Raw genomic sequence first — 55,944 nt, 5'->3', positions numbered from 1 at the left:
ACCTGTGTCAGCTTGCCGCTGGCGACATCGAAGCGCGTCGCCGGGCCGACTTTCCAGCCGTCACCCTGCCGCACGCCGTTTTTGGCTGAGACGATTGCGACCAGATTGCCGCCGGTTCGATCGAACAAGGTGATGCCGGTCAGCTTCGTGGTATCGCCGCGCCCGCTGATGTGATCGACTTGTAACAGATCGTCGCCGTTGCGGACCCATACGTTGCTGCGGTCGCCGCGATCGACCGGGACCGGGCCATATTCGAGCTTCTGCCACTGGTCGAGCGTGGCGCTCGCGCGGGTGACGAAGCGTTCGTTGAAGGTGAAGGAAATGATCGCGACGCCAAGCGCCGCAATCAGCAGCGGTGCCAGCACTTGATGCGCCGACAAGCCAGACGCTTTGAGCGCGACCACTTCGCTATTCCCGTTAAGCGTCGAGAGCGTGATGATCGTGCCTAAAAGCACCGAAAACGGCAGAAATTGCGCGACGATCGCGGGAATGCGCAGGGACATATAGCGCAGGACTTCGGCTTGGCCATTTCCGGGATGCGCCAGGATGTGGCCCGATTCACTCAGCAGATCGAGCGCCTGCAGGATCAGCACCAGCATCGCCAGCACCGCGAAGGTGCGCAGCAGGAACATCTTGCCCATGTAAAGCGACACGGTGCGCGACGGGAAAAGCTGGAACGAGATCATGCGACCGCGCCCTTGTCACGCCGCCACGGCAGCAACTTTACGATCGCCTGGCTCAGCTTGGAAAAGACGCGTTCAAGCGCGCCGATCGGCTGCCCGCCTGGAACATAGGCGATGGTGTAATACATCCATAGCGTCAGCCCGGCGAATACCGCGAACGGAATCCAGATCGCCAAAAACGGATCGATTTTGCCGAGTCCGCCGACTGCCTGCGCATATTCGTTCACCTTGTGATAGGCGACGATCATCACAATCGCGAGGAACACGCCAAGCGCCGAGGTCGAGCGTTTGGGCGGTACGCCCAGCGCCAGCGCGAGCAGCGGCAATAGCAGGATCGACAGAACTTCGGCGGTGCGGAAGTTGAAGGCGGCCTGACTGGTGGCGCGGGCTTCTTTGCTCGCGCCGCGATCGCCGCCGATCCGGACGAGTTCGGGCAGCGTGCGCTCAAGATTTTCGGCCCCGCGCATCCGGAAGTTTTCTGTCTTGGGCAAGGGAATCGGCAAATCGTTGATGCTGAAGCGCAACACGCGTGGCGTCGCCACATTCGCCTCGGTGCGGATCAGCGTGCCGTCGGTCAGGCGGAAAATGATTTCGTCGAGATTCTCGGTCGCGAAGAATTGCCCGCTTGCGGCGGTGACGGCGATCGAGCCGCCCTTGCCGTCGTCGCGGCGCAGGAAAATACCCGACAGACGACGCCCCGAGTCATGGCTCTGCTCGATCCTGAGCGTCATGTCCTTGCCGAAATGCGTGAACTCGCCGACCTTGATCGACGCGCCGAGCGCCCCGGTGCGCAATTCGAAGCGCAGCTTTTCGTAATTGAAGCGCGCCTCGGGCTGAACGAAGCCGACGATCGCCAGATTGACCGCGCCGAGCGTGAGCGCGAACAGATACGGCACGTACAACATCCGCGTGTAGCTCATGCCCACGGCGCGCATCACGTCGAGCTCCGACGACGTCGCCAGTTTACGGAAGGCGAGCAACGTGCCGAGCAACAGGCCGACCGGAATGCCCAGACCAAAATATTCGGGCAGCAAATTGGCCAGCATCCGCCACACCACGCTGACCGGGCCGCCTTCGGTCGCGACGAAATCGAACAAGCGCAGCATGCGATCGAGCACCAGCAGCATCGCGAAGATGACGAGGGTCGAAACCAGCGGCACTGCGATCAGCCGGGCCATGTAGCGGTCGATGGATTTCATGATGCGGGGGAGGGGGCGTCCGGCCGGAGGGGAGGGGCGTTAGACGGCGGTGGCCGTATCGTCGCTATATCGGCGTGATGCGGCTTCGTCAGCTACCAAATCATTCCGCCGCGATGCTGTTGATCCTGTTATCGGGTGGACCCGCGGCATCGGCCGCCGCCGCCGCGACCGCGCGCTCAAGCGCGGCGAGCGTAAAGGGTTTGCGCAACACGTGGTGCCCGCCAAACTCGGCCGCGCCGCCCGCTTCGCCAGCATAGCCCGTCACGAAAAGAACAGCAATATCAGGGCGTTCCTGCAACAAGCCGGCGATCATTTCCGGGCCGGTCTGACCCGGCATCAACACGTCGCTGACGATCAAATCGACCCGGTCGAGGCGGTCCAGCGTCGCCGGCGCGGCGAGCGGATCGTTACACGCGACGGGGCGGTGACCGAGCTCTTCGAGCGCGCCGATTGTGGCGGCGAGGACGCGCGGATCGTCCTCCACTACTAGAATATCGAGCGCTCGATGTTCGAATGGAGCGGGTGCGGCGGGCGTGGTTTTATCCGTTGCGCGCGCGTCGGCGCCGTAGCGCGGAAGATACAGCGTCACCGTCGTGCCTACGCCGACGATTGATTCCAGCCCGACCTCACCATCGGCTTGCCGGACGAAGGCGAACACCTGGCTGAGGCCAAGGCCAGTGCCCTTGCCCGCCGGCTTGGTGGTGAAGAACGGTTCGAACACGCGCTCGAGCAGATCGGGTGCCATGCCGCAGCCGGTATCGGCGACCGACAGCGCGACATAGTCCCCCGCCCGGCACGTCCCGACCGCCCCCTCCGCCAGCGTCACCCCGGCCGTCGTGATCGTCAGCTTGCCGCGTCCGTCCATCGCATCGCGCGCATTGACGGCGAGATTGAGCACGGCATTTTCAAGCTGATGCCGGTCGGAGCGGACCAGCCAACTGCCGCTTTCGGGGGCATGGACATCGACCTCGATCGTGTCGCCGAGCGTGCGATCGAGCAGATCGGACATGCCGAGCACCAGCGCGACCGGCTCGATCGGTTCCGAGCGCAGCGCCTCCTCGCGCGAGAAAGCGAGGAGCTGCCGGGTTAAAGCCGCGGCACGATTGGCCCCTTCGGTCGCGTTGTCGATATGGCGCTGCGCCGCGACCGGATCGGTCTCCACCTGGCGTTTGGCCAGTTCGAGTCCGCCGAGCACGACCGCCAGCATATTGTTGAAATCATGCGCGATGCCGCCGGTCAATTGCCCGACCGCCTCCATCTTCTGGACCTGCCGCAGCTTGCTTTCCTGCGCCAGCAAAACGGCGGAGGCGCGTTCGACCGCCGCTTCCAATTCGGTCGCGCGATCACGCTCGGTCGCGGCCTCGGTGCGGGCCACGGCGCGTTGCCCGAGCGCCGTCACGGTCAGCCACCCAAGCGCAACCGCGCCCGCCGCGAGCAGCATGCCGAACACCGAGAGCGTACTGGCCACCCCGGTCGAGCGCGCGACGGACTTCATCGCGACGCCGGTGCGCTTTGCCAGAACCGTGCGCTCCTGCGCGCCGATCTGATCGAGCACGCGGTCGATTTCGGCGCGGGCGGGGGCCGCGCGCGCTTTGTAGTACAGCGCCAGCGCCTGATCGTTGCGTTTGTACAGCGTGTTGAGCGCCACATTGCTGAGTTCGTCGCCGCGCGTCGCCATCGCGCGCTGCAATTCGGTGGTCAACGCCTGCTGTTCGGCACTGTCGCGCGTGATCAGGTCGAGCCGCGCGAGTTGCTGGTTCGCCAGCGTCCAGTCGGCCGAATAGGCCTGACCCAATTCCTTGTCGGCGCTGATCACATGGCGCCCGAGCGACGCCTCGGCATGCGCGATCGTGCCCGACAAAGTGGCCGAGAGGATCATCACTTCGTAACTGTGCGTTTGCAGTTTCAGCGCATTGTCGCGCTGGCGGTTCGCCTCGCCCAGCGTCAGATTGAGCGCGACGAGCACCGCTACGCCGAGCGCGGCCATGCCGAGCAGCGCTACCGTATGCCAGGCCGTGCCGGCTCGATCCGTGCCGGTCGCATCGGGCTGAGATCCGCTCATGTCAGCACCTTACCGCACGCCGCGACTCGTGGATAGAGTCGCGGCGCTCGCGTCAGCCAATCGCACCGGTTGCCTGTCCCGCGGCTTCGAACATCTGCAGCACACGCGCGATTTGTGCGGGCGTATGTTCGGCGCACAGCGAACAGCGCAGCAGATAGGTGCCCGCGGGTGTGGCGGGCGGGCGCGCCATGTTCACATAGAGACCGCCATCCAGCAGCAATTGCCACATCGCCACCGCCTGCGCTTGATCGTCGAGGATGATCGCGATGATCGCGCTGTCGGGCTTTTCGGTGCCGAGCTTGAAGCCGAGCGCCTTGAGCCCGCCGTGGAGCGATCGGGCATTTTCCCACAGCTGGCGGCGCTTGGCGTGCGCATGCTTCAGCTTGCGGATCGACGTGGCCGCAGTCGCGACGACCGAGGGCGGCAGTGATGCGGTGAAGATATAGGGACGGCATACCAGCCGGATCGCCTCGAACTTCGGATGGTTCGACACGCAGAAGCCGCCGACCGTGCCGACCGATTTGGAGAAGGTGCCGATGATGAAGTCGACATCGGCCTCACAGCCCTGCTCCTCATACACGCCGCGGCCATTGGGGCCGTAAAAGCCCATCGAATGGGCTTCGTCGCTCAGCACCATCGCATTATGCTTCTTGGCGACGGCGACCATTTCCTTGAGCGGCGCGATATCGCCGAGCATCGAATAGACGCCCTCGAGCACGACCAATTTGCCCGGCTCCTTGGGCAGGCGACCGAGGCGCTTGTCGAGATCCTCGACCGAATTATGGCGAAAGCGGACGATCTCGGCATTGCCCTGCTGGCATCCGTCATAGATTGAGGCATGGCTGTCGGCGTCGAGGATGACATATTCGCCCTTGCCGGCAAGCGTCGAAATCATCCCGAGATTGGCCATATAGCCGGTCGAAAAGACGATCGCGCCCGACACGTTGTAGAAATCGCGAAGTGCATCCTCGACCTCGATATGATCACGGAAGGTGCCGTTGAGCATACGGCTGCCATTGGTGCCCGATCCGTACTGGTCGAGCGCGTCCTTGCCCGCCTGGATCACGTCGGGGTCGAAGGTCATGCCCATGTAATTGTAGGTGCCGAGCAGGATTGTGTCGCGCCCCGCAATCACCGCCTCGGTCGGCGATTTCACGTGTTCCATCACGATCGCGAACGGATCGGTGACGCCGGTGTCGATCAGCGCCTGACGCTCGGCGATGATTGGGTCGAATTTCGACATGAGGTCGCGTTCGGGGGCGACCATGGGTGGATCGAAGACAAGCTTTTCGGGGGCGAGGCCAGCATCACTCATCGGATCAACCCTTCAACTTTTCGACCGCATCGACCAATTGGCCGACGGTTTCGATTTCGGCCTGCATGTTCATCGTGATGATGATTTCGAATTCGTCCTCGATCGCGGCGACGAAATCCATCACGGTCAGGCTGTCCCATTCGAGGTCGCCCTGGAAGGTCGTGGCATCGCTCAGCGGCACGCCTTTCTTGTTGAACGGCTCGATCTGGGCGGTGACGGTGTCGTAAATGTGTTGGCGGTCGGTCATGCTCGGTCCTTAAAGGGTCGTGACGCTTTGCCGGACAAATGCGGCGGCTTTATAGCAAGCCTATAACAAGCCGTTTGCACGATACCATGCGGCGGTTGTTGCGAGGCCCTGCGGCGTGGCGATGGCGGGCTGCCAGAGCTGCGACGGCGGGCGCTTGGCGGGATCGATCGTCCAATCGGGGTGGCAGAGATAGCCGACGCGGTCTGGTGTGAGCTTCGCGCCCGTGCCGCGAAACGTTTTGTCGGCGTGCGCGATCAGCGTCAGCAGTGCCTTGGGCAAGGCGATCGGTAGCACGTTGCGCCCGACCGCGACGCCAATCGCGCGGATCAGCTCGGCGTGGCTCCATCCGCCAGGTCGTCCGTCATCGGGCTCGAGGATCGACGCGGGCATGTCGGCGGTGGCGAGCGTCAGCAATAAGCTTGCGATGTCATCGACATGGATCACCGATACCCGGCCGCCGGGGGGCAGCGCGGCAATGCCCGATTTCGCCATGCGGAACAGGTCGCGCATCTCCATGTCGCCGGGGCCGTAGATTCCGGGCGGGCGGACGATCGTCCAGTCGAGCCCGGAGGCGGCGACCACCGTTTCGGATTCGATCTTCGACCAGCCATAGATCGAAAGGTGCGGCTCGCGCGCGGCGAGCGAGGAGACGTGGACGAAGCGGCGCACGCCCGCGCGCTGTGTCGCATCGAGCACCGATTGCGTGCCTGCAATGTTTCCGGCGGCAAAGCCGGCGCGATCGGGCGCGTTGACCACGCCCGCAATGTGCAGGACGGCGTCGGCACCCTTGACCAGCCGGTCGAGCGGTTCGGGCGTGTCGAGTGCGCCTTCGATCCAGCTGACGCCGTCGCGCTCCGGCTGTGGGCGGCGGGTGAGCGCGCGGACGGTGTGGCCTGCGGCGAGCGCGAGGTCGATCGTGCGCGATCCCACAAAGCCGGTGCCGCCGGTGATGGCGAGGATGGTCACTTACCCTCTCCCTTTGGGAGAGGGTCGAGCCGCGAAGGCGGCGAGGGGTGAGGGTGAGGCGGGCGTCACCCTCACCCTTCCGCCGCTTTGCGGCTCCCTCCCTCTCCCATAGGGAGAGGGAAATTCAGAGAATGCTGCCATCACACCAGCGCCATGTGGTTGCGGTGAACGAGCGCGGACCGCGGCGCATAGCCGAGGATTTCGGCTTGCGCGTCGCTACGCTTGCCGGTCAAGGCGGCGGCTTCGGCGGCGTCATATTCGCTGAGGCCCCGGGCGAGCGTCCGCCCGTCCGGCCCGATGATCGCGACCAGATCGCCGCGCACGAAGGTACCCGCCACGCGCGTCGCGCCCGCTGCGAGCAAGCTCTTGCCGCTCGACAAGGCCGTGGCGGCACCTGCATCGATGACGATCTCGCCCTTCGCAGTCAGCCCGCCCGCCAGCCACGCCTTGCGCGCGGGGGCGGTACGTTCGGCGACAAAGACCGTGCCACACCCGCTCGCATCATAGGCGGCAAGCGGATGTTCGACATGCCCCGATACGATCGCCAGATGCGCGCCAGCCGCAGTCGCGATCCGCGCGGCGGCGATTTTCGACACCATCCCGCCCGATCCCATGCCCGACGCCGATCCGCCATCGGCCATTGCCTCGATCGCGGCATCGATCCGCTCGACGCGGTCGATCAGAGTCGCGCCCGTGTTGGTATTGGGGTTGGCGTCGTACAGGCCAGCGACATCGGACAGCAGGATCACGCCGTGCGCGCCCGCCGCTTGCGCGATGCGCGCGGCGAGCCGGTCATTGTCGCCGAAGCGAATCTCTTCGGTCGCAACGCTGTCATTCTCGTTGATCACCGGCACCACGCCGAGCGACAGCAGCCGCCCGAGCGTCGCCGAGGCGTTGAGATAGCGGCGGCGGTCCTCGAGATCGTCGAGCGTCACCAGCATCTGCGCCGCGGTCAGGCCCTCGGCCTCAAGCAATTCGGCCCAGATTTGCGACAGCGCGATTTGCCCGGTGGCGGCGGCGGCTTGTGCATCCTCAAGGCTGGCGCGCCCGCCCTTGGGGAGCTTCAGGCGACGTGCGCCAAGCGCGATTGCGCCCGAGGAGACCACGGCGATCTCCTGGCCGGCGCGGACGCGTGTCGCGATGTCGGCAACTAGGCTGCTCAACCACGCGCGCCGCACGGTGCCATCGGCGGCGACGAGCAGCGACGAGCCGACCTTGACGATCAGGCGCGCGCAGGCGGCGGGGGCGAAGACGGACATTACGCCCCGCGTTAGCGTGTGACGGGGCTTGCGCCAATGACCGTTAGTCGCGCGCGAAAATCTCGGCGTGGGGGATGGTGAGGTTTAGCGCGGGCAGGGGCGAATCAACCGCGTCGTCATGCGACACATCGCTCCACCCGTGCGCGGCGGTGCGTTGCACGATGCGCAGACGCTCAATCGCGATGTCCACGAACACGATCGTATCGACGCTGTCGATCGCTTTATATTCGTCGAATTTGATCCGCAGGTCGGTACGCGCAGTTCCGGCGGACAGGATTTCGATGAGAACTTTTGGGTCGCTGAATGAGGTGGCCTGTTCGTCCCGGTCCTGGCCGCAGAACACCGATACATCGGGATAGCGGATCGAAAGATCATGCGTCCGTGTCGCCATGTCCGAGCCATAGGGTCGGCATCCGCTACCCCGAAGATGTTGCCGCAGCCACGACACAATGTTGATCTGCACCTCGGCATGCCGCGCCGTTCCGCCCGCCATCATGCGAATCACGCCGTTGTCGAGTTCGGCCTTGCGATCGCCGAAATCGATTTCGAGGAATTCCTCGGCGGTCAGCAGGGGATAGACAATCTGAGTCGCCATGGCGGTTTTATACCATATCGGGCTGGCGCTTCAAACCGGCGACCATTCCCCCGGTGGCGTATCGTCGTCGCGTGCGGGGGCGCCCTCGGCCGGGCCGATCGCTTCGATCAGCCGGTCGAGCACCGCCTCGATTCCCGTGCCGCCAGCGCCCGAGAGCGGCATGACCTCGGACTTGCTCGCGCGCTTGAGCTTGGTGACGAGCTTCTTCACGTCGGCAGGATCGAGCGCGTCGATCTTGTTGAGGCCGATCACTTGCGGCTTATCCACAAGCCCGCCGCCATAGGCATCGAGTTCTCCACGCACGATCCGGTAGTTACCCACAGGATCCTCCTCGGTCGCATCGACCAGGTGGAGCAGCACCTTGCAGCGTTCGATATGGCCGAGGAAGCGATCGCCGATCCCCGCGCCATCGGCGGCACCTTCGATCAGGCCCGGAATATCGGCCACGACGAATTCGCGATTGTGGCGGCTGACGACGCCCAATTGCGGGCGCACGGTGGTGAAGGGATAAGCGCCGACCTTGGCCTGCGCATTGGTCACGGCGTTGATGAAGGTCGATTTGCCGGCATTGGGTAAGCCGACCAGCCCGGCATCGGCGAGCAGCTTCAAGCGGAGCCACACCCACATTTCCTGATACGGCCAGCCGGTACCGTGTTGGCGCGGCGCGCGATTGGTCGAGGTTTTGTAGGTCGCGTTGCCGCGCCCGCCATCGCCGCCGCGCAGGAACACGACGCGCTCACCCGGAACGGTGAAATCGGCGAGGACTTCTTCCTTGTCCTCGCTCAGCACTTGCGTACCGATCGGCACGCGGATCAGCAGATCGTCGCCGCCCGCGCCAGTGCGGTTCGAGCCCGACCCGCCATGGCCGCGCGGCGCGCGGAAATGCTGGGTGTAGCGAAAGTCGATCAGCGTGTTGAGGCCGGGCACGGCTTCGAAGATGATGTCGCCACCCTTGCCGCCATTGCCACCGTCGGGGCCGCCATATTCGATGAACTTTTCGCGCCGAAAGCTGACGGCACCGGGGCCGCCTGCGCCCGATCGGACGAAGATCTTTGCTTGGTCGAGGAAATGCATGGCGCGATGCCTAGCGCTTTAGCGCAGCTAAAGCCACACCGGCATCGCGCCCGGCCGGCCTTGCTGCAGCAAGGACCGACGACGTGGCTTTGCCACGGCGCTTTTCCTCACGCCGGCAGGATCGCCCGCGACGCCATCAGCGCCCGAGTCGCAATCGTCCGCGCGGCTTCCGGCGGCAAGCCCAGCCCCTTGGCCATCGCGCCGCCGAGCAAGGCGTCGCCCATCGCCATCAGCACCAGTTGCAACGTGTCTTCGTGGATGTGCTTGCCCGCTTCCGCATCCTCGGCAAGATCATCGACCAGCCGGTGGATCGCGCTGAGCACGGGATCGAGCGCGTCATGATTACCCGACAGGATCATCCACGCCGCCATCGCGCCGGCACCATTGACGAAGGCATCGAAGGTCAGATCAACCACTTCGCGCGGATCGGCGTCGCCGAGGCGTGCGCGCTTTGCTGCGGCGCCGATCTCTTCGGTAATCGTGTCGGCGAGGTGCGTGATCAGCGCCTTTTGCAGATCCGCTGCCGAGCCGAAATGGTGGAGCAAATTGGCATGCGTCCGCCCGATCCGCGCCGCGACGGCCTTGAGCGTAACGGCCTGTGGGCCGAGCTCGACCAGCAAGGCCCGTGCCGCTTCGATCGCGGCATCGCGGGATTCTTCCGGGCTGAGCCGTTTGCGGACTATTGACATTGATGTAAGTAACGCATAATTCTAACCTGTGTTTCTTGCTGTTCGGAGGTTTTCATGGCGAAAGCAACCACTCCCGCCGATTTGACGATCGTCCCGCGTGACTTGCGCTTCGGGCGCGGCACGAAGATGCGCCGTTGCTGGCTCAACAACGATCCGTTCGCGACCGCGTTCTATAATGCATTGTCGGTGACCTTTCCCAAGGGCGAGGGCTTCTTTGTCGATAGCGTGCGCACGTTTCGCGAGGGCACGGCGCCGCGGCTGCACGGCGAGATTCAGGCGTTCATCAAGCAGGAAGTGATCCACACGCGCGAACACGTTGCGTTCAACCGCCACGTCACCGATCAGGGCTATGACGTGTCGCGGCTCGAGCAGCATATCGACGAAGCGCTTGCGCTGACCAAGGGACGCCCGCCGATCGCGAGCCTGGCCGCGACGATGGCGCTCGAACATTTCACCGCGATCATCGCGCATCAGCTGATCGCCAACCCGCGCCATCTGGCGGGCGGGGACGAGCAGGCAGCGGCACTGTGGCGTTGGCATGCCGCTGAGGAAATCGAACATAAGGGCGTCGCGTACGACACGTGGCTGCACGCGACGCGCGATTGGACGCGCTGGAATCGGTGGAAGATCAAGGCGCTGGTGATGGTCGGCACGACGATCAAATTCTTCGCTGGTCGCTATAAGGGGATGCTCGAACTGCTCCGGCAGGATGGCATCACCGGTGCGAAGGCGCATTTCGGCATCCTGTGGTACGCGCTCGGGCGGCCCGGCATGGCGCGGAAGATTCTCGGCGCGTGGATTTCGTTTTTTCTACCCGGCTTCCATCCGTGGAACCATGACGATCGCAAGCTGATCGCGCTGGCCGAGAGCGACTATGCGGCCGCGGTGTTGCCGCGTGCGGCGCTGGCGGCGTGAGCGGTTGACGTTACCCCGATGACGCTTCCCCGGCGGAGGCCGGGGAAGCGTGCGGGGAAGGGAAGCGCTAAAAAACCGGCTCTTCCCCCGGTTTCTCTGGCACGTGAATGCCGCATTCGACCTTTTCCCACCCGCGCCAGCGTCCGGCGCGGGGGTCTTCGCCGGGGAGCACTTTCGAGGTGCACGGCGCGCAGCCGATCGACGCATAGCCCTCCGCCTCAAGCGGATGGCGTGGCAATTGATGTTCGGCGAAATAGGCATCGAGCGCGGGCTTGTCCCAATCCGCCAGCGGGTTGAGCTTGAGCCGACCCTCATCCTCTTCGAAGCGAGGCAACGCGTCGCGCGTCCCGGCCTGGAAGCCCTTGCGGCCCGACAGCCATGCATCGAACGGCGCGAGCGCACGGCGCAGCGGCTCGACCTTGCGCAAGTCGCAACAGCCGTCGGGGTCATAATTCCAGCGCAGGCCGGTCGCATCCTTCGCCGCGAGCAAGCGCGGATCGGGGCGGAACACGCGCAAATCGGTAAAGCCGAGCGTTTCCGAAAGCGCGTCACGATATTGCAGCGTCTCGCCGAAAATCTTCTGCGTGTTGAGGAAGATCACGGGAATGTCGCGATCGATCTGCGCGATCAGGTGCAGCAGTACCGCACTTTCCGCGCCGAACGACGACACCGCCGCCACCCGACCCTTGAGCTCGCCGGTCAGCAGATCGCCGAGCATGTCGCGTGTGCCGACACCGGCATAGCGTGCCTCCATCGCCGCCGCATCGGCGGGCGAGAAGGGGGCGACGTCGATCAGGTCGAGCTTGCGTGCTGCATTAGCCATGCCGCAACTTCCAAATCGGCACGCCCCCGTCGGCGGCCTTTTGATAGACATTGTCGTACCGCGTGAGCGAGGCCTCGAGCGTGGCCGGATCGATTTCGCTTTCGGGGGCGAAACTGTCGAAGCCACAGCGTTTCATCAACGGCATCTGATCGACCAGCACGTCGCCCTGCGCGCGGAGTTCACCACCATAGCCGGCTTCGCGCAGGATGCGCGCGGCGGAATAGCCGCGCCCGTCGCGGAAACTGGGGAAGCTTACTTCGACCAAGGCGATGCGATCGAGATAGGGCAGCAGCGCGCGCGCGTCGTCGCCCGCTTCGAGGCGGACGGCGGTGGCGTTGGTCTGGGTATCGAGGAACGCGTCGAGCGTGACCGCGGGTTCGTCGTGCTGCACGTCACCCATAAAGCGCCTCCTTGAACGGTTCCATGCCGACGCGGCGATAGGTGTCGAGGAAGCGTTCGCCATCCTCGCGACGCTCGAGATAGACGTTGGTCACCGTCTCGACCGCATCGACAATGCCGTCCTCGTCAAAGCCGGGGCCGGTGATCTTGGCCAGACTCACATCCTCCGCGCCCGATCCGCCGAGCGAGAGCTGGTAATTCTCGGTGCCCTTCTTGTCGACGCCGAGGATACCGATGTGGCCGGCATGGTGATGCCCGCAGGCATTGATGCAGCCGCTGATCTTGAGCTTCAATTCGCCAAGGTCGCGCTGCCGTTCCGGGTCAGCGAAGCGTTCGGCGATCTTCTGCGCGACCGGGATCGAGCGGGCATTGGCGAGGCTGCAATAATCGAGGCCAGGGCAGGCGATGATGTCGCTGATCAAATCGAGGTTGGCCGGCGCGAGGCCGGCCGCGTCGAGCGCCTGCCAAAGAGCGTAGAGGTCAGCCTGATGCACATGCGGCAGCACGATGTTCTGCGCATGCGTGACGCGCAGCTCGTCAAAGCTGTAGCGCGCGGCCAAATCGGCGAGCACGTCGATCTGCTCCGCGCTGGCATCGCCCGGAATGCCACCGGCGGGCTTCAGGCTGACCGTGACGATCGTGTAGCCGGGCTGTTTGTGCGCGGCGGTGTTCTGATCGATCCACACCGCGAAATCCGGGTCGCGGCGGTCGAGCGGAGCGACAGCGTCGGTCCGGAACGCGGGCGGGGCGAACATCGCGGTGATGCGGTCGAATTCGGCCTTGGGCGGATCGAGACCGAGCGCCTTGACGCTCACGAATTCCTCCTCGACCTGACGGCGATACTCGTCGGGGCCGATTTCGTGGAGCAGGATCTTGATCCGCGCCTTGTAGATATTATCGCGCCGACCGTAGCGATTATAGACGCGCAGGCACGCCTCGACATAGCTGAGCAAATCGGCGGCGGTGACGAAGTCGCGGATCTCGTGGCTGATCATCGGCGTGCGGCCCATGCCGCCGCCGACGAAAATCTTGCCGCCGAGCACGCCGTCACGCGTCAGCAGCTGGATGCCGATATCGTGCAGCCGCATCGCCGCGCGGTCTTCCTCCGCGGCGATTACCGCGATCTTGAACTTGCGCGGCAGATAGCTGAATTCGGGGTGGAAGGTGCTCCACTGGCGCAGCAATTCGGCCCAGATGCGCGGATCGGCGACTTCGTCGGCGGCGGCCCCGGCATATTGATCCGACGAGATATTGCGGATGCAATTGCCCGAGGTCTGGATCGCATGCATCTCGACCGTTGCCAGTTCGGCGAGGATGTCGGGGGCCTGGTCGAGCTTGATCCAATTATACTGGATGTTCTGCCGCGTGGTGAAATGGCCATAGCCGCGGTCATATTTGCGGGCGATGTGCGCGAGCATCCGCATCTGACGGCTGTCGAGCGTGCCGTACGGGACGGCGACGCGCAGCATGTACGCGTGGAGTTGCAGGTACAGACCGTTCATCAGCCGCAGCGGCTTGAACTGATCCTCGGTGATTTGGCCCGCCAAGCGGCGCTTTACCTGATCGCGAAACTCCTCGACGCGGGCGTCGACGATCTGTTGGTCATATTGGTCATATTTATACATTGTGATTCTCGCGGAGACGCGGAGACGCGGAGGAAGAGGAAGGTTTGTTCGCGCAGAGGCGCGGAGGCACGAGGGAAGAAGAAGTTTGATTCGCGCGGAGACGCGGAGACGCGGAGAGGTTGTGCGGGTGGTGAGGATGCGCGTCAGCGCAAACCATCACTCCTGCTGCCCGAATGTTCGAGGCCCGCTGCGCGGCAAGCGAAACATCTCCGCGTCTCCGCGTCTCCGCGTGAAACATCATATCACCCAGCTCCCCGCCATCGGATCGGCAGGCTTGAGCGTCAGATCGGGGCGGACCGTCGGGCCGAGCGCGCGGACGCGGTCTTTGATGTGGGCGGGGCGGGGGCCTTCGGGGGTGGCGGTCGCATCGATCACGTACGCGCCGTTGACGCGGCGCGCGCCTTCCTCGGCGCGGGCGATGCTCTCACCCTGATCACCGACATCGCTCGCCTCCTCGACGTGACGCGACCAGGCCTGCCCGGTCCACCAGATCACATCGCCGCTCGGCAAATCATTCCCGGTCAGCAATCTCACGCCACACTCTCCGCAATTCTGGCCCAACGGCCCAATTTATCCTCGGCGTCGGACAGATGGACGACGTCGCCGACGACGATGATCGCCGGACTGGCAACCTTTTCGCGCGTTACCATCTCCCCGAGATCGGCGAGCAAAGTCTTGATCGCGCGGTGCCCGTCGAGCGTCCCGCGTTCAAGCACCGCGACCGGCATTTCGGGTGCGACGCCGTCGCACATTAATTTGTCGGCGATGTCGCTTGCAGTCGCGACGCCCATATAGATGACGAGCGTGCGGCCCTTGCCGGCGAGGCCAGACCAGTCCTGATCGGCGAGGCCCTTGCACTGGCCGGCAACAAAACTGACCGCACTCGCATGATCGCGGTGGGTGAGCGGGAGCATTGCCTCGGCCGCGCAACCGAGGGCGGCCGATACGCCGGGGATCACTTCGATCGGGAGACCCGCTGCGCGCACGGCTTCGACCTCTTCGCCGCCGCGCCCGAAAATGAACGGGTCGCCGCCCTTGAGCCGGACGACGATGCGGCCTGCCTGCACCTGCGCGACGATCAGCGCGTTGATTGCTTCCTGCGGCAGCGTGTGGCGCGCGCGCTGCTTGGCGACGGAAATGCGCTGCGCCTGCGGGGGGGCAAGATCGAGCACGCGCGGATCGATCAGGCCGTCATGGACGACGATGTCGGCCTGCTTCAGCGCGGCGACGGCGCGCACGGTCAGGAGGCCGGGATCGCCGGGGCCGGCGCCAACAAGGATAGCGCGCCCCACCTTTGAGGAGATGGGCGCGGTCGGATCAAGGGGTGTTGCCATCGCTGTCAGATGGGCTGGACCAAGCGCTTCCGCAATTCAAGGATGCTTTGTGGTCGGGTAGGTCAGCTTTTGTCGAGCGCGTTACTCGACAATATGAAAATCGGGGTTCGCCGGATCGACATAGGCGCTTTGCAGCGTGAGGATGCTGCACCCGGTGCGCGATTCGTGCGGCCCGTGGACGACGCCCGTGGGGTGCGTCACGAAGGCGCCCGGCCCGAGCGTTTCGCCGGCATTGATGAAGTCCCCGCTCAGCACGTAATGCGCCTCCGGCCCGTCATCGTGATAATGCGCCGGGATCCGCGCGCCGGGCGCAATATGGATGATCGTGGTGACAAGACCGCGCGCGGCATCGATATTGACCAGCGTCGCGGTCACGCCGTCGGGCGGGGTGGTGCCGGGAATGGGAAAGGGGACGGGGGCCAGCATATCGGTCTGGGCGACGATCGATTGACCTTCGACTTGCATGATCCGCTCCTCTCGTAACACTCCGCCGCGCTGCATTTGCGTCTGGCGCGAATATACTGCGTGCGATCAGCCGAGCAAGGCTGCGATCTCGCGCGAAAGACTTTGAAACAATCCGACGATCTCGGGCGTGTCGAGTTTGTGCGGCTGGGGATCGATCGCACACAGCGTTCCGAAAAAACTGCCGTCGGCGCGGACGATCGGAAAGGCGATGTAGCTTTGGAAGCCGTACAGCACCGGCGTCGGGTGGGTGGGCCAATCGCGATCGGCCGCGACGTGATCGATGATGACCGATCGGCCGTGCCCACGGATTTCGTCGCAAATCGTGGTTTTGAGGTCAAGTTCGTCGCCGGCATCGAGCCCGAACTCGATCCGGTCGAGCACCTGGCATGCCACCCACCGCGAATCGGTGACGCGGACGACGGCAGCGAAGCCCATCGCAGTGGTTTCGCAAATCCGGACGAGCATCGCTTTGATCGCGGCGTCGTGCCGCAAGGCTGCGACACTGGCGTCCAGGTCATTCATCCCGCAAACCGACCCCGATGCTCGCACGGGCCTGGTCAGCTTCGCTCGAGACCACGGGATAGGCGCAATAATCGGCGGCATAGTACGCGCTCGGGCGGTGGTTGCCCGACCAGCCGATCCCGCCGAACGGCGCGCCCGATGACGCCCCGTTGGTCGGCTTGTTCCAGTTGACGATCCCGGCGCGCGCATTGGCCCAAAACTGGTCGTAGAGCTTGGGATTCTGGCTGAGCAGCGATGCCGAAAGGCCATATCGCGTGTTGTTGGCCTCGGCGATTGCATCCTCGAAGCTCGATTTGCGGATCACTTGCAGGATCGGGCCGAACAGCTCGATGTCGGGCCGGTCGTTCATGTCGGTCGTGTCGATCAGCGCCGGGCGCAGGAACGGGCGGTCGGGCAAGGGGCGTTCGAGGTGGCGGATCGCGCGCCCGCCGCGCATCATCAGTTCGAGAAAACTCTCGCTCAGCAGGTCGGCGCTTTCATTGTCGATCACCGGGCCCATGAACGGGGCGGGATTGGCATGCGGTTCATCGACGATGATGCGGGTGACCAATTTGATCACTTCGGCCATCAGCGGATCGTAGAGCTTTTCATCGACGATCAGCCGGCGCGCGGCGGTGCAGCGCTGGCCGGCGCTGGTAAAGGCCGATTGTACGATCAGGACGGCGGCGGCGTGGAGATCGGGCGAATCCCACACCACGATCGGATTGTTGCCGCCCATCTCCAGCGCGAGGATCTTCTCGGGCCGCGTCGCGAACTGGCGGTTGAGCGCGATGCCGGTGTGCGCGGAGCCGGTGAAGAGCAGCCCGTCGATCCCGTCATGCCCGGCCAGCGCCTTGCCCTCGGCCGCGCCGCCGATCAGCAAGCGAACGCAGCCTTTGGGCATGCCGCTGGCGTGGAAGCAATCGACCAGGAATGCGCCCACGGCTGGCGTTTTCTCCGACGGTTTGAACACCACCGCATTCCCGGCGAGGAGCGCGGGGACGATATGGCCGTTGGGCAAATGCGCCGGGAAATTATATGGCCCGAGCACCGCGAGCACGCCGTGCGGCTTGTGGCGCAGCGCCATGCGCCCGCCCATTTGCGTATCGAGCCGGCGTTGCGGCGTGCGTTCGGCATAGGCGCTGACCGAGATATCAACCTTGGCGATGACCGATTCGACCTCGGTGCGTGCTTCCCAGAGCGGCTTGCCGGTTTCGCGCGCGATCAGATCGGCAAAATCATCGGCGCGCGCGCGCACGACATTGGCGAAGCGGCGCAGCGCCTCGATCCGGTAGGCGAGCGGTTGCGCGGCCCACGGGGCCCAGCTCGCACGCGCGGCGGCGACCTCGGCATCGACATCGCCGATTTGGCCGCGCCACAAGGTCGCGCCGGTTGCGGGTTCGTAGGAAAGGAGTTCGGAGGACATTGCGGAGGTGTTTGCCTTAGTTTTGTGGGGGAATCCACACTTTGCTCCCCTCCCTGGAAGGGAGGGGAGGCGCTAGCTCAGCGCTTCGCCCATCCTGCGGATCGCGGCGATCTTGGCCTCGAACGGGGCCCAATCGTCGCTTTGGTCGATCGCGGCCCAGATTGCCTCGACCTCGTCGATCAGCATCGAACAGGGTTCGCCTTGCCAATAAGCGTGGTCGCGGGGTTTGCGCGGGGCATAGGCCGCCAAAGCCGAGCGCGCTTCGTCAAATGCCGCGCCCGCCGGCGCAGTCCCGCCGAACGCATCGAAGAAGAAGCGGTCGAGCCCGAATTTGCTCGCCACCAGCCCGCGTTCGACCGCCTGCACGAGCGCCCTGTCGCTGAACGGGTCCTGCGGCACCACGCCGAGCCGCCACAGGATCGCCTGCGATACTGCGCGCTGATAGCGTTCGGCAAAGCTGTCGAGCACCGCGATCAGCGGTTCGGCGTCGCTGACGGTGCGCAGCGAGACGGCGAGCTGCATCGCGTTCCAGTGGATCGCCTCGGGCTGGCGGCCGAAGGCGTAGAGGCTGTGATGGTCGAAATAGGCGGCGGTGAAGCTCGGGTCCCAAGTCGGCGCGAAACGCCACGGGCCATAATCGAAACTCTCGCCGGTCACGTTGATATTGTCGGTGTTGAGCACGCCGTGGACGAACCCTGCGGCCATGTAGCTGGCGGCGAGTGTCGCGGTGCGGTTGACCACCAGATCGAGCAGCCGCGCCGCCGCATCCTCGCTAGGGTCTTCGTCGTAAAGGTTGCGGAGGACATAGCCGATCAGCCGCTCCATAGTTTCGGCATCGCGCAGATAAGCGAGCCGCTGAAACGTGCCGATGCGGATATGGCCGTGGCTCAGCCGGACCAATACGGCCGAGCGGGTGGGCGAGGGCTCGTCGCCGCGTTCCAGCGCTTCGCCGGTTTCGATCAACGAGAAGCTGCGCGAGGTGTTGACGCCGAGCGCCTGCAGCATTTCGGTCGCGAGCACTTCGCGGACCCCGCCTTTGAGTGTCAGGCGACCGTCGCCGAAGCGACTCCACGGCGTCGTGCCCGATCCCTTGGTGCCGAGGTCCATCAGACGCCCTTGCGCATCGCGCGCCTGCGCGAACAGGAAGCCACGCCCGTCGCCGATCTCGGGATTATATTGCCGGAACTGGTGGCCGTGATAGCGCAGCGCGAGCGGCTGTTCGAGGGTGTCGGGCAGCGGCACGAACCGGCCGAAATGCGCCAGCCAGTCGGCATCGGCGAGCGTGGCGAGCCCGACCTCCACCGCCGCGTGATCGTTGCGGAAGCGCAAAACCGTCTGCGGGAAGCGTGCCGCCTCGACCGCATCGTAAAGCGCATCGCCCAGCTCGAGGATGCGGCGCTCCGCGAGATAGGGCTGGGAGAGATAGGCTTGCGGGGGGGTGCTCATGCGTGGATATGGAGGCGCGCACCCGCGGGACGCAACCCCACGCCCAAACAGGGACCGATCAATGTCGGCTTATGAAAATCGATATTGGTGGTCGAACGACGGGATCCGCCTCCATTATCGCGACTATCCGGGGGATTTGGCCAAGCCGCCGATCGTCTGCCTGCCCGGCCTGACGCGCAACGCGCGCGAATTCGATGATGTCGCGCGGCGGCTGTCGCCCGACTGGCGCGTGATCGCGGTCGATCTGCGCGGGCGCGGTGACAGCGGTTATGCCAAGGATCCGATGACCTATGTCCCGCTCACCTATGTGCAGGATGTCGAAGGGTTGCTCGGCGAGCTGGGCGTGGATCGCTACATTGCCTTTGGCAGCTCGCTTGGCGGGATCGTGTCGATGCTGCTCGCGGGGACCGGGCATGCGCGGCTGGCGGGCGTGCTGCTCAACGATGTCGGACCCGACCTCATGCCGCAGGGGCTTTCGCGGATCCGCAGCTATGTCGGACGCTCGAATACCTGGCCGACCTGGATCCATGCCGCACGCGCGGTCGCCGAGGCGAATGGCGATGTCTATCCGGGCTTCGCGCTCGAAGATTGGCTGGCTATGGCGAAGCGACTGTACCGGCTCAACAGTGCGGGGCGGATCGTGCTCGATTACGACATGAAGATCGCCGAGCCGTTCCGCGTGCCGGGGAATGAGGCGGGGCCCGATATGTGGCGCGCGCTCGATGTGCTGAAGAGCGTGCCGACGCTGATCGTGCGGGGCGCGCGATCGGATGTGCTGTCGGCGGCGACCGCGGCGCGGATGGCGGAGACGCTTGATGCTGGCGAAGTGGTGACGATCGCCGATGTCGGCCATACCCCGACGCTGAACGAACCCGAGGCGATTGCCGGGATCGACCGGTTGCTCGCGCGGGTGGCGGTTTAGGGTATCGTGCCCTCAAGATGGCGTACCTATCCCGTTCGCCCTGAGCTTGTCGAAGGGCAGCGTGCAACACGTCCGGCACTGCTTGTGGCACGCTGGGCTTCGACAGCCCCGGATCCAGTCCGGGGCCGAACGGAGTTTGAGTTGCGCCAAGTTTACAGCGCGGTGCTGTCCGGTTCATCCCTCCTATCTTCGCCGGGGAAGCGGGTTTTCGTTTAAAGGTGGCACCCGCGGTCCGGTTCATCGGTTAAGGGCCGTCGGCGACCGTATCCCAAGGAAATCACGCATGACCTTTTCGCACGATGCGCTGATCTTCACCCCCGCAGATGTCGACCTGACCAAGTCGCCGCTTGCCGGGAAGGTCGATGCCGAAACCTATGTGCTCGGCGCGTTCAACCCGGGTATGACGCGGTTGGCGAACGGGAATTTGCTGCTCATGGTGCGCGTGGCGGAGGCGCTGCGCACCCCGATCCAGGACCAGCACATCCATGCCATTCGCTGGTTTGACGGCGGTTATTGCCTCGACGCGTGGCCGCTCGAATATGTCGATACCGCCGATCCGCGCAAATTCATGATGCGCGCGGCCGGGTGGAAGATCATGGCGCTGACGTCGATCTCGTGGCTGCTGCCGGTCGAGCTCAATGCCGCTGGCACCAGGGTCGAGCAGGTGCATTATGACAAGGCGGTTCCGCCGCGCGCGCCCTACCAATGCTACGGCGTCGAGGATGCGCGGATCAGCAAGGTGGGGGGGCGCTATCTGATGACGACTTGCTCGGTCAGCCCCGAGCGGCATTCGACCACGCTCTACACCTCGGACAATGCGCTCGACTGGACGCTCGAGGGGATCGTGCTCGATCATCAGAATAAGGACATGCTGATCTTTGAAGGGCTGATCGGCGGCAAATATTTCGCGCAGACGCGGCCCTTGGGCGATTTGTATTTCGCCTATCCGCCGGGGAGCGAATGGCGCGCCGGGCCGTCGATCAACCTCGCCTCCTCGCCCGATGCGCTGCACTGGAAACCCTATGACAAGCCCGGCATCCGCCCGCACGCCGCGACGATGGCGACGGCGCGGATGGGCGGCGGCGCACCGCCGATCCTGACGCCGGAGGGGTGGCTCAGCCTGTGGCACGGGGTGGAACCGGCGGGCGTGGTCGGCATCTACCGCACCTATTGGAGCCTGCTCGACCGCGACGACCCGAGCGTGGTGCTGCGCACGGCGGATGCGCCGCTGATTGAAGCGAATGCGGCGCTGACCGACCGACTCAAGGATCTGATGTATCTCGACAATGTCGTGTTTACGACGGGGATCGTGGATGCCGGCGACCATTATATCGTGGCGAGCGGCGAGGCGGATCTGGCGTGCCGGGTGACGTGGGTGGCGAAGGCTGCGTTTGGGTAGCGCGGCTGCGCCTTCGACGTGACCAGGGCGCATTTCCTGGTCGGCCGAGCCGCCCCGCGGCCCAATCGTCTATGATGGAGCCATCAATCTGGCCCGGACGAAGATCGATGCTCAAGCTGATTATCTGGGATCTCGACGACACGCTGTGGCGTGGGACGCTCGCCGACGGCGACGCGCTCGAGCCCTTCGCGCAGCGCATGGCGATAGTGCGCGATTTCGACGCGCGCGGCGTGGTCTCGTCGATTTGCTCGAAGAACGATGCCGCCGCGGCGCGCGATCGGCTCGAGCAACTCGGCTGGTGGGATGCGTTCGTGTTCTGCCGGATCGCCTTTGATCCCAAACCCGCCAGCGTCGCCGGCATCATCGCCGACATGCAACTGCGGCCGTGCGACGTGCTGTTCGTTCATGACAATCCGCAGAATCTGGAAGCGGTCCGCTTTCATTTGCCCGAGATTCACGTGCTCGACAGCACCCGGGCCGACGCCGACGACGTCCTGCGCGGCTTGCTGGCCGAACAGATCGGCACGACCAGCCGGCGCGGCGTCTACCGCAGTCTCGAAGCGCGCAAGCAGGAGCAGCGCGACCAGCCGACGCTGTCGCACGAGGATTTCCTGCGCTCGTGCGATATCCGCGCGACCGCGCCGTTCTGTATGGAGAACCTCGATCATATCGAGCGTATCGCCGAGCTGATGCAGCGCTCAAACTAGCTCAATTACACCCAATCGCGCCGCACCGTCGATGCGCTGCGCGCGGAAATCATCGATGTGCTCGCGCATCCGAGCCTATCGATCTTCGCGTGGGACCGGCACGGCGACTATGGGCTGGTCGGCTTCGTCATGCTGGAGGAGGTGCTCGGCAGCTTTCGCGCGGTGCATTTGGTCTTCTCGTGCCGCGCGATGCACATGGGGCTCGAGCGGGCGGCGCTGGATTTCTTGAGCGCGCGGGCACGTGACATGTATCCGCCAATGATCGACGTGGATCTGGGGGAGGCCGCGGCGCGGATCGGCACCGATCCGGTCGATTGGGTGACGATGCTGCCTTATGCCGATCCCGCGGTGCGGGCGCAGCTCGCGGCGCAAACGGCTGCGGGTATGACGGCCGATGCCGCCAGCATCCGCATCCTGTTCAATTGCCAGTCGGGCGGGATCGCGCACTTCAGTGGCCTGCGCGATCAGATGGCGTTCGACAGCTACCCGGACCTGTTCTGCATGCGCTCGCTCTGGGATGGGTCGTTTACGCACATGCCGCTGCCCGATTACCTCGTTTACGGTGCGGGGACCGACTATATAAACACCCCGTGGCAGGACGTGACCGGGTCGCTCGGGCAAGGCGGCACTTATGATCGGTTCCGCAACCCGGGCGAGGATTTGCGCTCGCAGCTCGACGGCGGCTTGTATGAAGCGTGCGTGACGCACTTGTGCAATCATGTCTTCCAAACGGGCAAGCAGTTGCTGGTGGTGCTGCCGTCGGAGGCGCTGGCCGACGGACAATATTACCCCGACCATGGCTTGAGCCGCGCCCGCGCGACACGGTTCAACGCGGTGTGGCACCGGATGTTCGATCGCTATCCGTGCATTTCCACGCTCGACAGCGGCCTGGCGATCGATCCGGCCGAGATGATCGACGTCAACCATTATACGCCCTCAGGCTTGCAACGGCTCGCCGGAATCGTCGATTCATGGCGCGATCAGGTGACGGCGCCGGGGCGGCTTGCCGCTTAGGCCGGGCCGTTCGCCGTCGCCGCGCAAGCAAGGCCCCCTCCCGTATGCGGGAGGGGGAAAGGCCTTATTCCTCGCGCTGACCCATCAGCCCCAGCAGTAGCTGGAACAGGTTGATGAGGTTCAGGTACAGCGACAGCGCACCCATGATGGCGAGCTTTTCGGCCGCCTGCGTGCCGGCATAGGCGACATATTCGCTCTTCAGCCGCTGCGTGTCCCATGCGGTCAGGCCGGTGAACACGACCACGCCGACGACCGACACGAGGATCTGCAGCAGCGAGGAGCCGAGGAAGACGTTGACAAGACTTGCGCCGACCACGCCGATCAGGCCGACCATCAGGAAGGTCGACATTTTCGACAGGTCGCGCCCGGTGGTGTAGCCCCACAGACTCATCCCGGCGAACAAGATCGCGGCGGTGAAGAACGCCTGGGCAATGCTTTGGCCGGTGAAGACCAGGAAGATGCTCGCCATCGACACGCCCATCACCGCGGCGAAGGCGAAGAAGGCGGTGCGCGCGGTCGCGGTCGTCATCGCCTCGATCCGGAACGAAAAGAACATGACGAAAGCGAGCGGCGCGAACATCGCGACCCATTTCAGCGGCGTGCCAAAGATCAGCGCGACCAGCGCCGGGGTCGACGCCACGCCCAGCGCGACCGCACCGGTGATGGCCAGGCCGATCCCCATGTTGCGATAAATGCCGAGCATATATTTGCGTAAGCCCTCGTCGCGCGCGGCAACGGTGCTGGGGGTTGTTCGATAAACGTTGGGTTGCACGGAATGATTCCTCGTTAAGCGGTTGCGAGTCGGCGCACGAGTGCGCGGTGAATGCGGTCCTTGATCGCCAGCCGACGCTTTTTCAGCGCGGCGATGCGGAGCGGATCGGGGATGAGATGCTGGCGCTCGCGCAGCACGGCAGCGTCGATCGCACGGTGAAGTGTAATCAGGCGGTCGATAAGTCGGGTCATGACAGGCTCCTGGTCGATGGGTCGATCGATCGGGCTGCTTGGCTGGGGAGGGGACAAAAGGGCCGTCCTTGCACCGAGCTAGCTCGATGCGGTCCGACATCACGAGGGCTTTTCAGCCCTCGCCAGAGGGGCCCGGTCGCACACCATACGTATTGCGCACCCGATCGACTTTCAAGAGGAGATGACGTGCGACGTATTTCCGGCTAACCGGCGCGGCAATGCCTCGTCCGGTCAACATCCTGCACCTCCATTCCAGCTTCTCGCTCGGCGGCAAGGAAGCGCGTGCGGTGCGGCTGATGAATGTTTTCGGGGACCGGGCGCGCCACACGATCGTGTCGGGGATGGAGGGGCAATATGGCGCGAGGGATGCCATCGCGACCGGCATCGACTATGAGATCGCGCAGAATGCGCCCTCGCTGACGGGTGGACCCTCGGTCACGCGCTACGAGGCGATTGCCGCCTATATGCGCCGCTTCGATCTGGTGCTGACGTATAATTGGGGCGCGATCGACGGGGCGATGGCGCGGCGTGTTGCGTCGAAGGGTGTGCCGCCGCTGATCCACCACGAAGACGGGTTCAATGCCGATGAGGCCAAGTGGCTGAAGCCGCAGCGTAACATCTACCGCCGCCTCGCGCTGACCAAGGCGGCGGCGCTGGTGGTGCCGTCGGAGACGCTGGAAGACATTGCGCTCAAGATTTGGAAGCAGCCGCGCGGCCGCGTCCACCGCATCGCCAACGGCATCGACACCGCGCTTTACGCCAAAAAGCCCAAGTTCAACGCCATTCCGGGGTTCAAGCGCAAGCCGGGCGAAGTCGTGATCGGGACGCTGGCGGGCCTGCGCGAGGTCAAGGATTTGCCGATGCTGGTGCGCGCCGTCGGCGGGATGTCGACGCGCGTTCGGCTGGTGATCGTCGGCGAGGGGCCCGAGCGGCAGGCGATCCTCGACACGGCAGAGCGCATGGGGATGGGGGATCAGCTGGTGATGCCCGGCTTCCTGCCCAACCCGCACGAGTATATCGGGCTGTTCGACATACTGGCGCTGTCCTCGAAGAGCGAGCAATTCCCGATTTGCGTGATCGAGGGCATGGCGGCGGGGCTGCCGATCGTCTCGACGCCCGTCGGCGACGTATTGCGGATGGTCGTGCCCGAAAACCGCGCCTATATTGAGGAGCGCACGCAGGAAGTGCTGCTGCGCGACGCGCTCGAGGCGCTGGCCAAATCGCCCAAGGAGGGGCGTTCCTGGCTTGGCGAGAAGAACCGTGCCAAGGCGGTCGCCGACTATGACGAAGCGACCATGATCGCGCGCTATTCCGCGTTATATGGCGGCGTGATCGGCCGCCCGGATGCGTTTTCCTAAATGCGATTTGCGGCGGGACGCATCCAACGCCTATACCAAGCGTACTTATTTCTCGGAGGTCTGTTGCGTTGTTCAAAGGTCTGAAGCCCATCGTTTATGGCGGCCGTGAGGTTTGGCCGATCGTAGAGGGTGGCAAGGGTGTCGCCGCGACCAACCACGCAAGCGCGGGGGCATGGGCGGCGGCCGGCGGAATCGGTACGGTTTCGGCGGTCAATGCCGACAGTTACGATCCCGACGGCAAGATCATCCCGCAAATCTACAAAGCGCTGACCCGGCGCGAACGGCATGAAGAGCTGATCGAATATGCGATTGAGGGCGCGGTTCAGCAGGTCCGCCGCGCGTTCGACATTGCCGGTGGCAAGGGTGCGATCAACATTAACGTGCTGTGGGAAATGGGCGGGGCGCAACGTATTCTGCACGGCGTGCTGGAGCGCACGCGCGGGCTCGTGTCGGGCGTCACCTGCGGCGCGGGGATGCCGTACAAGCTCTCCGAGATTACGGCATCGTATGAAGTGAGCTATCTGCCGATCGTCAGTTCGGGCCGTGCCTTCCGCGCGCTGTGGAAGCGTGCCTATTCGAAGGCGTCGGAATGGCTGTCGGCGGTGGTGTATGAGGATCCATGGCTGGCCGGCGGACATAACGGCCTGTCGAATGCCGAAGACCCGCTCGTGCCGCAGGACCCCTATCCGCGCGTGAAGGCGCTGCGCGAAACGATGCGCGAAGGCGGCATTTCGGACTCGGTGCCGATCGTGATGGCGGGCGGCGTGTGGTATCTGCGCGACTGGTCGGACTGGATCGACAATCCCGAACTCGGCAGCATTGCCTTTCAGTTCGGCACGCGCCCGTTGCTGACACAGGAAAGCCCGATTCCCGAAGGCTGGAAGGCGAAGCTGACCAATATTGAGGAAGGCGAGGTGCTGCTCCACCGCTTTTCCCCGACCGGTTTTTATTCGAGTGCGGTGCTCAACCCGTTCCTGCGGCATTTGCAGGCGCGCTCCGATCGGCAAATCGCCTTTTCGACGCAAAGCGCGGGCGACCATACGCATCAGCTCGATGTCGGGGTGAAGGGCAAGAATTTCTGGGTGACGCTCGGGGACCTGTTGCGCACGCGGCAATGGTATGGCGCGGGCTTTACCGATGCGCTGAAAACGCCCGACAACACGCTCGTCTTCGTCACGCCCGCGGACAAGATCGTGATCCGCAAGGATCAGGCGGAGTGCATGGGGTGTCTGAGCCAGTGCGCGTTTTCGAGCTGGTCTGACACCGAAACCAATTCGACCGGACGCCTCGCCGATCCGCGCAGTTTCTGTATCCAGAAGACGCTGCAGGACATCGCGCATGGCGGTGAGATCGAGCAGAATCTGATGTTCGCCGGGCACGGTGCGTATCAGTTCAAGCGCGATCCGTTTTATTCGAACGGCTTCGTGCCGACGGTAAAGCAATTGGTGGACCGCATCCTGACGGGCGACTGAGGCGCGGCTTAGCGCTTTCTTCACGCTCGCGCGGTAGGTCCCGGGAGATGTCCGCGCCGATCGTCCTTGCCGGAAACGCCGAGCCGCTGCCGCTGCGTTTCCAGATCGGCGCGCGGACAATCGCCGCGGTGCAGCGCCAGCTCGTGCGCGTGCCGCTGTCGCTCGATATGGTTCTGGACGGACGGCTGCCGACTCTGCCGCCGCTTGAACGATCGGCGCATGGCTATGCCATTACGTCGCTGCCGCTGGCCTTGGGCGGCGCAATGGCGGCGGCGGGCGCGGGGATGATCGCGCATGCCCGGCAACGCTATACGCGGCATTATGCCGATCTGACGATCGGTTTCGACGCCTATCAGGCGGCGCTCTCGGGCAACACGCGCTCGGGCATGAAACGCAAGGCCAAGCGCGTGATGGAGGTATCGGGCGGGGTGCTCGATATACGGCGGTTCCGCACCGCCGATGAGCTGAACGTCTTCCACGACACCGCGCGCCGGATTTCGCTGCGCACCTATCAGGAACGGTTGCTCGGCGGCGGATTGCCCGACGATCCGACGTTTCTGGCCAGCATGTACGCGCTGGCGGCGGCGGGCGCGGTGCGCGCCTGGCTGCTGTACGTTGCAGGGGAGCCAGCGGCGTATCTGTATTGCCCGATCGAGAATGGCACGGTGCGCTACGATCATGTCGGGCACGATCCGGCGTTCAACGATCTTTCGCCGGGCGGCGTGCTGATGCTTGAGGCGATGCGCGACCTGTACGCCGAGCCGGGCTTGCGCTGGTTCGATTTTACCGAGGGCGACGGGCAGCACAAGCGCAGCTTTGCCACGCATGGGGCCGAATGCCTCGACTTGCTGCTGCTGCGCGCTTCGCTCGCGAACCGCGCGACGCTGGCGGCGCTCGGCGCGTTCGACCTGAGCGCGGCATGGGGCAAGCGCGCGGTCGCGCGCTGGGGGCTGGCGGGGCTGGCGAAGACGCTGCGGCGGTAGGCACCCCGCCGTTCGCCCCGCGCCTGTCGACGGGCACCTGTCCCCACAGACGGCGGCGGTGTGGCGAGAGGGGGGGCGACAACCCCGGATCAAGTCCGGGGCCGAACGGATTTAGGCCATCGCCAAGCCCCACGCGTTCGCTAAACACCAACAATGTACCTGCGCGCCGAAGCCCTGATCCTCGCGATCCGTCACCACGGCGAACATGGCGCGATCGTGCGCGCACTCACCGCCGAGCATGGCCTGCAAGCGGGCTATGTCCGGGGCGGGCGGTCGAGCCGGATTCGCCCGATCCTGCAGCCCGCCAATCGCGTGATCGGCGAATGGCGCGCGCGGACCGATGAGCAGCTCGCCAGCCTCGCCGTCGAACTCGTCACCAGCCGCGCGCCGCTTTATGCCGAGCCGCTGCCCGCGCTGGCGCTCGATTGGGTGACGACGCTGACCGCTGTGGCTTTGCCCGAAGCGCAGCCCTATCCGCGCCTGTATGCCGCGCTCGACGCGACGATCGAAGCGATTGCGGCGGCACCTGCGGCGCGGGGCTGGGCGCTGGCGCTGGCGCGCTACGAATTGCTGGTGCTGGCCGAGCTTGGATATGGGCTTGAGCGCGAGACGCTGCCGCTGGCGCTCGCAAGCGGTGTGGCGCCCGAATGGCCCGAAATTCTGGAGGCGCTGGCGATCACGGGCGAGGCGCTCGCCGCGCAAATTCTGGTCGAGCGGCGCGCCGTAACGCTCGATGCGCGCGCCCGGCTGGTCGATCGGCTGAAAAGGGCGGTTGCGTGAAGCCCCGCGTCTCGGCAAGGACACCCGTGCCCGTTCGTCCTGAGCTTGTCGAAGGACTGTTCTTTCTTCCTTGCGGGTGGAAGATGAGAGCAGGGCTTCGACAGCCTCAGCCCGAACGGAATTTTGTGTGGCACTGATCGCAATTCTCGCCGGTGACGGCATCGGCCCGGAAGTAACGCGCGAGGCGCGGCGCGTGCTCGAAGCGCTCGACCTTGGCCATACATTCGAAACCGCGCCGGTCGGCGGTGCTGCGTACCGCGCGACCAGCCATCCGCTTCCGCCCGAGACGCTCGCGCTCGCCAAGCGCGCCGATGCGATCCTGTTCGGCGCGGTCGGCGACCCCGAAATGGACGGGCTTGAGCGCGCGCTGCGGCCCGAACAGGCGATCCTCGGTCTGCGCAAGGCGCTCGGCCTGTTCGCCAATTTGCGCCCCGCCAAGCTGTTCCCGGGCCTCGAAGATGCGTCCGCGATGCGGCCCGAGATCGCGCGCGCGATCGACATGGTGATCGTGCGCGAGCTAACCGGCGACGTCTATTTCGGCGACAAGGGCCGCGGCATCACGCACAAGGGTCTGCGCGAAGGCCATGACATGATGCGCTATGACGAGGTCGAAGTCGCGCGGATCGCGCGCGTCGGGTTCGAAATGGCGCAGCGGCGCAAGCGGATCATCACGTCGGTCGACAAGGCCAACGTCCTTGAGACTTCGCAATTGTGGCGCGAGGTGGTCAACGAAATCGCGCTCGATTATCCCGAGGTCACGCTGACGCACATGTATGTCGATAATGCCGCGATGCAGCTGGTGCGCAATCCCGGTGCGTTCGACGTGATCGTGACGGGCAATCTGTTTGGCGACATCCTGTCGGATCAGGCGAGCATGTGCGTCGGGTCGATCGGGATGCTGCCCTCGGCGTCGCTCAACGAGTGGCAGGGGACGTGCGGGCTGTACGAACCGATCCATGGATCGGCGCCGGATATTGCCGGCCAAGGCAAGGCCAATCCGTGTGCGGCGATCCTGTCGGCGGCGATGTTGCTGCGGCATTCATTGGCGGATCAAGCCTCGGCGCTACGGATCGAGGCGGCGGTGATCGCCGCGATCAGTGGCGGCGCGCGCACGCCGGATCTGGGCGGTACGCTGTCGACCGAAGCGATGGGCGATGCGGTGCTGGCCGCGCTTGCATGAGGGAGACTCTCGAACTGGCGGTCGTCATTCCGACCTTCAACGAGCTGCGCAATGTGCCGCTGCTGATCGCGAAGCTTGACGCGGCGCTGGCCGGGCGGGCGTGGGAAGCGATCTTCGTCGATGATGACAGCCCCGACGGCACCGCGCAGGCCGCGCGCGACATTGCGCTGACCGACCGACGCGTGCGCGTGATCCAGCGGATCGGGCGGCGCGGGCTGTCCTCGGCCTGTATCGAGGGCATGTGCGCGACCGCGGCACCCGTGGTCGCGGTGATCGATGGCGATCTGCAGCATGACGAGACGATCCTGCCCGCGATGCTCGATGCGTTGCAGGCCGATGCAGCGCTCGACGTGGTGATCGGCTCGCGCTTCGTCGCGGGCGGCGGGACGGGCGAATGGGACCATGACCGCGTCGCGAAATCGGCGCTGGCGACCCGGATTTCGCGGCGGGTGCTGAAAGCCGATCTCAACGATCCGATGAGCGGCTTTTTCATGATCCGCAGCGCGATCGTGCGCGCGATGATCCCGTCGCTGTCGGCGATCGGCTTCAAGATTCTGCTCGACATCATGACCGCGAGCCCGCGTCCGCTCAAATTCCTCGAACTCCCCTACACCTTCCGCTTGCGCACCGAGGGCGAGAGCAAGCTCGATTATGTCGTGGCGATGGAATTTCTGATCGCCTTGTACGACCGGATGTTCGGGCGGATCGTGCCGGTGCGCTTCGTGATGTTCTCCGCGATCGGGGCGATCGGCGCGCTGGTGCATCTGGCGGTGCTATGGGCGCTGTTCCGCGAGAGCGGGCTGGAATTCGTCGCGGCGACGATCGTGGCGACCGTGGTCGCGATGACCTTCAATTTCTTCCTCAACAACGCGCTGACCTATCGCGAGCGGCGCTTGAAGGGCGCGCGCGCGCTGTTCGACGGGTGGGTATCGTTCTGCCTCGTCTGCGCGGTCGGGGCGGTGGCCAATGTCGGCGTCGCGGCGTTTCTGTTCGAGGTGCAGCACGGTGCCTGGGCGCTGTCGGCGCTGGCCGGGATTGTCGTTGCGGCGGTGTGGAATTTCGCGCTGTCGTCGCGCTTTGTGTGGGGGCGGTATTGAGCGGACACCTTTGTCATCCCCGCGAAAGCGGGGACCCATCTCATGCCGGTGGAGCTGGGTCCCCGCTTTCGCGGGGATGACAACGGGGGGGAACTAGACCCAGCTCGGAAACCACGTCCAGAAATGGAAGGCGTTTGGCCCCGATAGCGGCGCTGCCGAGAGCACGGGGTAGAACAGCACGAACATCCCCAGCACGACGATCAACACCCCTTCATCCCAGCGTTTGCCGCGTTTGAAATGGTCGAGCGCGACGGCGAACGCGATGCACAGGAAGATGCTCGGCAGATAATAATAATAGAAAAAGCCGATCGACTTGGGGATCACCGCCCACACCGCATAGCTGCCGATCCACAATCCCGCGGCTGCCAGCAAGACCGCGCTGCGGTCACGCCACCAGCCGAAGAGGCACGCCGCCACCGCGGTCAACCCGCCATAGAGGATCGCGAGATTGCCGATCAGCAGTACCCCGCGCTGCGCCCCGTCGGCCGGTTCATAGAGGTACCAGATCGGGCGGACCATGAACGGCCAGCTCCACCACGATGATTGGTAGGGGTGCGACGGCAGGATTTGCGTCTGCTGGGCATACATTTTGGCCTGGAACGGCAGTAGCTTACCCAGCGTCATCGGGTCGAGATGGTAGAAAAAGGCCGGGGCAAAGGTCAGGAAATAGGCCGTCACGCTGACCGCGCCGAGCGTGAGGATCGCCGGAACTGCCGCCATCCCGGGCCAATGGCGCTGCCCGCCGGCATTGAGCGCAGCATAGACCGAGCGCCCGCGCGCGCGCGCATCGTTCAGCCGGACCGCGACAAAGGCGATCGCGGCAAACGCAACAAAGGGCGCGGCACTCCATTTCGACGCGACCGCCAGCCCGAGCAAAAGGCTCCCCAACAGCCAGCGCGACCACGCCGTCCGCGCATCGTCGGCGCGCATCGCCCATAACAGGCTGGCGATGCCGAGCAGCGTGAACGCCGCCATGAACCCGTCGAGCATCGCGATCCGCGCTTGCACGAACAGCGTGAAGTTGAACAACGCGAACAGCGCGCCAAACACCGCCGGGCGGACGCGTCCCAGCATCAGCCACACGATCGCGAACACCCCCAGCACCGTCGCCGTGCCCGCGAGCGTCGAGAAGAAGCGCCAGCCCAGGGCATTGTCGCCGAACAGCAGGATCCCGCTCGCGATGATTTCCTTCGCCAGCAACGGATGCTCGACATTGTTTGGGCCGACCAAGGCGATCAATTTTCGCGCCGCCGGAACGTAATGCACTTCGTCGAACATCAATTTTGATGGAATCGTAAGGCGATAACAAAACAGGGTCTGCGCCAGCAGCGCGAGGATCGCGGCGGCGCGATAAGGGCTGGGCTGAGGATGCGTCACAGCGCCTCTATTCCCGCTCATGCCATTCCTTTCAAGCGTTCGCCCGCATTCCCATTGACGGGAGCCGCGCGCTCCCGGCAAAGCGTGCCACATGAAACGCCGCACCGGACAAGACCAGAGCATCACCCGCCAGTGGCGCCCCGCAACACAAGCCGTGCGCGGCGGCACCGCGCGCAGCGAATGGGGGGAAACCTCCGAGGCGTTGTTCCTGACATCGGGCTATGCGTATGATTGCGCCGCCGATGCCGCCGCGCGCTTTGCCGGCGAGCAGCAAGGCATGACCTATTCGCGGTTGCAGAACCCGACGGTCGAAATGCTCGAAGGCCGCATCGCCTTGCTCGAAGGGGCCGAGGCGTGCCGGACGATGGCAACGGGGATGGCGGCGATGACCGCCGTGCTGCTATGCCAGCTTCAGACCGGCGACCATATCGTCGCCGGGCGCGCTGCGTTCGGGTCGTGCCGCTGGCTGACCGACACGCTGTTGCCGAAATTCGGGATCGAGGTGAGCATCGTCGATGCACGCGACCCGCAACAGTTCGAAGATGCCGCCAAGGCCAATACCAAGCTGTTCTTCTTCGAAACGCCGGCCAACCCGACGATGGACATCGTTGATCTGAAAACGGTTTGCGGCATCGCGCGCGCACGCGGGATCACCTCAGTGGTCGACAATGCCTTTGCCACGCCCGCGTTGCAGCGGCCGATGGAATTCGGCGCGGACGTGACCGCCTATAGCGCGACCAAGATGATGGACGGGCAGGGCCGTGTGCTGGCGGGTGCGGTCTGCGGCACGCAGAAATTCATCGACGACACGCTGCTGCCCTTTACCCGCAACACCGGGCCGACATTGAGCGCGTTCAATGCCTGGGTCGTGCTGAAAGGGCTGGAGACGCTCGATTTGCGCATCCGCCGCCAATCCGAGAACGCACTCAAGGTCGGGCGGATGATCGAGGCGCGCGTGCCGCGGATGCTCCATCCCGGTCTGCCGAGTCACCCGCAGCACAACCTCGCAATGAGTCAGATGGAAGCGTGCGGCCCGATCTTCGCGTTCGAAGTGGAAGATCGCAAACAGGCACACGGTCTGCTCGACGCGCTGCAACTCGTCGACATCTCGAACAATATCGGCGATTCGCGTTCGCTGATGACGCATCCTGCCTCGACCACGCATTCCAGCGTTGCCGAGGAAAAGCGGCTCGAAATGGGCGTGACTGAGGGGCTGATCCGGCTCAATGTCGGGCTGGAAGATGTGCAGGACGTGATCGAGGATATCGACCGCGCGCTGACCGCGGTGGGTTTGTGAGGGTACCGAACCCCGGTCGATGCGTGCGCCTCCCCGGCGCAGGCCGGGGTCCAGTTGCGGCGCGTCGGAGGACGGGCATCGCGCTCAGATGCTACGACCTTCGCGACTGGGCCCCGGCCTGCGCCGGGGAAGCGGAGCTTTTCGGGATGGCTTTGTGAGCGACGTCATGAAGGCGCTGTTCCCCTATGCGACGGAAACGCGCGGGGTGATTGTGCGCGTCGCGGTCAGCTTCCTGCCCGAACAGTCCGAGCCCGAGCGCGGGCGGTGGTTCTGGGCCTATCATATCCGGATCGAGAATGCCGGCGCGATGGCGGTGCAATTGCTCACGCGGCACTGGATCATCACCGATGGGCGCGGCGCGCGGCATTCGGTCGAGGGTGAAGGCGTGATTGGCGAACAACCGCTGATCGCGCCGGGCGCCAGCTTCGATTACGTCTCGGGCTGCCCGCTGTCGACGCCGAGCGGCGCGATGCTCGGCAGCTATCACATGATGGGCGAGGACGGGTCGGGTTTCGACGTCGCCATTCCGCGCTTTGCGCTGCTCGCGCCGGCGGTGGGGGTGTGAAACGCACGCATCTCCCCCTCAACGGCATGCGCGTGCTCGATGCTGCCGCGCGGCATTTGAGCTTCACCCGCGCGGCCGATGAACTCGCCGTCACCCCTGCGGCGGTGGGGCAGCAGATTCGCGCGCTCGAGGATACGCTCGGCGTCGTGCTGTTTCGCCGCACCACCAAAGGGCTCGAACTGACGCCGGAAGGGGAAAGCGGCCTTGCCGCGCTGCGCCAGGGGTTTTGGCAATTCGAAGAAGCGGTGCGTGCGATGCAGGCGGGTCAGACGAGCAAGTCGCTGACGATCGCCGCACCGCGCGATTTGACCGAGAAATGGCTGATGCCGCGCTTGGCCGAAATTGCGCGCGGCGATGGCGAGCTCCGCTTCGTGCTCATTTCCGCCGACGATACGATCGATTTTACCGAGGCCAATCTCGACCTCGCGATCCGCTGGGGTGACGGGCCGGGCGAGCATGAGGGCGAAGCGATCGAATCGGCCGGGATGATCACCGTCCAGCGCCCGGGCGGCGGGGCCGATACACGCATTTCGTGGCCGGGATGTCTCAACGACGAAGCCGTATCGCTGGTGCGGGTGGGTGATGCCGGGCTCGCGCTCGATGCCGCCGCCGAAGGGCTGGGGCGGGCGACCGTGCCCGAACTGCTCGCCGCCAGCGATATCGCGTCGGGCCGCCTGGTCTCGATCGGCGAGGCCAAGCCGTACCGGCTCGGCTATTGGCTGGTCGCGCCCCTGCCGCAATGGCGGCAGAAGAAGGTCAAGGCGCTGGTCGCCGCGCTGACGGCATGACCGTGCCGTTCGAAAGCGCGCGGCTGACGATGCGCGCGCAGCGAGTCGATGATGCCGAGGCGCTGTACGAGGCGTTTGGCGACGAAGCGACGATGCGGTGGTGGAGCAGCGCGGCGCACGGCGACGTCGCGGAAACGCGCGCCTATCTCGCCGCGCGAACCGATCAACCCGGTCAGCGCGGTTGGGCGATGATGCTCAAGGGCAGCGATCGGGCGATCGGCACGCTATGGGCGGGGGAGCGGCGCGCGGGCGTCAGCGAGATTGGCTATATGCTCGTACCCAGCGCCGCGCGGCACGGCTATGCGCGCGAAGGCGTTACGCGCTTGCTCGATCTGCTGTTTCGCGAGGAGGGCTATCGCCGCGTCTTTGCCGATACCGATCCCGACAATGCGCCCTCGAACACGCTGCTGAAGCGCCTCGGCTTTACACTTGAGGGCCGGTTGCGCGCCGAATGGGAGACGCATATCGGCGTGCGCGACACGCTGTTGTGGGGCTTGCTCGCCGACGAATGGACCGACCGATGACCCCTAAATCGACTGGCGAACCGACCGCCAAGGCGCCCCCGCCCGATCTCAATGATCCGGTCCAGCGGGCGGCCTATGCGCGCGAATTGAAGATGGTGGCGCGGCCGATCCGCTATCTGGGCCTCGCGCTCGCCATCGGCGCGGCGGTGCTGGCGGGTGCGCGCGCGCGCTATTGGCCGCAACTGCCGATGATCCTGCCGCTATTTTTGCTTGGCGTTGCGGCGCTGCATTTGTTCGCCGGGATCGTGATTCGCGCCAAATATCATCAGGCGCGGATGCGGGGGTGATCAGGAGGGCGTGCTGGTGGCGGGTGGCGGGGGCGCGGGGTCGCGCGAAAGATCGATCGACTCGACTTGCGGCACCGGCGCACGGACGCGCAGCCGGGTGCCGGTTACCGTCGTCCACGGCGCCGTGAAGGTGTAGCGCTCGACCCGCAACGCCGAGGCGCTGTTCGCGGCGGGCGGGGCGTAACGCCGACCGCTGATCGCAGTGAGGATCGGCTTGATCCAATCACCCGAGAGCTTGTCACTTTTGCGGAGGACCTCCACGTCGCCAACCTTGCCATCGGGCTGCACTTCGAAGCTGATATCGACCCATTGATCATCGACCGCGTCGAGCAGCATACGATTCAAGGTTTCGCCGCCTTGATCGGATTGGATCGCACGTTGGGCGAATTCGACTTTGGGCGCGTAGAGCAAGATCGGGGTGGTTCCCGTACCCGCGCGATATTCTGCGACCAGGCGATCGACCGCGGCAGGATCACCGCCGCGGCGGATGTCGAGCTTCAGCTTGAGCACGCGCGCCGCCTTGCTAAAGGGCGCCATGGCCGGGTCTGGGTCGGCGATAAGCGCATTGGCCGCCCTGATCGCCGCCGTGTAATTGCCGTCGTCCCGGAGTTGCGAACTCGCGGCATAGACCGCAACCACGCGCAGTAGGGCGTAGCCCTGAATGCCGGGCAAATGAAGGTCGCGCGCGCGACGCGCGATTTTGCGGTACATCTCCACCGCCGCGTCCAGGCGACCGGTCTTGGCATAGGCGTCGCCCAATTCGACCTGCGCGCCGAGCACGCGCTGATCGTCCGCCGGAAGCCCCGCCTTCAGCGCGCTGAGCACGTCGAGCGCACCGCTGAAGTACGCATCCTGCTCGCCAAGATGCGCCGCCACGCGGGAATTCGCGCGCAACAGATCGGATACCGGCACTGGATACGCGCTCGCGAAGCGCTTGTTGCGGCCGATCGACTTCAGCATCGTATCGCGCGCGTTCTTATACTTGCCCGCCACGAATTGTGTTTCAGCCACCGCCAGCGTCGCGTCCACATCCTTGTCGGGCGGGCAATGCTGCGCGATGCACGTCGCGAGCGCCGCCTTGGCATCCTTGAGCGACATGCCGGTGACGACGATGTCGGGGCCGGATGTGGGGGCATCGGGCGTTTTCTGTTGTGCGACCGCGGGCGTGGTCGCGAGCGCTGCGGAAAGAGCAAATGCCTTTAATCGAACCATTTTTCGCCTCCCCCGTTCAGCACTGCCGCGCCGAACGCTAAGCGTCGATCGCTGCTTCGTCCATCCTGGCTGCGTTTTCCTGAATGAAGGCAAAACGGTGCGCCGGGTTCGTCCCCATCAGCCGGTCGACCAGATCCTTCACGACCGCGCGTTCCTCATATTCCTGCGGCAGCGTGATGCGCAGCATCGCGCGGCTTTTCGGGTCCATCGTCGTCTCGCGCAGCTGCATCGGGTTCATCTCGCCCAGCCCCTTGAAGCGGCCGATTTCGACCTTCTTGCCCTTGAACTCGGTCGCTTCGAGCAGCGCGCGATGCGCGTCGTCCATTGCATACAGGCTCTTGGTGCCCGAGGTCAGGCGGTAGAGTGGCGGCTGCGCGAGATAGACATGCCCGGCGCGCACGATCTCGGGCATTTCCTGGAAGAAGAAGGTCATCAGCAGCGTCGCGATGTGCGCGCCGTCGACATCGGCGTCGGTCATGATGACGACGCGCTGGTAGCGCAGATTTTCCGACCGGCAATCCTTGCGCGTGCCGCAGCCAAGCGCCTGGATCAAATCGGCAATCTCCGAATTGGCGGAGATTTTGGCCATCGTGGCCGAGGCGACGTTGAGGATCTTGCCGCGGATCGGCAGGATCGCTTGCGTCTTACGGTCGCGCGCCTGCTTGGCCGAACCGCCGGCCGAATCGCCCTCGACGATGAAGATTTCGGTGCCCTCGGGTCCGGCCGAGGAACAATCGGTCAGCTTGCCCGGCAGGCGCAGCTTGCGCGCGCTGGTCGCGGTCTTGCGCTTGACCTCGCGCTCGGCCTTGCGCGCGAGGCGTTCGTCCATCCGTTCGAGGACATAGCTGAGCAACGCCTTGCCGCGTTCCATATTGTCGCTGAGGAAATGGTCGAAATGGTCGCGCACGGCCTTTTCAACCAAGGTCGCGGCCTCAGGCGAGGTCAGCCGGTCCTTGGTCTGGCTCTGGAATTGCGGCTCGCGGATGAAGACGCTGAGCATCAGCTCGCTGCCGGTCATGATGTCCTCGGCGGCGATATCCTTGGCTTTTTTGTTGCCGACCAGGTCGCCGAATGCGCGGATCCCTTTCACCAATGCGGTGCGCAAACCTGCCTCGTGCGTGCCGCCGTCGGGGGTCGGGATGGTGTTGCAATACCAGCTATACGACCCGTCGCTCCACAGCGGCCAGGCGACGGCGCATTCGACGCGGCCCGCTTCGGCGGGGAAATCCTGGCGCGTGACGAAAAAATCGGAGGTCGCGCATTCGCGCGCGCCGATTTGTTCGCGCAAATGGTCGGCGAGGCCACCGGGAAATTGGAACACCGCTTCGGGGGGGGTGTCGTCGGTGATGATCTCGGGCGCGCATTTCCAGCGGATCTCGACGCCGGCGAACAGATACGCCTTGGACCGCGCGAGCTTGTAGAGGCGAGCGGGCTTGAAGCCCATGTCTGACCCGAAAATCTCGGTATCGGGCACGAAGCTGACCGACGTGCCGCGCCGGTTGGGGGCCGCGCCGACATGTTCAAGGCCGCCGAGCGTCGCACCGCGCGAAAAGCGCTGACGGTACAGTTCGCGGTTGCGCGCGACCTCGATGATCGTGTCGGACGACAGCGCATTGACGACGCTGACCCCCACGCCGTGCAGGCCGCCGCTGGTCGCATAGGCCTTGCCGTCGAACTTGCCGCCCGAATGCAGCATCGACATGATCACTTCGAGCGCGGACTTGTCGGGAAATTTCGGGTGCGGATCGACCGGCATACCGCGGCCATTGTCGACGATCACCAGCCGGTTGCCGGCGTGCAGCTCGATCTCGATCCGCGTCGCATGGCCCGCGACCGCTTCGTCCATCGCATTGTCGAGCACTTCGGCGGCGAGGTGATGATAGGCGCGCTCATCGGTGCCGCCGATATACATGCCGGGGCGGCGGCGGACCGGTTCCAGCCCCTCGAGCACTTCGATCGAGGAGGCGTCGTAATCGCCGGTCGGTTTGGGGGTAGCAGCGAACAGATCTTCGGACATGCCACCGCTATAGGGGCGGGGCCGCGCTTCTGCCAAGCGTATCGCCGCACTGTGGCGGTTGGTCAGCGCACGCCGCGCAGCATCAGCCAGACTTTCAGCCGTCCGCTCGGCTTGGCCACGCCGTCGAGCCGGATCGCGCGGAGAATCGGGACCGGGCGGGCCATCATCTGTCCCTTGAACGCGCCATCGCCGCCCGGCCGCGTCGGTACGGCGAGCATCCGCTTCACCACATCCATCCCGGCAATCACGTGCGCGAACGCGGCATAGCCTGGAAAGCCGGGCCGCGCATCGAGCGACGGGTTGGGGCCGAGCATGATCGAAAAATTGCCCGTGGCCGAATCGGTGCGGTCGTAGCGCGCCATCGAAACGGTCGCGTCGAGATGCTTGATGCCCGTCACATTGGTCGGCTCGAGCGGCAGACGATCGAGCATGCGGTGCGAATCGGTACCGATCCCGCCTTGCACGAAGCCGCTGCCCGGCGCGGTTTTGCGGCGCGATGCGCGGTAGAAGAAGGTGCCGTCGAGCCGGCCGTCATCGACATAAGCGAGGAAATTGGCGCCGGTTTTGGGCGCGCGCCGCATGTCGAGCGCCAGCACGATCGGCCCCGCGCCCGTGACCAGCCGGACGCGGACGATCGGCGGCTCGGGCGCGGGGGCGGCGCCGAGCAGCGCCCCGCACACCAAAGCGAGGGCGATGCGGCGCATCACACTAACGGGCGTTCATGCTGCGCTGATCCAACCCACCGTTCGCCCTGAGCCTGTCGAAGGGCCAGTGCCTCACGCAGTTTGCTCGCGTGTTGCATGCGGTGCTTCGACAGGCTCAGCACGAACGGTAAACATGCTTCCACCTGGCACACTTCAGGTGCGAAATCAGCGCGCGCGCGGGCCGCCAAAGGGGAGCGGCGGCGGCGGACGACGGTCGCGGCGTGGCAGCTGCGCCTGATACGCATGGCCGCAATGCCCGACGCAATAGGGGAAGCCGGGGTTCACCTTGTCGCCGCAAAAGTGGAAATCGGGCTCGCCGGGATGGCCGATCGGCCATTTGCAAATCTTGTCGTTGAGATCGAGCAGCGTCGTCTTGCCCGCCATGTCGGCGGATGGCTTGGCGGGGACGAGGCGGCGTGGCGGGGCCGGGGTGATCGGTGCCTGTTGCTCGCCCGGTGCCTGGCGCAGGAAACCGCCGGGGCCGACCGAGCGCAGGATCGGCGGGGCAGGGCGGGGGGGGGCGACGGGGGCGTCGGCCTCGACCTCGACCTCGGCGTCATCCTCGACTTCGTTTTCCAGCTCCGCAACTGGCGGTGCCGCAACGACCGGGGGCGCGACGCGCTCGACTGGCGGGCGTGGCGGCACGACGACCGGCGCGGCCGCGACGGGCGCGACGGGCCTAGTCGCGGGCGGCGCTGCTGCTACTGCCTTGGCTGCGGCGGGTTCGTTCGGCTTGACCGGCGACGGGCGCGACTGCAGCCCCAGGCGATGCGCCTTGCCGATCACGGCATTGCGGCTGACGCCACCCAGTTCCTCGGCAATCTGGCTCGCGGTCTGCCCCGCTTCCCACATGCGGCGCAGCGTATCGATGCGTTCGTCGGTCCAGCTCATTCACATTCCCAATCGTATCGTGCCGACCGATTCTATCGGTTGCAGGCGGCGGCGGCAGTCTTTAGCGACGATGCCATGAGCAGCCAGCCCCCAATCGGCCCAAATTCAACCAGCATCCACACTATGATGAACGCACCCGGCGTTCCGGTGATCCGGAACGTCAATTGGGGCGGTCTTCGAACGCTCTATATCAAGGAGGTTCGGCGGTTCTTCAAGGTCCAGCTGCAAACGGTGTGGGCGCCGGCGATCACCACGCTGCTTTTCCTGGTGATCTTTACCGTCGCAACGGGCGGAAAACAGCCGGTTCATGTCGGCGGGGTCAACGTTCCCTTCGCCGATTTCATCGCGCCCGGGCTGATCGTGATGAGCATGTTGCAGAACGCGTTCGCCAATGCGAGCTTCTCGCTGCTGGTCGGCAAGATTCAGGGGACGATCGTCGATTATCTGATGCCGCCGCTCTCCACCGCCGAATTGCTGGTCGCGATGGTCGGTGGCGCGGTGACGCGCGCGGTCTGCGTCGGGGGCGCGGTGTGCCTCGCAATGGCACTATGGCCGGGCGTGCATCTCTATCCGGTGCATCCCTTCGCGATCCTGTGGTTCGGCTTGCTCGGAGCGGCGTTCCTCGCGCTGATCGGGGTGCTCACCTCGATCTGGGCGGAGAAGTTCGATCATGCCGCAGCCGTCCAGAACTTCCTGATCGCGCCGCTGACCTTGCTCTCGGGCACCTTCTATTCGGTCGACAAGCTCGCGCCTGCCTTCCGCGCGTTCAGCCATGCCAACCCGTTTTTCTATATTATCTCGGGCTTTCGCTACGGCTTTCTCGGCACCGCCGATTCGCCGGTGCTGCTCGGTGGCGTGGTGATCCTGGTGATCGACGCGGCGCTCGCCACGCTGTGCTACGCGCTGCTGCGCTCGGGCTGGAAGATCAAGAATTAATCAGTTTTCATTTGATACCTAATCGCGTATCGCTCCCGTAACGGGAGAGCGGAATGCGGGGTCGAATCGTCGTCAGTGTCTGCCTGCTGCTGGCGGCGTGCGGCAAGGCCGCACCCGAGCAAGGCCCCGCACCAAGCGCACCGCAAGTCCGCATCGCGCAAGTCGGCGGTACGCCCGGCGTGGCGACGGTCAGCGGGGTTGGCACCGTTGCGCTGCGCCGCGAAACCTCGCTCGGCTTCACCAGTGCGGGGCGGATCGAGCGGCTCGGCGTCAATGAAGGCGATACCGTCCGGCGTGGACAAATCCTCGCCGCGCTCGATACCACGACGGTCGCCGCCGACCTGACCCGCGCGACCGCCGAGCGTGAGCGGGCGCGCGCCGAATATGCGCGTAGCGACGGGTTGATGAAGCAAGGCTGGATCACGCGCCCGCGGCTCGAAAGCGCGCGTGCGGCGTTGCTCGCGGCCGAGGCGCAAGTCCGCGCGGCGGGGTTTCAGCGGGCGAACGCCACGATCGCCGCACCCGGCCCCGGCACCGTGCTCGCACGGCTCGCCGAGCCCGGGCAAGTCGTCGCGGCGGGGACACCGGTCCTGGTGATTGGCGAGGAAGCGAGCGGCTATATCCTGCGCTTGCCCTTGTCCGACCGCGATGTCGCGCGCCTGACGCTCGGCGCACCTGCGCGCATCACGCTGGCGGCGCTCAACGATGATGTGATCGTCGGCCGCGTGATCGAGATAGCCGGCCGCGCCGATAAGGCGACGGGTACCTTCGCGGTCGAAATCGCGCTGCCCGACGATAAAAGGCTGCGCTCGGGCCAGATCGGCAATGCGACGATCACCGCCAGCGGTGTCGGCGCGACCGCGCTCGCCGTACCGCCGAGCGCGGTGTTCGGCCCACGCGCGGGCGAGGCTTTGGTCTATGTCGTCGACCTCGCGGCCTCGCGCGTGCATCTGCGCAAAATCCACATCGGTGAGGCGAATGACGAGGGCATTCGCGTGACGAGCGGCATCAAACCGGGTGAATGGGTCGCGCTGTCGCGGGTTGATCGCTTGACCGACGGCATGAAGATCGCGCCGCTCGGCCCCGCGCAATGAACATTACCGCCTTTGCGGTGCGGCGCTGGCAGGTGACGCTCGTCGCCTTCCTGCTGCTCGCTTTGCTGGGCGTATCGGCGTTCCTCACGATCCCGCGTTCGGTCGATCCGCATTTCCCGATCCCGACCGTGGTGGTGACGGTGATCCTGCCCGGTGCCGATGCCGCCGATATGGAGGAGACGGTCGCCAAGCCGCTCGAGGATGTGCTGCAAGGGCTCGATAAGATCGACGAGATCCGTTCGACCAGCACCGACGGCACCGCGGTCATCTCGGTCAATTTCGAACATGGCACCGATGCTGAACAGTCGCTCGACCGCGTGGTGCGCGAAGTCGGGTCGGTGCGCGACCGGCTGCCGCAGGGCATCCAGCGGATCGCCTTCCGCCGCCCACGCACGACCGAGGCGGGGGTGTTGCAGCTCGCTTTGGTTAGCGACAGCGCGAGCTGGCGGCGGATGGCGAAGTTCGCCGATGACATTCGCGATCGGCTGAATGTTGTCCCCGGCGTGCGCTCGACCAGCATCGACGGCGCGGCCAGCCCCGAAGTGCGCGTCGCGATCGATGCGGGACGGCTGGCCGAGGCGCGAATCCCCGCCTCCGCCGTCGCCAATGCGATCCAGCAGGGCGGAGTCGATTTGCCGGCGGGGACGTTGAACGCGGCGGGGCGGCGCTACAATCTCGACGCCGGCGGGGCGTATCGTGATGTCGATGCGATCCGTGCGGTGCCGGTGCGCGCGGGCGACGGGCGGCTGGTGCGCGTCGGCGACATTGCGAGCGTGGAGTGGAGCGAGGCCGAGCAGACGCATATCGCGCGCTTCAACGGCCACCGCGCACTGTTCATCACGGTGCGGCAGAAGGACGAGGCCGATGCGGGGACGCTGCGCAACAATCTTGTCGCGGCAATCGATAAGGTTCGCGCGCAATTGCCGCCCGATGTGAAGCTCGACATCGGCTTCGACCAGAGCAATGATATCCAGCGCAAATTGGCGCAGCTCGCGCGCGATTTCGTGATTGCGCTGGCGCTCGTGCTGGTCACGATCCTGCCGCTCGGTTTCCGCCCGTCGCTGATCGTGGCGATTTCGATTCCCTTGAGCCTCGCCATGGGCGTGCTGCTGCTGGCGCTGCTGGGCTATTCGCTCAACCAGATCAGTATTTCGGGCTTCATCCTCTCGCTTGGGCTGCTGGTCGACGATTCGATCGTCGTGACCGAGAATATCGAACGCCACATCCGCGATGGCGACACGCCGACCGATGCCGCGATCAAGGGTACCAACGAGATTATGGCGGCGGTCATGGGGGCAACCGGCGTGTTGCTCTTCGCCTTCCTGCCGTTGACCTTCCTTCCCGAGGGATCGGGCGATTTCGTGCGCGGCCTGCCGATGGCGGTGCTGGTCACGGTGGCGAGCTCGCTGGTGGTGTCGCTGACGATCATCCCGTTCGTCGCGAGCAAGCTGCTGCGCCCGCATACCGGCGAGGGCAATGCGCTGCTGCGCGGCATCATGGCGGGCATCCACCGGATCTATGCCCCAATCCTGCACCGCGCGCTCGATCGGCCGCGCACCTGGTTCTGGGCGGCGATGGCGCTGTGCGTCGGCGCGTTCGCGCTGGTGCCGGTGCTGGGCTTCAGCCTGTTCCCCGCCGCCGAGACGCCATACTTCATCGTCCGCGTCGAATCGCCCGAGGGCAGCACGATCACCGCGACCGATCGCGCGGTGAAGCAGGTCGCGGCGATCCTCCGGCGTGAGGATGCGGTCGTCAACATTATGGAAAATGCCGGACGCGGCAATCCGCAAATCTTCTACAACATCTTCCCACGCGAGGAGCGCGCGCGGTACGGCGACATCTTCGTGACGATGAAGGATTGGGACGTCGGCGAAAGCCCCAAGCTGCTGAAGCGGCTGCGCGGTGCGCTGGCCGGCTATCCCGATGCGCGCGTGACCTTGGTCAATTTCGAAAATGGCCCGCCGGTCGAGGCACCGGTTGCGGTGCGGATCAGCGGGCCCGATCTCGCGGTGCTGAAAACGCTGTCCGACCGCGTCGGCGCCGCGCTGACCGAGCTTCCCGGCTTGCGCGATATCGATAATCCCTTTGCGTTCGACCGGGTGGACATGGATCTCGGCCTCGACGCGGCCAAAGCGAGCTTGCTCGGTGTTGCCCCCGGCGAGGCGCGGCGCGCGGTTCGGCTCGCGATCAGTGGCGAGCAAGCAAGTCGGCTGCGCGATCAGGAGGGCGATACCTGGCCGATCACCGTGCGGCTGCCGATGGCGGCGAACCAGCCGGTATCCTCGCTGTCGAGCATTTATGTGCCGACGCTGGCGGGGGGCAGCATCCCCTTGCTCGAGATCGCCAGCCCCAGACTGAAGAGCGTGCCGCCGCTGATCACGCGCTACAAGCTGCAACGCACGGTGACGATCACCGCGTACAACCAGCCCGGCGTGCTGACCTCCAGCCTCAACAGCGCGGTGGCGGCGCGCCTCGCCAAGATCGATCTGCCGCCCGGTTACAGCTTCGGCATCGGCGGTGAGGCCGAGGCGGCGCGGCGCAATTTCTCGGGCCTGGGGCCGATCATCCTGCTGGCGAGCTTTGGCATTTTCGGCGTGCTCGTGCTCGAATTCGGGCGCTTCCGCGAGACGATGGTGGTGGCGGGTGTCATTCCGCTCGGCACGGTCGGCGGGCTGGTGGCGATGCTGCTGACGGGCAATTCGCTGTCGTTCCTCGCGATCATCGGCTTTGTCGCGCTGATCGGGATCGAGATCAAGAATTCGATCCTGCTGGTCGATTTCACCACGCAACTGCGCGCGCGCGGGATGGCGCTGCGCGAGGCGATCGAGAAAGCCGGCGAAATCCGCTTCCTGCCGGTGTTGTTGACCTCGGTCACCGCGATCGGTGGCTTGCTCCCGCTCGCGCTCGGCGGATCGTCGCTTTATTCACCGCTGGCGTGGGTCATAATCGGCGGGCTGATCAGCTCGACCTTCCTCAGCCGGATCGTCACGCCGGTGATGTACCTGCTGGCCGTGCGCGGCGATGAAGCCAAGCGCCTGGCGGCGCAGCCAAGCTCTTAACTTCTTCTTCCTCCGCGTCTCCGCGTCTCCGCGTGAACAAAAAAAGGCTGATTCACGCGGAGACGCGGAGACGCGGAGAAGAAAGGGGGTGTTGCGCTGCGCGCGGCGGGGTCGTAAAAACACATTCGGGCGACCGCAGCGGTCGCCCTTTTGCGTTTCAGGAGACGAGCCGTGACCACCCCAGCCTTGATGCCCGTGTACCCGCGTTGCGGCGTGCGCCCGGTGCGCGGCGAGGGCTGTTATCTCTATGGCGAGCAAGGCGAAAAGTACCTTGATTTCGCCGCCGGCATCGCGGTCAACGCGCTCGGCCACGGCCATCCCAAATTGGTCGAGGCAATCGCCAAACAGGCCGCCACGCTGATGCACGTGTCGAACCTGTACGGCAGCCCGCAAGGCGAAAAGCTCGCGCAGCGGATTTGCGACAACAGCTTTGCCGATACGGTGTTCTTCACCAATTCGGGCGCCGAAGCGGTCGAATGCGCGATCAAGACCGCGCGGCGCTATCATTACGCCAATGGCAATCCGCAGCGCACGACGCTGATCACTTTCAACAACGCGTTTCACGGCCGCACGATGGGCGCGATTTCGGCGACCAACCAGGCGAAGATGCGCGACGGGTTCGAGCCGTTGCTGCCCGGCTTCCGCTATGCCCCGTTCAACGATCTCGCAGCCGCGCTCGCGCTGATCGACGATACCACCGCCGGCTTCATGGTCGAGACGATCCAGGGCGAGGGCGGCGTTTCGGCGGGGACGGTCGACTTCATCCAGGGCCTGCGCAAGGCGTGCGACGACCACGGGCTGCTGCTCGTGCTCGACGAAGTGCAGTGCGGCTATGGCCGCACCGGCAAGATGTGGGCGTATGAGCATTACGGCATCACCCCCGACATCCTGTCGTCGGCCAAGGGCATTGGCGGTGGCTTTCCGCTCGGCGCGTGCCTCGCGACCGAGGAAGCGGCCAAGGGCATGGTGTTCGGTACACACGGATCGACCTATGGCGGCAATCCGCTGGCGATGGCGGCGGGCGAGGCGATCCTCGACGTGATGCTCGAGGACGGGTTCCTCGATCATGTCACCGCGATGGGCGAGCGGCTGCGCACCTCGGTCGAGCAGATGATGCCCAATTTCGACCATCTGTTCGAAGGTGTTCGCGGCAAGGGCCTGATGTTCGGCATCAAGCTGAAGGACACCGCCGTCGCGCGCGATTTCGTGGCGCATTTGCGCGATCATCACGGGCTGCTGACGGTCGCGGCGGGCGAGAATGTCGTGCGCGTGCTGCCGCCGCTGGTGATCGAGGAAGCGCATATCGCCGAATTCGTGCAGAAGATCAGCGACGGCGCGCGGTCCTTCGCGCCAGCGGCGGTGGCGGCGTGAGGGGCGATGTCTTCTCCCTCTCCCCCTTGGGGGAGAGGGCCGGGGAGAGGGGCAGTATCAAGAGCTGCCGTTCGAGTGACTGCCCCTCTCCCGACCTCGCTGCGCTCGGCCACCCTCTCCCCGCAAGCAGGGAGAGGGAAAAGTGACCCGGCACTTCCTCTCGCTCACCGACGCCGGTCCCGACGGGATCGCCGCGATGCTGGCCGATGCGCTCGACCGCAAGGCCGCGCGCGTCGGCTGGCCCAAGGGCAAGCCCGATGCCGATGCGCCGCTCGCCGGGCACACGCTGGCGATGGTGTTCGAAAAGAATTCGACGCGCACCCGCGTGAGCTTCGACATGGCGATCCGTCAGCTCGGTGGCTCTTCGGTCGTGCTCGATTCGGGCACCACGCAGCTCGGGCGCGGCGAGACCGTCGCCGACACCGCGCGCGTGCTGTCGGGCTATTGCGATGCGATCATGCTACGCACCGATGACCATGCCAAGCTCGAGGAAATGGCACACTATGCGAGCGTGCCGGTCATCAACGGCCTGACCGATGCCTCGCATCCGTGCCAGATCATGGCCGACCTGCTGACGATCATCGAAGCGGGTAAGCCGCTTCCCGGTCTCAAGGTCGCGTGGCTGGGCGATGGCAATAACGTGCTCGCCTCGATCGTCGAGGCGGCAGCCCTGATGCAGTTCGACGTCGTCGCCGCCTGTCCGCAAGGTTTCCAGCCCGCGGAGGACGCGATCGTGCGGTCTTCGGGGCGTGCGCGCGTGGTGTCCGATCCGGCCGAGGCGATGGCCGGTGCCGACGTGATCATCACCGATACCTGGATATCGATGGGTCAGGAACACGCCGACACCAAGCTGAAGGCGATGCTGCCCTATCAGGTCACCCCCATGCTGATGGGCTGTGCCAAGCCCGACGCGGTGTTCCTCCACTGCCTCCCCGCGCATCGCGGCGAGGAAGTCGCGGCGGAAGTGATCGACGGGCCGCAATCGCTGATCTGGGCCGAGGCGGAGAACCGGCTCCACGCGCAGAAATCGGTGCTGCGCTGGTGCTTTGGGCAGATCGGTTGATCGCGGGCGGGGCGCTTCCTACCTTTTAGCCTCTCTCTCTTGTGTCATCCCCGCGCAAGCGGGGACCCATCTCCGGCGCCGCGAGATGGGTCCCCGCTTTCGCGGGGATGACATTGAGGGCGGGTAGCGACAAAGGACGATGATGACCGACCCCACCACCACCGACACCGACCGCGCGCTCGGCTTCACCATTCCCGATCGTCACGCGCGTGGCCGGATCGTGCGGCTGGGGCCCGTGCTCGACACGATCCTCGCCGCGCACGCTTACCCCGCTCCAATTGAGGCATTGCTCGCCGAGGCGCTGACGCTGTCGGCGCTGATCGGCTCGACGCTCAAGGACGCGGGTGGGCAGCTGACGCTGCAGGCGCAAACGCAGACCGGCATCGTCACGCTGCTGGTGTGCGATTACAAGGGCGGGGAGCTGCGCGGCTATGTGCAATATGATGCCGACCGTCTCGCCGCCGGCCCCGAGAACCCCAGTCTGTTCGCGCTGTTCGGTGCGGGTTATCTGGCGATCACCTTCGATCAGGCGACCACGGGCGAGCGCTATCAGGGCATCGTCCCGCTCGATGGCGATTCGCTGAGCGCGGCGGCCGAGCATTATTTTCTGCAGTCCGAACAGATCCCCACGCTGGTGCGCGTCGGCGTTGGCGGGCGTGTCGCGGGCGGGCTGTTGCTGCAGCATTTGCCTGAGGGCGAGGATGGGCGCGAGCGGCTCCATACCCGGCTCGATCATCCCGAATGGGAGCATGTCGCGATCCTCGGCCAGACGATGAAGGCAGAGGAGCTCGCCGATCCGGCAATCCCGCTCGAAACGCTCGTCTGGCGGTTGTTCAACGAAGAAGAGGAAGTTCGCCTCCACGGTGATACCGGTCTGGTCCGCGGGTGCCGCTGTTCGCCCGACTATATCGCGCAAGTGCTGGCCAAATTCCCGCCTGAAGAACAGCAGGCGATGGCCGATGAAAGCGGCACGATTTTCGTCGATTGCGCGTTCTGCGCGCGGAAGTTCCCGGTGATTCCGGCGTCGCGTGATGATGCAGAGATCGTTACGTGACCGATATTGTCCGTCGCTGATGTGACCGAAACATGCTATAACTTGCTACCACACCACCGTAGATCAGGTGTCGGCAATCGGGCGGGAAACGACATAATGCGAGCAGGAATCGTTGCGCGCTTCGCGGGCGTGAGTGTGATGATGGCGGGCGGTTTGGCGACGGCTGCGCCCGCCGGCGCGCCGACGCTCGCTGCGGTCGCACGGATCGAGCCGGGACAGTGGCAATTGAAGGCGCTCGATTCGGCGGCCGCGCCGAGCACGCTGTGCATTGGCGATGCAGACATGCTGATCCAATACGGCCATGCGGGCGTGCAGTGTCAGCGCTTCATCATCGCGAACGAGGTCAATCTCGCGACGGTGCACTACACCTGCCCCGGCACCGGCCATGGTCAGACCAGCGTAAAGGTTACGACTCCGCGCAATTTCAGTCTGGAAACGCAAGGCATCCTCAATGGCGCGCCGTTCGAACAACAGTATGAAGCGCGCCGGCTCGGGGCTTGCCCGGCAAATGCGGCGACCCATTAAGCGTCGGTTTACGATTGGGTGCTACAGCATCGCAGTGCAGATTTTTTGACGGCACGGTTTCTCCCTAATTGCCCGGAGACGGGCGCCACTGGGTCGCTTTCGGGCGGCCCATTTTTTGTGCTGCGCTTGCGAAAGTGCGCCGTTCGGCGTAGCCGGTCCGCATCATGACATTTGAAACGACCTCTTCGGTCACGCCACTGGCCGTCGTGCTGGTGTCGGGTGGCCTCGATTCGATGGTAGCGGCGGCGTGTGCGCGCGAGGACGGGTACCGCGTGCTCGCACTGTCGGTCGATTATAACCAGCGGCACAGGCTCGAGCTTGCCTCGGCGCGGCGCATTGCGACGGCGCTGGGCGCGGAGCAGCACGTTGTGCTCCCGCTCGATCTCGCGGCGTTTGGCGGCTCCGCGCTGACCGCCGACATTGCGGTGCCCAAGGACGGCGTGCAACCGGGCATCCCGGTGACCTATGTCCCGGCGCGCAACACGATTTTTCTGAGCCTGGCGCTTGGTTGGGCCGAGGCGGCGGGGGCGCGCGACCTCTATATCGGCGTCAATGCGCTCGATTATTCGGGCTATCCCGATTGCCGTCCCGAATTTATCGCCGCGTTCGAAGGGCTGGCCGAGCTTGCCACCAAGGCTGGGGTCGAAGGCAGCCCGTTCCGCATCCACGCGCCGCTGCAGCACATGACCAAGGCCGATATCGTGCGCGAGGCGGCGCGGCTTGGGCTTGATGCCGGCATGAGCTGGTCGTGCTACGATCCGGCGCCCGGTGGCCTGCATTGCGGCGAATGCGACAGCTGCCGCCTGCGCAAAAAGGGGTTCGAGGAAGCGGGCTTGCCCGATCCGACCCGTTACGCAGTCTGAGGCGGTGAGCTACTCCGTCAAGGAAATGTTCCTGACGCTGCAGGGCGAGGGCGTGCAAGCGGGCCGGCGCGCGGTGTTCGTGCGCTTTGCCGGGTGCAACCTCTGGTCGGGCCGCGAACAGGACCGCGCGACGGCGGTGTGCCGCTTCTGCGATACCGATTTCGTCGGCACCGATGGCGCGGGTGGTGGAAAGTTCGCCGATGCCGCCACGCTCGCCGAAGCGGTTCAGGGCTTTTGGGGGGCGGGGGCGGCGGAGCGCTTCGTCGTGCTCACCGGGGGCGAACCGATGCTGCAAGTCGACGATGCGCTGGTCGATGCGCTCCATACCGCCGGGTTTACAATCGCGATCGAGAGCAACGGGACGTTGCCGGTGCACCCCGGGATCGACTGGGTCTGTATCAGCCCCAAGGCCGGGAGCGAGGTTGTGCAGCGGCGGGGTGACGAATTGAAGCTGGTCTGGCCGCAACCCGGCAGCGATGTCGCCGCGCTGGAAACATGGGATTTTGCCCACCATTTGATCCAGCCACTCGACAGCGCGGACGCCGACGCGAATCACGCGGCGGCGATTGATCTCGTTCTCGCGCGACCGAAGTGGCGACTGACGCTGCAATCGCACAAGGCGCTGGGGCTGCGGTAATCCTTCTCTTCCGTTCGCCCTGAGCCGGTCAAAGGGCCGGTCTCCCCACGAGCGCCATGGCGGGAGGTAAGGAGCCCTTCGCCAGGCTCAGGGCGAACGGGGGACGTTTTCCAGCTTAGCGGAACGACAGCGTGAACGGACCGCATTTGCGATCCTGCCACTGGTCGCGCCGGTTCCAGCAGACATCGTCGAGTCGGGGCAGCCACGTGCGCGTGTCGATCCGGACATAGCGCGAGAACCGTTCCTCACCCCAGGGCACCAGCGCGTTGCGCATCGCGCTCATATTGTCGGCGGCGACCTTGTAGACCGTACCACGCGGCGCATAGGCAGCGGCGGCAGCGACCTGCGCGGCGGTCTGGCAAAAGCCATATTGCGCGCCGACGGTGGTGAAGGCCGAATAGGTCCGCGTGCCGTAGCGGTCCATCGCGGTTTGGCCGGGCTTCACGCCCTTGGCGGTGCGATTGAAATATTTGACCAGCGTGTCGAACGATTTCTTGAACTCGTCCTTATGATTGGCGAGCGCGACATTGTAATTCTCAACCGTCAGCAGCGTCGGCTCGAACTGGCATTGCAGCGCTGCGACGTTGAGCGCGGAGCGCAAATTCCACACCAGATTGGCGCGGACCTCGTCGGCGTTGGCGCCTGGTAAGGTTGGCAGTCCAGGTTCGTCGCCGCGGATCGGCGGGCCGCTCATATCGTGCGGCTGAAAAAAGAATTGGGCCGAAGCCGGGGTGGCGAACGCTGCGGCGGAAAGCGCGGCGGTCACGGCAAGGGTACGCAACACGGTCATTCTTGGCCTCTCATCATCGGGATCGCAATTACGGCGTTTCGCGGCGCGACCCAAATTCTTTTTCGAATCCGGCTCATTTTCGAAACCGATGTGGTTGCGTCTAGCGCTGGCCCGCAGGGTCATCCCATCGGCTTGAATCGAAAGGGCCGCCCGGTTGCCCGGACGGCCCTCGATACAATCGTTCCCGTTTGGGAAGGATTACATCTTGTTCCCGGTGGTCATCGTCGTGGTGTTCGACGTCATCATGGTGTCGTTCGACATCATCGCGCCATCGTTCGCCATCGCGCCGTCGGTCGCCGTCATGGTGTCGTTGGTGGTCATCGTGTCGGTCGAGTTCATGTCGGTGACCATCGTGTTGTCGGTCGTCGTCGTCTCGGTCTTGGGGGTGCAAGCCGAAATGGCAATCGCAGCAACAGCGATCATCGAACCAGCAGCGACTTTGGAAATGAATGCACGCATTGGAAAGCTCCCTAGATAATGGATTTGGTCGGCCTCGAGACCTTTAATACCCAAACCGAAGTGGACATTAGCCCGGAATCGCCGGACCCTCAAGCCCAGATTTCTCACCCCATAGAATGAGTATCAAGAAAAGCGCCGAAACGGCACGCCAATGCCGCGTCGAACGTCGCAAAATCGATCGGCACGCCGATCTTTTCGGCGCTGGTTACGCCGTATTCGGCCAAGCCGCATGGCACAATACCGCCGAAATGTGCCAAATTCGGGGCAAGGTTGACCGAAAAGCCGTGCAGCGTGACCCAGCGGCGCACGCGCACCCCGATCGCACCGATTTTGGCCTCCACCACACCGCTGCCGCCCCCTGCATCGGGGACATGGGTCCAGATCCCGACCCGACCTTCCGCGCGAAACGCCGAAATCCCGAGATCGCCCAACGTATCGATCACCCAACCTTCGAGCGCGTGGATATACCGGCGCACGTCGCGCCCGCGTTTGTTGAGGTCAAGCACGATATAGCCGACGCGCTGCCCTGGACCGTGATAGGTGTAGCGCCCGCCGCGCCCGGTCTGCACCACGGGAAAACGCGGATCGCGCAGCTCGGCCGGATCGGCACTCGTTCCGCCGGTATAGACAGGGAGATGTTCGAGCAGCCATACCAGCTCGCGCGCCGCGCCGGCCGCAACCGCAGCAGCGCGCGCCTCCATCTGCGCGAGCGCTTCGGCATAGGGTAGTGGCGCGGGCGCGATGCGCCATTCGAAGTCATCGGGAAGTGCGGTCACGAAATGTCGAATGGGACAGGAGCGCGAGCAACGCAAGTCATTGGCAAGCCGCTTGCGCTTGCGCTAACAGCCTTACAACTTTCGGGGGAGACGGGCGACGTGATTGCAACGATGAGCACCGTGTGGGACCGCACTGCCGAGTTCCTCAGCGACAATCTGGCGGCGCTCACGCCCATCGTGTTGCTCGGTATCTTCGTGCCGCTGACGTTGCTCGGGAGTTTGATGCCGTTGATCGGGTCGAGCGGACAAGCCGGCGATTGGGCGCTTGGAGGAATCGTGTTCGTGCTCGCGCTGGTTACGACCTGGGGCGGGATTGCGATCACCGCGCTTGCCTTTGATCCGGCCGCCGGCCGCGCCAGCGCGGTCGCCACCGCCAATCACCGGATCGCGCCAGTCCTCGGAATCGGGCTCGTCACGACGCTCGCCGTCGTCCTGCTCGCCGCGCCGATCGCGGTGGCGCTTGGGTTGAGCGGGGTCGACATGGCCGCGATGGCCGCCGGCAAGCCGCCGGCGGGTGCCGGCAATGGCTGGGCGCTTCGCTTCGCGACCATCTATACGATCGTCTTCGCGGTCTTTTTGCTTTGGGCTTATGCCCGGCTGGTCCTGCTGATCACGCCGATCATGGTGATGGAGCGGCGCGGGTTGGGCGTCTATGCGCGAGCGTTCGTGCTGACGCGCGGCATCACGTGGAAGGTGATCGGCGTCTTGCTGCTGTACGCGATCGTTTCGTGGGTCGCATCGGCGGCGGCCAAGACGGTGTTCGGCAGCGTGTTCGGCCTGTTGATCGGGGGGACAGGGCCGATCACGCTCGCCTCGGTCCTCACACAGATTGCGGTGGCGGCGACCTCGACGCTCTTTTCAGTCCTGTCGGTGGCGTTCGTCGCCAAACTGTATCTGGCGACGCGCGATGCGCGCGAGGCGATCGTCGAGTCGACATGACGCTGAATGTAATGGGTGTCCTGCGCGATGCCTGGGCGATGGCGAAGCGCGATCGCGACGTCCTGATCGCGCTTGCCGGGTTGCTGATTTTCGTGCCGCAATATGGCTTGTTGCTGTTTCTCGGGCCGCAGCCCGAATTCCCGGGGTTCGAGGCCGATGCCGCCGCGCTGAAACTCTATAATGATGCCAGCACGCTGTGGATGACGACCTATGGCCCGGGGGTCTTGCTGGCGGCGTTCCTCGTGGTGATCGGGCAAATCGCGATCACCGCGCTCTACGTCGATCGGGCACGGCCCGATGTCATGACCGCGCTGCGCCGCGCGCCGCTGCTGTTTTTCCCCGCGTTGCTGGTGGTGACGATCGCATCGCCGCTTGGCCTGTCGCTGCAGACCGTACCGCTGTTGATTCTCCCGGCCGCTTATCTTGAGGGGCGGTTGTTGCTGACGATGCCGATCCTGCTCGGCGAGCGACCGATTTCGGCGCTGCGGGCGATCGCGGCGAGTTGGCGGCGGACGGCGGGGCATGGGCTGGTCGCGGCAGGCCTCGCTTGCTGCACCGTGGTCGGGGGCAGGACGATCGCGCTGCTGTTCCTCGCGCTCGGGGAAGTGTGGGGCCGCGCGCCGATGCACAATCCGTTCGTGATGGCCTTGATCGACGGCGGCGCGGCGCTCGGCGCGACGCTTGGCGCGGTCGCGACCTTCCTGGTGCAGGTGGCGCTCTACCGGCGGCTCAGTAAAGGCACCTGAGGGGCGGCATCGGGCGGCAAATGCCCGCTGAGGCGCGGATCGGCGAAGGTCTCGACCGAGCGGCTAATCGCCACGAACCCCTGCGCGCGGTAGAAATTGAGCGCCGAGGGGTGATCGAGCGTGCAGGTGTGGACCCATACGCGCTCGATCCCTTTGATCCAGGCGCGCGACAGCGCCTCGGCCATCAGCCAGCGGCCGAGGCCCTTGCCTGCGAGTTCGGGGATCAGCGCGAAGTACGAAATCTCGCACTCCCCGGATGTACGAAAATCGAGTTCGAGCATCCCGACCTCGATCCCGGCGCCGTCGACTGCGGCGTAGATCGAGACTGCGGGATCGTGGATGGTCGTGAGCAACGCCGCTTCGTCGATCACCAGCCGCGAGAACCACAGCCACGGCGCGCCGACTCGCCGGAACAGCGCGCGATATTTCTCCGCGCTCGGCCGACCCCACGCCACCAGCCGCAGCGGTGAGGACGGGAGCGGCCGCAGCGGCGGCTTTCTCCGCATCTCCAGCGTGGTAACGATCGCTGCGACCTCGTCGTCGCGAACCGGCATCAGCCCCATGTCATGACCCCGATGTCACCCCCGATGTCACGACCATGTCGCGAGTGGCGGCAAGCTCATCAGGATCGCGTCGATATTGCCGCCGGTCTTCAGCCCGAACAGCGTCCCGCGGTCATAGACCAGGTTGAATTCGGCATAGCGCCCGCGCCACTCAAGCATCTGCGCGGTGTCGGCGGGCGCGGTGTCCGCGTTCATCCGCCGCCGCACGATCCGTGGATAGGCATCAAGAAAGGCGCGGCCGATGTCCTGAATGAAGGCGAAATTCGCCGCGAAATCGCCCTCGAGATGATCGCAGAAAATCCCGCCGACGCCGCGGTGCACTTTCCGGTGCGGGATATAGAAATACTCATCGGCCCATTTCGCATAGCGCTCGTAATAGTCCGCGCCGTGCGGGGCGCACGCCGCCTTGAGCGTGGCATGGAAGTCCGCGGTATCCTCGGCATAGGGCAGCGGTGGGTTGAGATCGGCCCCGCCGCCGAACCAGCGCTTGGTGGTGACCAGGAAGCGCG

Annotated in this window: 58 protein-coding genes (1 of these 58 running past the window's edge); 27 read left to right on the top strand and 31 right to left on the bottom strand. The window is 65.1% G+C overall.

All coding sequences use genetic code 11. The features are described 5' to 3' along the window. The 10 genes from lptG to ABWP09_RS00265 form a co-directional block, all read right to left on the bottom strand. On the bottom strand, positions 1–686 hold the 5' portion of the coding sequence (gene lptG, locus ABWP09_RS00310; protein WP_353203169.1) for an LPS export ABC transporter permease LptG. It extends 412 nt beyond the left edge of the window; the window shows 686 of its 1,098 coding nt (coding positions 1–686); the start codon lies at positions 684–686; the stop codon falls past the left edge of the window. Beyond that, positions 683–1,882, bottom strand: coding sequence for an LptF/LptG family permease (locus ABWP09_RS00305; protein WP_353203168.1), 1,200 nt, complete (start codon positions 1,880–1,882; stop codon positions 683–685). Before ABWP09_RS00305 ends, lptG begins: the two co-directional genes overlap by 4 nt. Before the next feature lie 100 nt (positions 1,883–1,982). After that, on the bottom strand, positions 1,983–3,944 hold the full coding sequence (locus ABWP09_RS00300) for an ATP-binding protein (protein ID WP_353203167.1): 1,962 nt from the start codon (positions 3,942–3,944) through the stop codon (positions 1,983–1,985). 52 nt (positions 3,945–3,996) lie between these two features. Beyond that, entirely contained in the window at positions 3,997–5,259 is a 1,263-nt protein-coding gene (gene spt, locus ABWP09_RS00295) for a serine palmitoyltransferase (RefSeq protein ID WP_502959733.1), read from the bottom strand. A gap of 4 nt (positions 5,260–5,263) precedes the next feature. Further along, positions 5,264–5,506 carry an acyl carrier protein gene (locus tag ABWP09_RS00290; RefSeq protein WP_353203166.1) on the bottom strand — a complete coding sequence of 81 codons (243 nt, stop codon included), beginning with the start codon at positions 5,504–5,506 and terminating at the stop codon, positions 5,264–5,266. Between the two features lie 60 nt (positions 5,507–5,566). Then, positions 5,567–6,472 (bottom strand): NAD-dependent epimerase/dehydratase family protein, encoded by a 906-nt coding sequence (locus tag ABWP09_RS00285; protein ID WP_353203165.1) that lies wholly within the window; start codon positions 6,470–6,472, stop codon positions 5,567–5,569. A 140-nt stretch (positions 6,473–6,612) separates the two neighbouring features. Next, positions 6,613–7,731: a glutamate 5-kinase gene (proB, locus tag ABWP09_RS00280; RefSeq protein ID WP_353203164.1), complete on the bottom strand. Its 1,119-nt coding sequence runs from the start codon at positions 7,729–7,731 to the stop codon at positions 6,613–6,615. Positions 7,732–7,774: 43 nt separating this feature from the next. Then, the gene (locus ABWP09_RS00275) at positions 7,775–8,326 is read right to left on the bottom strand and encodes a Uma2 family endonuclease (protein WP_353203163.1); all 552 of its coding nucleotides are present in this window, start codon (positions 8,324–8,326) and stop codon (positions 7,775–7,777) included. 30 nt (positions 8,327–8,356) lie between these two features. Further along, entirely contained in the window at positions 8,357–9,400 is a 1,044-nt protein-coding gene (gene obgE / locus ABWP09_RS00270; RefSeq protein ID WP_353203162.1) for a GTPase ObgE, read from the bottom strand. Positions 9,401–9,507: 107 nt separating this feature from the next. Continuing rightward, positions 9,508–10,089 carry a TetR family transcriptional regulator gene (locus ABWP09_RS00265; RefSeq protein ID WP_353203161.1) on the bottom strand — a complete coding sequence of 194 codons (582 nt, stop codon included), beginning with the start codon at positions 10,087–10,089 and terminating at the stop codon, positions 9,508–9,510. A gap of 54 nt (positions 10,090–10,143) precedes the next feature. On the opposite strand from ABWP09_RS00265, the gene ABWP09_RS00260 reads away from it, so the two are divergent. Continuing rightward, positions 10,144–11,004 (top strand): metal-dependent hydrolase, encoded by an 861-nt coding sequence (locus ABWP09_RS00260; RefSeq protein WP_353203160.1) that lies wholly within the window; start codon positions 10,144–10,146, stop codon positions 11,002–11,004. Positions 11,005–11,071: 67 nt separating this feature from the next. Here the strand turns inward: ABWP09_RS00260 and ABWP09_RS00255 are convergent, their stop codons facing one another. The 9 genes from ABWP09_RS00255 to ABWP09_RS00215 form a co-directional block, all read right to left on the bottom strand. Next, on the bottom strand, positions 11,072–11,827 hold the full coding sequence (locus ABWP09_RS00255; RefSeq protein ID WP_353203159.1) for a phosphoadenylyl-sulfate reductase: 756 nt from the start codon (positions 11,825–11,827) through the stop codon (positions 11,072–11,074). Further along, a complete protein-coding gene (locus tag ABWP09_RS00250; protein ID WP_353203158.1) occupies positions 11,820–12,227 on the bottom strand; it encodes a DUF934 domain-containing protein in 408 nt (135 codons plus the stop codon). The genes ABWP09_RS00255 and ABWP09_RS00250 overlap by 8 nt, the downstream gene beginning before the upstream one ends. After that, on the bottom strand, positions 12,220–13,851 hold the full coding sequence (locus tag ABWP09_RS00245) for a nitrite/sulfite reductase (RefSeq protein ID WP_353203157.1): 1,632 nt from the start codon (positions 13,849–13,851) through the stop codon (positions 12,220–12,222). The genes ABWP09_RS00250 and ABWP09_RS00245 overlap by 8 nt, the downstream gene beginning before the upstream one ends. A 237-nt stretch (positions 13,852–14,088) precedes the next feature. Continuing rightward, positions 14,089–14,385, bottom strand: coding sequence for a DUF2849 domain-containing protein (locus ABWP09_RS00240; RefSeq protein ID WP_353203156.1), 297 nt, complete (start codon positions 14,383–14,385; stop codon positions 14,089–14,091). Then, positions 14,382–15,185, bottom strand: a complete 804-nt coding sequence (gene cobA / locus ABWP09_RS00235; RefSeq protein WP_353203155.1) for a uroporphyrinogen-III C-methyltransferase — start codon at positions 15,183–15,185, stop codon at positions 14,382–14,384. Before cobA ends, ABWP09_RS00240 begins: the two co-directional genes overlap by 4 nt. Positions 15,186–15,266: 81 nt before the next feature. Next, complete coding sequence (locus ABWP09_RS00230; RefSeq protein ID WP_353203154.1) at positions 15,267–15,650, bottom strand: cupin domain-containing protein; 384 nt, start codon at positions 15,648–15,650, stop codon at positions 15,267–15,269. A 66-nt stretch (positions 15,651–15,716) separates the two neighbouring features. Beyond that, the gene (locus tag ABWP09_RS00225; RefSeq protein WP_353203153.1) at positions 15,717–16,172 is read right to left on the bottom strand and encodes a GAF domain-containing protein; all 456 of its coding nucleotides are present in this window, start codon (positions 16,170–16,172) and stop codon (positions 15,717–15,719) included. Further along, on the bottom strand, positions 16,165–17,577 hold the full coding sequence (gene astD, locus ABWP09_RS00220; protein WP_353203152.1) for a succinylglutamate-semialdehyde dehydrogenase: 1,413 nt from the start codon (positions 17,575–17,577) through the stop codon (positions 16,165–16,167). The genes ABWP09_RS00225 and astD overlap by 8 nt, the downstream gene beginning before the upstream one ends. A 72-nt stretch (positions 17,578–17,649) precedes the next feature. Next, positions 17,650–19,023 carry a protein adenylyltransferase SelO family protein gene (locus tag ABWP09_RS00215; protein ID WP_353203151.1) on the bottom strand — a complete coding sequence of 458 codons (1,374 nt, stop codon included), beginning with the start codon at positions 19,021–19,023 and terminating at the stop codon, positions 17,650–17,652. A 61-nt stretch (positions 19,024–19,084) separates the two neighbouring features. On the opposite strand from ABWP09_RS00215, the gene ABWP09_RS00210 reads away from it, so the two are divergent. From ABWP09_RS00210 to ABWP09_RS00195, 4 genes are all read left to right on the top strand, one after another. Next, a complete protein-coding gene (locus tag ABWP09_RS00210; protein WP_353203150.1) occupies positions 19,085–19,945 on the top strand; it encodes an alpha/beta fold hydrolase in 861 nt (286 codons plus the stop codon). Between the two features lie 283 nt (positions 19,946–20,228). Beyond that, the gene (locus ABWP09_RS00205; protein ID WP_353203149.1) at positions 20,229–21,344 is read left to right on the top strand and encodes a glycoside hydrolase family 130 protein; all 1,116 of its coding nucleotides are present in this window, start codon (positions 20,229–20,231) and stop codon (positions 21,342–21,344) included. A 107-nt stretch (positions 21,345–21,451) separates the two neighbouring features. Beyond that, complete coding sequence (locus ABWP09_RS00200) at positions 21,452–22,051, top strand: hypothetical protein (RefSeq protein ID WP_353203148.1); 600 nt, start codon at positions 21,452–21,454, stop codon at positions 22,049–22,051. A 57-nt stretch (positions 22,052–22,108) separates the two neighbouring features. Next, positions 22,109–23,065: a hypothetical protein gene (locus ABWP09_RS00195; RefSeq protein ID WP_353203147.1), complete on the top strand. Its 957-nt coding sequence runs from the start codon at positions 22,109–22,111 to the stop codon at positions 23,063–23,065. A 64-nt stretch (positions 23,066–23,129) separates the two neighbouring features. On the opposite strand, the gene ABWP09_RS00190 is transcribed toward ABWP09_RS00195, so the two are convergent. Then, on the bottom strand, positions 23,130–23,768 hold the full coding sequence (locus tag ABWP09_RS00190; protein ID WP_353203196.1) for a Bax inhibitor-1/YccA family protein: 639 nt from the start codon (positions 23,766–23,768) through the stop codon (positions 23,130–23,132). Positions 23,769–23,851: 83 nt separating this feature from the next. Next, positions 23,852–24,028 carry a DUF465 domain-containing protein gene (locus ABWP09_RS00185; protein ID WP_353203146.1) on the bottom strand — a complete coding sequence of 59 codons (177 nt, stop codon included), beginning with the start codon at positions 24,026–24,028 and terminating at the stop codon, positions 23,852–23,854. Between the two features lie 218 nt (positions 24,029–24,246). Between ABWP09_RS00185 and ABWP09_RS00180 the strand changes: the two genes are divergently transcribed. The 6 genes from ABWP09_RS00180 (at position 24,247) to ABWP09_RS00155 (ending at position 30,898) form a co-directional block, all read left to right on the top strand. After that, the gene (locus tag ABWP09_RS00180) at positions 24,247–25,386 is read left to right on the top strand and encodes a glycosyltransferase family 4 protein (RefSeq protein WP_353203145.1); all 1,140 of its coding nucleotides are present in this window, start codon (positions 24,247–24,249) and stop codon (positions 25,384–25,386) included. Positions 25,387–25,454: 68 nt separating this feature from the next. Then, a complete protein-coding gene (locus ABWP09_RS00175; RefSeq protein ID WP_353203144.1) occupies positions 25,455–26,858 on the top strand; it encodes an NAD(P)H-dependent flavin oxidoreductase in 1,404 nt (467 codons plus the stop codon). A 47-nt stretch (positions 26,859–26,905) separates the two neighbouring features. Continuing rightward, positions 26,906–27,841: a GNAT family N-acetyltransferase gene (locus ABWP09_RS00170; protein ID WP_353203143.1), complete on the top strand. Its 936-nt coding sequence runs from the start codon at positions 26,906–26,908 to the stop codon at positions 27,839–27,841. Positions 27,842–27,994: 153 nt separating this feature from the next. Beyond that, positions 27,995–28,621, top strand: coding sequence for a DNA repair protein RecO (gene recO / locus ABWP09_RS00165; RefSeq protein ID WP_353203142.1), 627 nt, complete (start codon positions 27,995–27,997; stop codon positions 28,619–28,621). 127 nt (positions 28,622–28,748) lie between these two features. Then, positions 28,749–29,801, top strand: a complete 1,053-nt coding sequence (leuB, locus tag ABWP09_RS00160; RefSeq protein WP_353203141.1) for a 3-isopropylmalate dehydrogenase — start codon at positions 28,749–28,751, stop codon at positions 29,799–29,801. Continuing rightward, positions 29,798–30,898, top strand: a complete 1,101-nt coding sequence (locus ABWP09_RS00155) for a glycosyltransferase (protein ID WP_353203140.1) — start codon at positions 29,798–29,800, stop codon at positions 30,896–30,898. Before leuB ends, ABWP09_RS00155 begins: the two co-directional genes overlap by 4 nt. Before the next feature lie 93 nt (positions 30,899–30,991). Here the strand turns inward: ABWP09_RS00155 and ABWP09_RS00150 are convergent, their stop codons facing one another. Next, a complete protein-coding gene (locus ABWP09_RS00150) occupies positions 30,992–32,275 on the bottom strand; it encodes a phospholipid carrier-dependent glycosyltransferase (RefSeq protein ID WP_502959732.1) in 1,284 nt (427 codons plus the stop codon). A 91-nt stretch (positions 32,276–32,366) separates the two neighbouring features. Here ABWP09_RS00150 and ABWP09_RS00145 point away from each other — a divergent pair, with 91 nt between their 5' ends. The 5 genes from ABWP09_RS00145 to ABWP09_RS00125 all read left to right on the top strand — a co-directional run bounded on the left by ABWP09_RS00145 (position 32,367) and on the right by ABWP09_RS00125 (position 35,736). Then, on the top strand, positions 32,367–33,572 hold the full coding sequence (locus ABWP09_RS00145) for a trans-sulfuration enzyme family protein (RefSeq protein WP_353203138.1): 1,206 nt from the start codon (positions 32,367–32,369) through the stop codon (positions 33,570–33,572). A 166-nt stretch (positions 33,573–33,738) separates the two neighbouring features. After that, positions 33,739–34,137 (top strand): Co2+/Mg2+ efflux facilitator ApaG/CorD, encoded by a 399-nt coding sequence (gene apaG / locus ABWP09_RS00140; protein WP_353203195.1) that lies wholly within the window; start codon positions 33,739–33,741, stop codon positions 34,135–34,137. Beyond that, entirely contained in the window at positions 34,134–34,925 is a 792-nt protein-coding gene (locus tag ABWP09_RS00135) for a LysR family transcriptional regulator (RefSeq protein WP_353203137.1), read from the top strand. Before apaG ends, ABWP09_RS00135 begins: the two co-directional genes overlap by 4 nt. Next, positions 34,922–35,449 carry a GNAT family N-acetyltransferase gene (locus tag ABWP09_RS00130; RefSeq protein WP_353203136.1) on the top strand — a complete coding sequence of 176 codons (528 nt, stop codon included), beginning with the start codon at positions 34,922–34,924 and terminating at the stop codon, positions 35,447–35,449. Before ABWP09_RS00135 ends, ABWP09_RS00130 begins: the two co-directional genes overlap by 4 nt. After that, on the top strand, positions 35,446–35,736 hold the full coding sequence (locus tag ABWP09_RS00125; protein ID WP_353203135.1) for a hypothetical protein: 291 nt from the start codon (positions 35,446–35,448) through the stop codon (positions 35,734–35,736). Before ABWP09_RS00130 ends, ABWP09_RS00125 begins: the two co-directional genes overlap by 4 nt. On the opposite strand, the gene ABWP09_RS00120 is transcribed toward ABWP09_RS00125, so the two are convergent. The 4 genes from ABWP09_RS00120 to ABWP09_RS00105 form a co-directional block, all read right to left on the bottom strand. Beyond that, positions 35,737–36,948, bottom strand: coding sequence for a tetratricopeptide repeat protein (locus tag ABWP09_RS00120; protein ID WP_353203134.1), 1,212 nt, complete (start codon positions 36,946–36,948; stop codon positions 35,737–35,739). It abuts the gene before it with no gap. 37 nt (positions 36,949–36,985) lie between these two features. Next, on the bottom strand, positions 36,986–38,965 hold the full coding sequence (parE, locus tag ABWP09_RS00115) for a DNA topoisomerase IV subunit B (protein ID WP_353203133.1): 1,980 nt from the start codon (positions 38,963–38,965) through the stop codon (positions 36,986–36,988). A 62-nt stretch (positions 38,966–39,027) separates the two neighbouring features. After that, the gene (locus ABWP09_RS00110; protein ID WP_353203132.1) at positions 39,028–39,669 is read right to left on the bottom strand and encodes a peptidylprolyl isomerase; all 642 of its coding nucleotides are present in this window, start codon (positions 39,667–39,669) and stop codon (positions 39,028–39,030) included. Between the two features lie 165 nt (positions 39,670–39,834). Continuing rightward, on the bottom strand, positions 39,835–40,560 hold the full coding sequence (locus ABWP09_RS00105; protein ID WP_353203131.1) for a GcrA family cell cycle regulator: 726 nt from the start codon (positions 40,558–40,560) through the stop codon (positions 39,835–39,837). Positions 40,561–40,635: 75 nt separating this feature from the next. Here ABWP09_RS00105 and ABWP09_RS00100 point away from each other — a divergent pair, with 75 nt between their 5' ends. From ABWP09_RS00100 to queE, 9 genes are all read left to right on the top strand, one after another. Next, positions 40,636–41,496 carry an ABC transporter permease gene (locus ABWP09_RS00100; protein WP_502959731.1) on the top strand — a complete coding sequence of 287 codons (861 nt, stop codon included), beginning with the start codon at positions 40,636–40,638 and terminating at the stop codon, positions 41,494–41,496. Between the two features lie 53 nt (positions 41,497–41,549). Continuing rightward, on the top strand, positions 41,550–42,590 hold the full coding sequence (locus ABWP09_RS00095) for an efflux RND transporter periplasmic adaptor subunit (protein WP_353203129.1): 1,041 nt from the start codon (positions 41,550–41,552) through the stop codon (positions 42,588–42,590). Beyond that, on the top strand, positions 42,587–45,649 hold the full coding sequence (locus ABWP09_RS00090) for an efflux RND transporter permease subunit (protein ID WP_353203128.1): 3,063 nt from the start codon (positions 42,587–42,589) through the stop codon (positions 45,647–45,649). Before ABWP09_RS00095 ends, ABWP09_RS00090 begins: the two co-directional genes overlap by 4 nt. Before the next feature lie 171 nt (positions 45,650–45,820). Further along, positions 45,821–47,020, top strand: coding sequence for an aspartate aminotransferase family protein (locus ABWP09_RS00085; RefSeq protein ID WP_353203127.1), 1,200 nt, complete (start codon positions 45,821–45,823; stop codon positions 47,018–47,020). A gap of 142 nt (positions 47,021–47,162) precedes the next feature. Beyond that, a complete protein-coding gene (argF, locus tag ABWP09_RS00080) occupies positions 47,163–48,083 on the top strand; it encodes an ornithine carbamoyltransferase (RefSeq protein ID WP_353203126.1) in 921 nt (306 codons plus the stop codon). Positions 48,084–48,225: 142 nt separating this feature from the next. After that, on the top strand, positions 48,226–49,137 hold the full coding sequence (gene hslO, locus ABWP09_RS00075; RefSeq protein ID WP_353203125.1) for an Hsp33 family molecular chaperone HslO: 912 nt from the start codon (positions 48,226–48,228) through the stop codon (positions 49,135–49,137). A 96-nt stretch (positions 49,138–49,233) separates the two neighbouring features. Then, positions 49,234–49,662, top strand: coding sequence for a DUF3617 domain-containing protein (locus ABWP09_RS00070; protein WP_353203124.1), 429 nt, complete (start codon positions 49,234–49,236; stop codon positions 49,660–49,662). A gap of 164 nt (positions 49,663–49,826) precedes the next feature. Then, positions 49,827–50,525: a 7-cyano-7-deazaguanine synthase QueC gene (gene queC, locus ABWP09_RS00065; RefSeq protein WP_353203123.1), complete on the top strand. Its 699-nt coding sequence runs from the start codon at positions 49,827–49,829 to the stop codon at positions 50,523–50,525. A gap of 4 nt (positions 50,526–50,529) precedes the next feature. Further along, on the top strand, positions 50,530–51,162 hold the full coding sequence (gene queE / locus ABWP09_RS00060) for a 7-carboxy-7-deazaguanine synthase (protein WP_353203122.1): 633 nt from the start codon (positions 50,530–50,532) through the stop codon (positions 51,160–51,162). Between the two features lie 115 nt (positions 51,163–51,277). Here queE and ABWP09_RS00055 read toward each other — a convergent pair whose 3' ends face one another. The 3 genes from ABWP09_RS00055 to lipB form a co-directional block, all read right to left on the bottom strand. Beyond that, entirely contained in the window at positions 51,278–51,952 is a 675-nt protein-coding gene (locus ABWP09_RS00055) for a hypothetical protein (protein ID WP_353203121.1), read from the bottom strand. Positions 51,953–52,150: 198 nt separating this feature from the next. Next, positions 52,151–52,411: a hypothetical protein gene (locus tag ABWP09_RS00050; protein ID WP_353203120.1), complete on the bottom strand. Its 261-nt coding sequence runs from the start codon at positions 52,409–52,411 to the stop codon at positions 52,151–52,153. A gap of 104 nt (positions 52,412–52,515) precedes the next feature. Beyond that, positions 52,516–53,187, bottom strand: coding sequence for a lipoyl(octanoyl) transferase LipB (gene lipB / locus ABWP09_RS00045; protein WP_353203119.1), 672 nt, complete (start codon positions 53,185–53,187; stop codon positions 52,516–52,518). A 111-nt stretch (positions 53,188–53,298) separates the two neighbouring features. Here lipB and ABWP09_RS00040 point away from each other — a divergent pair, with 111 nt between their 5' ends. Continuing rightward, positions 53,299–54,126, top strand: a complete 828-nt coding sequence (locus ABWP09_RS00040; RefSeq protein ID WP_353203118.1) for a hypothetical protein — start codon at positions 53,299–53,301, stop codon at positions 54,124–54,126. After that, a complete protein-coding gene (locus ABWP09_RS00035; protein ID WP_353203117.1) occupies positions 54,123–54,872 on the top strand; it encodes a hypothetical protein in 750 nt (249 codons plus the stop codon). Before ABWP09_RS00040 ends, ABWP09_RS00035 begins: the two co-directional genes overlap by 4 nt. On the opposite strand, the gene ABWP09_RS00030 is transcribed toward ABWP09_RS00035, so the two are convergent. Both ABWP09_RS00030 and ABWP09_RS00025 read right to left on the bottom strand, forming a co-directional pair. Further along, entirely contained in the window at positions 54,845–55,435 is a 591-nt protein-coding gene (locus tag ABWP09_RS00030) for a GNAT family N-acetyltransferase (RefSeq protein ID WP_353203116.1), read from the bottom strand. The genes ABWP09_RS00035 and ABWP09_RS00030 overlap by 28 nt on opposite strands. A 27-nt stretch (positions 55,436–55,462) precedes the next feature. Beyond that, the coding region (locus ABWP09_RS00025) for a coproporphyrinogen III oxidase (RefSeq protein WP_353203115.1) at positions 55,463–55,944 on the bottom strand (482 nt) is incomplete at its 5' end.

Source organism: Sphingomonas sp., assembly GCF_040398505.1.
Taxonomy (GTDB): domain Bacteria; phylum Pseudomonadota; class Alphaproteobacteria; order Sphingomonadales; family Sphingomonadaceae; genus Sphingomonas.
The sequence above is the reverse complement of the archived record's forward strand: the minus strand, read 5'-3'. Positions and strand labels throughout refer to the sequence as shown.

Bases quoted from the DNA above. Each gene is read 5' to 3' on its own strand.
- ABWP09_RS00305 (WP_353203168.1), bottom strand. From the start codon at position 1,882: ATGAAATCCATCGACCGCTACATGGCCCGGCTGATCGCAGTGCCGCTG.
- ABWP09_RS00300 (WP_353203167.1), bottom strand. From the start codon at position 3,944: ATGAGCGGATCTCAGCCCGATGCGACCGGCACGGATCGAGCCGGCACG.
- spt (WP_502959733.1), bottom strand. From the start codon at position 5,259: ATGAGTGATGCTGGCCTCGCCCCCGAAAAGCTTGTCTTCGATCCACCC.
- ABWP09_RS00290 (WP_353203166.1), bottom strand. From the start codon at position 5,506: ATGACCGACCGCCAACACATTTACGACACCGTCACCGCCCAGATCGAG.
- proB (WP_353203164.1), bottom strand. From the start codon at position 7,731: ATGTCCGTCTTCGCCCCCGCCGCCTGCGCGCGCCTGATCGTCAAGGTC.
- ABWP09_RS00275 (WP_353203163.1), bottom strand. From the start codon at position 8,326: ATGGCGACTCAGATTGTCTATCCCCTGCTGACCGCCGAGGAATTCCTC.
- obgE (WP_353203162.1), bottom strand. From the start codon at position 9,400: ATGCATTTCCTCGACCAAGCAAAGATCTTCGTCCGATCGGGCGCAGGC.
- ABWP09_RS00265 (WP_353203161.1), bottom strand. From the start codon at position 10,089: ATGTCAATAGTCCGCAAACGGCTCAGCCCGGAAGAATCCCGCGATGCC.
- ABWP09_RS00260 (WP_353203160.1), top strand. From the start codon at position 10,144: ATGGCGAAAGCAACCACTCCCGCCGATTTGACGATCGTCCCGCGTGAC.
- ABWP09_RS00255 (WP_353203159.1), bottom strand. From the start codon at position 11,827: ATGGCTAATGCAGCACGCAAGCTCGACCTGATCGACGTCGCCCCCTTC.
- ABWP09_RS00250 (WP_353203158.1), bottom strand. From the start codon at position 12,227: ATGGGTGACGTGCAGCACGACGAACCCGCGGTCACGCTCGACGCGTTC.
- ABWP09_RS00245 (WP_353203157.1), bottom strand. From the start codon at position 13,851: ATGTATAAATATGACCAATATGACCAACAGATCGTCGACGCCCGCGTC.
- cobA (WP_353203155.1), bottom strand. From the start codon at position 15,185: ATGGCAACACCCCTTGATCCGACCGCGCCCATCTCCTCAAAGGTGGGG.
- ABWP09_RS00230 (WP_353203154.1), bottom strand. From the start codon at position 15,650: ATGCAAGTCGAAGGTCAATCGATCGTCGCCCAGACCGATATGCTGGCC.
- ABWP09_RS00225 (WP_353203153.1), bottom strand. From the start codon at position 16,172: ATGAATGACCTGGACGCCAGTGTCGCAGCCTTGCGGCACGACGCCGCG.
- astD (WP_353203152.1), bottom strand. From the start codon at position 17,577: ATGTCCTCCGAACTCCTTTCCTACGAACCCGCAACCGGCGCGACCTTG.
- ABWP09_RS00215 (WP_353203151.1), bottom strand. From the start codon at position 19,023: ATGAGCACCCCCCCGCAAGCCTATCTCTCCCAGCCCTATCTCGCGGAG.
- ABWP09_RS00210 (WP_353203150.1), top strand. From the start codon at position 19,085: ATGTCGGCTTATGAAAATCGATATTGGTGGTCGAACGACGGGATCCGC.
- ABWP09_RS00205 (WP_353203149.1), top strand. From the start codon at position 20,229: ATGACCTTTTCGCACGATGCGCTGATCTTCACCCCCGCAGATGTCGAC.
- ABWP09_RS00200 (WP_353203148.1), top strand. From the start codon at position 21,452: ATGCTCAAGCTGATTATCTGGGATCTCGACGACACGCTGTGGCGTGGG.
- ABWP09_RS00190 (WP_353203196.1), bottom strand. From the start codon at position 23,768: ATGCTCGGCATTTATCGCAACATGGGGATCGGCCTGGCCATCACCGGT.
- ABWP09_RS00185 (WP_353203146.1), bottom strand. From the start codon at position 24,028: ATGACCCGACTTATCGACCGCCTGATTACACTTCACCGTGCGATCGAC.
- ABWP09_RS00180 (WP_353203145.1), top strand. From the start codon at position 24,247: ATGCCTCGTCCGGTCAACATCCTGCACCTCCATTCCAGCTTCTCGCTC.
- ABWP09_RS00170 (WP_353203143.1), top strand. From the start codon at position 26,906: ATGTCCGCGCCGATCGTCCTTGCCGGAAACGCCGAGCCGCTGCCGCTG.
- recO (WP_353203142.1), top strand. From the start codon at position 27,995: ATGTACCTGCGCGCCGAAGCCCTGATCCTCGCGATCCGTCACCACGGC.
- ABWP09_RS00155 (WP_353203140.1), top strand. From the start codon at position 29,798: ATGAGGGAGACTCTCGAACTGGCGGTCGTCATTCCGACCTTCAACGAG.
- ABWP09_RS00145 (WP_353203138.1), top strand. From the start codon at position 32,367: ATGAAACGCCGCACCGGACAAGACCAGAGCATCACCCGCCAGTGGCGC.
- apaG (WP_353203195.1), top strand. From the start codon at position 33,739: ATGAAGGCGCTGTTCCCCTATGCGACGGAAACGCGCGGGGTGATTGTG.
- ABWP09_RS00130 (WP_353203136.1), top strand. From the start codon at position 34,922: ATGACCGTGCCGTTCGAAAGCGCGCGGCTGACGATGCGCGCGCAGCGA.
- ABWP09_RS00125 (WP_353203135.1), top strand. From the start codon at position 35,446: ATGACCCCTAAATCGACTGGCGAACCGACCGCCAAGGCGCCCCCGCCC.
- ABWP09_RS00120 (WP_353203134.1), bottom strand. From the start codon at position 36,948: ATGGTTCGATTAAAGGCATTTGCTCTTTCCGCAGCGCTCGCGACCACG.
- parE (WP_353203133.1), bottom strand. From the start codon at position 38,965: ATGTCCGAAGATCTGTTCGCTGCTACCCCCAAACCGACCGGCGATTAC.
- ABWP09_RS00110 (WP_353203132.1), bottom strand. From the start codon at position 39,669: ATGCGCCGCATCGCCCTCGCTTTGGTGTGCGGGGCGCTGCTCGGCGCC.
- ABWP09_RS00105 (WP_353203131.1), bottom strand. From the start codon at position 40,560: ATGAGCTGGACCGACGAACGCATCGATACGCTGCGCCGCATGTGGGAA.
- ABWP09_RS00100 (WP_502959731.1), top strand. From the start codon at position 40,636: ATGAGCAGCCAGCCCCCAATCGGCCCAAATTCAACCAGCATCCACACT.
- ABWP09_RS00095 (WP_353203129.1), top strand. From the start codon at position 41,550: ATGCGGGGTCGAATCGTCGTCAGTGTCTGCCTGCTGCTGGCGGCGTGC.
- ABWP09_RS00090 (WP_353203128.1), top strand. From the start codon at position 42,587: ATGAACATTACCGCCTTTGCGGTGCGGCGCTGGCAGGTGACGCTCGTC.
- hslO (WP_353203125.1), top strand. From the start codon at position 48,226: ATGACCGACCCCACCACCACCGACACCGACCGCGCGCTCGGCTTCACC.
- ABWP09_RS00070 (WP_353203124.1), top strand. From the start codon at position 49,234: ATGCGAGCAGGAATCGTTGCGCGCTTCGCGGGCGTGAGTGTGATGATG.
- queC (WP_353203123.1), top strand. From the start codon at position 49,827: ATGACATTTGAAACGACCTCTTCGGTCACGCCACTGGCCGTCGTGCTG.
- ABWP09_RS00055 (WP_353203121.1), bottom strand. From the start codon at position 51,952: ATGACCGTGTTGCGTACCCTTGCCGTGACCGCCGCGCTTTCCGCCGCA.
- ABWP09_RS00050 (WP_353203120.1), bottom strand. From the start codon at position 52,411: ATGCGTGCATTCATTTCCAAAGTCGCTGCTGGTTCGATGATCGCTGTT.
- ABWP09_RS00040 (WP_353203118.1), top strand. From the start codon at position 53,299: ATGAGCACCGTGTGGGACCGCACTGCCGAGTTCCTCAGCGACAATCTG.
- ABWP09_RS00035 (WP_353203117.1), top strand. From the start codon at position 54,123: ATGACGCTGAATGTAATGGGTGTCCTGCGCGATGCCTGGGCGATGGCG.
- ABWP09_RS00030 (WP_353203116.1), bottom strand. From the start codon at position 55,435: ATGGGGCTGATGCCGGTTCGCGACGACGAGGTCGCAGCGATCGTTACC.